This is a genomic window from Yokenella regensburgei ATCC 49455 (genome assembly GCF_000735455.1).
GTDB classification, from domain to species: domain Bacteria; phylum Pseudomonadota; class Gammaproteobacteria; order Enterobacterales; family Enterobacteriaceae; genus Yokenella; species Yokenella regensburgei.
Map to the genome: position 1 here is coordinate 168872 of NZ_JMPS01000020.1, position 57671 is coordinate 226542.

A 57671-nucleotide genomic window follows, 5' to 3' on the forward strand; every position below is an offset into this window, starting at 1 on the left:
CATTTGGCCGTTCTTGTGGATTTGGGCAACGCTCTACCAGCCTGAACGTGGCTGGGGCATGCAGTCACATGTCACTCCTACCGGAAAGGATCCAGACCCCGAGATTGCTGCACTGGCAGCGCGTATCAGCCAGTTGGAAAAAAGACTGGATCGGGAGAATAAAACCGATAACTCCACCTTTCCGGAGAATTAATCATGGATTTGTTGATTATCCTGACCTATGTGGCATTCGCCTGGGCCATCTTTAAAATATTCCGTATCCCGGTAAACCAATGGACGCTTGCTACCGCAACATTAGGGGGCGTGTTTATTGTTGCGGGACTTATCTTATTAATGAACTACAACCACCCGTACACCTTTTCTGCGCAGAAAGCGGTTATCTCGATCCCTATTACTCCGCAGGTGACAGGAATAGTGAGTGAGGTGACAGATAAACAAAACTCACTGATTAAGAAAGGTGAAGTGTTATTTAAATTAGATCCGACCCGCTATCAGGCGCGGGTCGATCGTCTGCAGGCCGACCTGGTGACGGCTATCCATAATACGGATGTATTGAGGGGACAACTGACCGAGGCTATCGCCAATACCCAACGGGTGGGTGCTGAACGTGACAGGCTGTACAAAGAGTACCAGCGTTATCTGCAGGGTAGCCGTGCCAAGGTTAACCCGTTCTCGGAAAGCGATATTGATAACGCCCGACAAAACTATCTGGCGCAGGATGCGATGGTGAAATCGTCGGTCGCGGAGCAGTCGCAGATTAAAAGCCAGCTCGACAGCATGGTCAACGGTGAGCAATCCCAAATTGTCAGCCTGCGTGCGCAGTTGACGGAAGCGCGTTACAACCTCGATCAGACGGTGATCCGCGCGCCGAGCAACGGCTATGCGACTCAGGTGCTGATCCGCCCGGGGACCTATGCCGCAGCACTGCCGCTGCGCCCGGTGATGGTGTTTATTCCGGAGCAAAAAAGACAGATTGTTGCGCAGTTCCGGCAAAACTCGCTGCTGCGTCTCAAGCCTGGTGATGAAGCTGAAGTGGTATTCAACGCCCTGCCAGGACAGGTTTTTGAAGGCAAGCTGACCACCATTCTTCCGGTAGTGCCTGGCGGCTCCTACCAGGCGCAGGGCTCGCTGCAGTCATTAACCGTGGTGCCCGGCACTGACGGCGTGCTGGCGCTGATTGAGCTTACACCAAACGAGGAGGTGGACGCGCTGCCGGACGGTATTTACGCCCAGGTGGCGGTCTATTCAGACCACTTTAGTCATGTTGCGGTGATGCGTAAAGTACTGCTGCGGATGACCAGCTGGATGCATTACCTGTATCTCGATCATTAATCTTTAATCAGGTTTTTACATTGCCTGCACCATACAAGGTTGTGCCCTACAATTGCACGCGTCCCGAAGGGCTGAGGTCATTTTTAAGCATGGCTGTGTTGCTCACGACTCATTTGGGTCCCCAAACTTCGCCGTTCGCGCCTTACCCTGCTTAAAAATGACTATCAGCGCCAAACGCGTGCAATTGTAGGGCGCAACCTATACCTTTGTGTATCTTCGTCGGTGACAAGGAGCAGGCAATGAAACTGATCGGCAGTTATACCAGTCCGTTTGTGCGCAAAATTTCGGTTCTCTTGCTGGAGAAAGGTATCCCCTTCGACTTCATCAACGAAATGCCCTACAACGCCGAAAACGGCGTGGCGCAATACAATCCCCTCGGCAAAGTGCCTGCTCTGTTAACCGACGACGGCGAGTGCTGGTATGACTCGCCGATTATCGCCCAGTATATTGAACTGTTAAACGTCGCCCCGACGATGGTCCCCGTTGAGCCAAAAGCAGCGCTGAAGATGCGCCAACTCGAGTCGCTTGCCGACGGCATTATGGATGCTGGGCTCGTCGCGGTTCGCGAACTGGCGCGCCCGGTGGCGCAGCAATCGCAGGATGAACAACTGCGCCAGCGGGAAAAGATTAGTCGCAGCCTCGACATGCTTGAGCATTACATCGCTGACGGCACGCTGAAGGCGGATGAGGTGAATCTTGCGACCATCGCGGTGGCCTGTGCGATTGGCTATCTCAACTTTCGCCGCATTGCCCCGGGCTGGTGCGCCACGCGCCCACACCTGGTCAAACTGGTCGAGACGCTGTTCCAGCGCGAAAGCTTTGCGCGCACAGAACCACCAAAGGCTTGATACCGGTTATGTCCGAGCGCGGCAACACGCAGTACAATTCCCCGCATGTCGTCACCCCTCTCCCGTCGGGAGGGGGCAACCCATAGCCAGGCCATTCCATGACAACCGAAAACCGTTCACTCTACAGCCAGCTTCCTGCCACCGATCGCCTGCTGCGCGATCCGACCTTTTCCTCGTTACTCGCTCGTTTCGGCCATAGCCGAATTGTCGACACGCTTCGCCTGATGCAGGACGAAGCCCGCGCGGCTATCCGCGATACGGGGGCGTTACCGCAGTGGTGTGAGGCCTGGGCACAGGAAGTTGCTGCTCGCCTGGAGCAGGATGAGCAAAGCGCGCTGCGACCGGTGTTTAACCTGACCGGCACGGTGCTGCATACCAACCTGGGACGCGCGCTACAGTCAGAGGCGGCGGTTGACGCGGTTGCGCAGGCGATGCGTTCGCCGGTGACGCTCGAATACAGTCTGGAAGGTGCTGGACGCGGTCATCGTGACCGGGCGCTGGCAGATTTGCTCTGTCGGCTGACCGGCGCAGAGGACGCCTGCATTGTGAACAACAATGCCGCTGCGGTGCTGCTGATGCTGGCGGCAACCGCTGCCGGCAAAGAGGTGGTGGTATCACGCGGCGAGCTGGTGGAGATTGGCGGCGCATTCCGTATTCCCGACGTGATGCGCCAGGCCGGTTGTGTATTGCGTGAAGTGGGCACCACCAACCGCACCCACGCCTGGGATTACCGCGACGCGGTGAACGAAGATACGGGCATGTTGCTGAAGGTGCATACCAGCAACTACAGCATTGAGGGATTTACTAAATCGGTGGATGAAGCTGAACTGGCGGCGCTTGGCCGGGAGCTGAATGTGCCGGTGATGGCCGATCTCGGTAGCGGTACGCTGGTGGATTTCAGCCAGTACGGGCTACCGAAAGAACCTATGCCGCAGGAAATGATAGCCGCAGGCGTGAGTCTGGTGAGTTTCTCCGGTGATAAGCTGCTGGGAGGACCGCAGGCCGGGATTATCGTCGGCAAGCGCGAGTGGATTGAGCGTCTGCAGCAGCACCCGCTAAAGCGTGCTCTGCGGGCAGACAAAATGACCCTGGCGGCGCTTGAAGCCACGCTGCGGCTCTATCTGCATCCGGAAACCCTGTGCCAGACGCTGCCAACGCTGCGTCTTCTGACGCGTTCTGAAGCGGATATTCGTCAGCAGGCCGAACGCCTGCAGCCGCAGCTTGCCGCGCGCTACCCGGAGTTTGAGGTTACTATCGCGTCCTGTTTGTCGCAGATTGGCAGCGGGGCGTTACCTGTTGACCGGCTGCCTGGTGTGGCTCTGACCTTTACCCCCCGCGACGGTCGCGGCGGTAGCCTGGAGGCGCTGGCCGCACGCTGGCGTGCGCTGCCGGTTCCTGTTATCGGTCGTACAGGTGAGGGTCGCCTGTGGCTGGATTTACGCTGCCTTGAAGATGAATTGCGTTTTCTGGAGATGCTACTGAAATGATTATTGCTACTGCCGGGCATGTTGACCACGGTAAAACGACGCTGCTGCAGGCGATAACCGGCGTGAATGCCGACCGCCTGCCGGAAGAAAAAACGCGCGGGATGACCATCGATCTTGGCTACGCCTACTGGCCACAGCCTGATGGCCGTGTGCTGGGTTTTATTGATGTTCCGGGTCATGAGAAGTTTCTCTCCAACATGCTGGCAGGTGTGGGCGGTATCGACCACGCGTTACTGGTGGTGGCCTGTGATGATGGCGTAATGGCGCAAACGCGTGAACATCTGGCGATTTTACAACTGACCGGTAATCCAACCCTGACGGTTGCACTAACGAAAGTTGACCGTGTTGAAGCCGCGCGCATCGATGAAGTACGCCAGGAAATTAGTGCGGTGCTGCAGGAGTTTGGCTTTACCAGCGCCACACTGTTTGAAACGGCGGCTACCGAAGGCCGTGGTATTGATGCACTGCGAGAACATCTCCTCCGGTTACCAGAGCGAGCGCATCCGGAACATCAGCGTTTCCGGCTGGCCATCGACCGGGCGTTCACCGTGAAAGGGGCAGGCCTGGTAGTGACCGGGACGGCGTTTTCCGGTGATGTGAAAACCGGCGATACGCTGTGGCTGACCGGGGTAGATACGCCGGTGCGAGTGCGTGGTATCCATGCGCAGAATCAGCCGGTAGAGCACGCCCACGGCGGGCAACGCATTGCCCTGAATATTAGCGGTGATGTGGAGAAAGAGGCGCTGACCCGCGGTGACTGGCTGCTGTCGCAAACGCCGCCGGAGGCTGCAGAACGCGTCATTGTTGAGCTGCAAACCCACCATCCGCTGAGCCAGTGGCAACCGCTGCACATTCACCACGCGGCAAGCCACATCACCGGTCGTGTTTCGCTGCTGGAGGGCAACCTGGCGGAGCTGGTGCTTGATAAGCCGCTGTGGCTTGCGGATAACGACCGTCTGGTGCTGCGCGACGTCTCTGCCCGTACAACCCTTGCCGGGGCCAGAGTGGTGACACTGCATTCGCCAAAACGTGGCAAACGTAAACCTGAATATCTGCAATGGTTGCACGCGCTGGCCGCTGTGAAGGACGATGCCGAAGCGCTGGACGTTCATCTGCAGCGTGATGCGGTGAAGCTGGCGACGTTCGGCTGGGCACGCCAGCTTAACGATACGGGTCTGCAGGCGCTTCTGGGGAAACCGGGTTTCATTCAGGCCAGCGGTAGCCTGCTTGATGCACCGCTGGCTGCGGGCTGGCAGCGTAAACTCCTCGATGCGCTGTCGCGCTATCACGAACAGCATCGTGACGAGCCGGGGCCGGGGCGTGAACGTCTGCGGCGCATTGCGTTACCGATGGAAGATGAAGCACTGGTGCTGACGCTGATTGAACAGATGCGTGACGGCGGTACCATTCAAAGTCATCACGGCTGGTTGCACCTGCCGGATCATAAAGCCGGATTTACCGATGAGCAGCAGACTATCTGGCTGAAAGCAGAACCGCTGTTTGGCGACGAACCCTGGTGGGTGCGTGACCTGGCACGAGAAACGGGCACCGATGAGCAGGTGATGCGTGGCGTACTGCGGCAGGCGGCACAGCAGGGGATGATTACGGCGATCGTGAAAGATCGTTATTACCGTAACGATCGTATCGTAACTTTCGCGAAGATGATCCGTGAGCTGGATCTGGCTCGTGGCTCCACCTGTGCGGCAGACTTTCGCGATACCTTAAACGTCGGGCGCAAACTGGCGATTCAAATTCTCGAATATTTCGATCGTATTGGTTTTACGCGGCGTCGCGGAAACGATCATTTATTACGCGATGCATTATTATTTCCTGAAATAAGCGATCAAGAATAATAGACCAAATACTACCAAATGGTTATTTTTGTTAGTTAATATTTCTCCCCGCAGGATTTAAATTTTTAACCTGCGGGGAAGGTCGCAAAAAAATAGTTTATCCCTGTTGTTGGTAATGTCTTTTTCGTAAGCTCGATGGTCGTTGATCGCAATTAAGGAACGACCATGACAACATCCGTATTTTATATCCCTTCAGTGAATATTATTGGCGCAGATTCATTAACCAGCGCAATTGATACCGTACGTGAACACGGCTGGCGCCGGGCGCTGATTGTCACTGATACCATGCTGAACAAGCTAGGAATGGCTGGCCAGATCCAAAAATCGCTGGCTGAGCGCGATATATTCAGCGTTATTTATGATGGTACACATCCTAATCCGACAACCGCAAACGTGGCGGCAGGGCTGGAATTATTAAAAGAAAATCAGTGCGATTGCGTTATTTCTCTCGGCGGCGGTTCACCGCATGACTGTGCGAAAGGCATTGCGTTGGTTGCAGCAAACGGTGGCGAAATTCGTGATTATGAAGGCGTAGATCGCTCGGAAAAACCGCAGTTACCGATGATTGCGATTAATACCACCGCCGGTACCGCATCTGAAATGACGCGTTTTTGCATTATCACCGACGAATCACGACATATTAAAATGGCGATCGTGGATAAACACGTCACGCCAGTGTTATCCGTTAACGATCCTACATTAATGATGGGCATGCCGAAATCGCTCACCGCAGCGACCGGTATGGATGCGCTCACCCACGCTATTGAAGCCTATGTGTCTACCGCCGCTACGCCAATCACTGATGCCTGCGCGCTGAAAGCAATGACCATGATAGCGGAACACCTTCCCCACGCGGTGGAAGATGGCAGCAACATGGCGGCACGTGAAGCCATGGCTTATGCCCAGTTCCTGGCCGGTATGGCCTTCAATAACGCTTCTTTAGGTTATGTTCATGCGATGGCGCATCAGCTGGGTGGTTTCTACGATCTGCCGCACGGCGTGTGCAACGCGGTGCTGTTGCCTCATGTCCAGCAGTTCAACAGCAAGGTTGCCGCTGCTCGTCTGCGTGACTGCGCACAGGCGATGGGCGTCGATGTCAGCCGCATGAACGCACAGCAGGGGGCAGAGGCCTGCATCGCAGAGATTCGTAGCCTGGCACAGGAGGTCAATATCCCGGCAGGACTACGCGCGCTGAATGTGAAAGAAGAAGACTTCCCGGTGCTTGCTACTAACGCGCTGAACGATGCCTGTGGCCTGACTAACCCTGTCACCGCCACTCATGAAGAGATTATGGCTATCTATCGCGCCGCCATGTAATCCGTGACAGCGGTCGTAAAGTCGTGACCGGCTGGCGAAGAACTCGCCAGCCACGACTAACCTTACTGGACATTCACGGTAAGGAGGCAGCCATGACGAACAACCCGCACACAGCAAATATCCAGCCAGGTGAATACGGTTACCCGCTTAAATTAAAACCCCGCTATAACAACTTTATTGGTGGTGAATGGGTCGCTCCGGTCAACGGGGAGTACTTCAAAAACCTGACGCCAGTGACGGGCCAGGTACTGTGTGAAGTGGCCTCCTCTGGTAAACAGGATATTGAGCTGGCGCTGGATGCAGCGCATAAAGCAAAAGATAAATGGGCACATACCTCAGTGCAGGATCGTGCGGCGGTGTTGCTGAAAATTGCCGACCGCATGGAGCAGAACCTGGAGCTGTTGGCCACGGCTGAAACCTGGGACAACGGCAAACCGATTCGTGAAACCATGGGTGCCGACGTACCGCTCGCTATCGATCATTTCCGCTATTTTGCTTCCTGTATCCGCGCTCAGGAAGGCGGTATCAGCGAGGTGGACAGCGACACTGTTGCCTATCATTTCCATGAGCCGCTGGGCGTGGTGGGGCAAATCATCCCGTGGAACTTCCCCCTGCTGATGGCAAGCTGGAAAATGGCCCCGGCGCTGGCCGCGGGGAACTGCATTGTGCTGAAACCAGCGCGCCTGACACCGCTCTCAATCCTGCTGTTGATGGAGATTGTCGGCGATCTGCTGCCGCCTGGCGTGCTCAACGTGGTAAACGGTGCCGGCGGTGAGATTGGCGAACATCTGGCAACCTCTAAGCGCATTGCCAAGGTGGCGTTTACCGGTTCGACGGAGGTCGGCCAGCAGATCATGCAGTACGCCACCCAGAATATTATTCCGGTAACGCTCGAACTGGGCGGTAAATCACCGAACATCTTTTTTGCCGATGTGATGGATGAAGAAGATGCCTATTTCGATAAGGCGCTGGAAGGTTTTGCGCTGTTCGCCTTCAACCAGGGCGAGGTGTGTACCTGCCCAAGCCGCGCGCTGGTGCAGGAGTCTATCTACGAGCGCTTTATGGAGCGTGCTATTCGTCGGGTAGAGAGCATTCGTAGCGGTAACCCGCTGGATAAAATCACGCAGATGGGGGCGCAGGTCTCACATGGCCAGCTCGACACCATCCTCAACTATATCGATATCGGCAAGAAAGAAGGGGCGGATATCCTCACCGGCGGACGCCGCCGCCGCCTGGAGGGTGACCTGAAAGAGGGGTATTACCTCGAACCAACTATTCTCTTTGGCAACAACAATATGCGGGTTTTCCAGGAGGAAATCTTTGGCCCGGTGCTGGCGGTGACCACCTTCAAAACTATGGAGGAAGCGCTGGAGCTTGCCAACGATACCCAGTACGGACTCGGTGCTGGCGTCTGGAGCCGCAATGGCAATCTGGCTTATAAAATGGGCCGGGGGATTCAGGCGGGGCGCGTATGGACTAACTGTTATCACGCGTACCCGGCGCATGCCGCATTTGGCGGCTACAAGCAGTCAGGTATTGGCCGTGAGACCCACAAGATGATGCTGGAGCACTACCAGCAAACCAAATGTCTGCTGGTCAGTTACTCCGATAAGCCGCTGGGCTTATTCTGACGAGGAACAGCAAGCGCCCTCGTGGATAAGGGCGCTTGCGTATATCTTGCAGGCTCGATCGTAGTTATTCATGAGAGTTGCAGATTGGCATATTTTTCCCTGCGTACCGCATTCCTTTTCCTGACTTTTGAGGCTGAAAACCTCCATTGCTCACGCTAATGTGATGAGTATCTTCACTGTGCAATGTGTATGGTGTGTATAATCATGGAAGGCGGGGAATGTGACCAGTGCGGATGTCATCACCATTCTGAAAAAACAGGGCTGGATTCAGAAAAGAGTGAAAGGAAGCCACCATCAGTTTTGTCATCCCAATCTTCCTGGGCTCGTTACTGTCCCGCATCCCCGCAAAGACATAAAACCAGGCACTCTGGCGCAAATCTGGCGGCAAGCCGGAATTAAACCATCACGTGAGGAGTAATCATGTTTTATCCGGCTTACATTCATGCAGACCCAGACGGTAGTGCAAGTGGTTTTTTCCCCGATGTCCCGGGGTGTTATTTTGCCGGGGATACGCTGGATGAGGCATTTCAGGACGCAAAGAGCGCACTGGTAGCGCATTTTGAGCTGCTGTATGAAATGGAGGACGCGTTACCTGGACCGGGAGTGGTCGAAAAGCATCTGGAGACGCATCCGGAAGATTTCAGCGGTGGGCAATGGCTGCTGGTGGATATTAATATGAGCCAGTTCGACGGTCGTGCTGAGCGTATCAACATCACAATACCGCGACGTCTGCTCGTAAAAATTGATAGCTTCGTCAGCGAGCATTCTGACTTCGCTAATCGAAGTGCTTTTCTTGCTGAGGCAGCACGACGGGTGCTGCCTGGCTAGTTCATTACCCCTCATTCACCCAGACACGCATCTCACCTTCGCCGCGGTTTGCCCAACTGAACCACGGGATAAAGGTTAGCGTGTGGGGCTGAGATTCTGCGGGGGCGTGGTCGTACTGCCACAGCGGCTGAGTTTCAGCGGAGCGAGCCGTACGTTTCACACCGTCGGCCTGAATCAGCACCTGATGCGCCAGAACGCCTCTGCCTTCGAGCAGGCGGAAGGTGGCATCTTTGGGTAGCCACAGGTTATGGAGTTCTTCCCCGTTGTCAGCCTGCTCCAGGCAGTAGACCAGCGGTCCACGCTGTATGGCGATTTTTCCTGCGGCGTGGCGCATTAGTGGATTGGCGTAAACGCGGCGCACCGGCATGGGCAGCGTCAACAGGAGCTTGTCGCCCTCCTGCCAGTCGCGGGTGATGTGCAGATAACCTTTTCGCGGCAGCAGCGGGATTTCTTCACCATTCAGCATGACCTGTACGTTGACACACCAGTCGGGGATACGCAGAGCCAGAGTGTGGTTAACCGTATCGGGTGACTCCACGGTAATGCTGACCTGCTCCTGCCACGGATAATCACCGCTGATATGTAAACGAAGCGCATGGCCAGCGACCGGGATCTCCACGCTGTTGCCAATGTAGAGGTTGATGTACAGCGCCTCGTCGCGTGAGGTGTAGAGGTAATGACCAAGTGAAGTGAGCACGCGGGCGATGTTGGGCGGGCAGCAGGCGCAGCCAAACCAGCGCTGGCGCACGGGCTTGATGTGGTCATAGATGTGGTTAAATTTCAGCGAGTTGGGATGCACTTCCAGGGGATTTACGTAGAAGAAGTGCTTGCCGTCGAGCGCCATGCCGCCGAGCACGGTGTTGTACAACGCGCGCTCCATGACGTCGGCATAGCGGCTGTCGGCCTCCATCTCCAGCATCCGGCGGGCAAACATCATCAGGCCAATCGAGGCACAGCTTTCTGCATACACCGTATCGTTTGGTAGATCGTAATCACTACTAAAGGCCTCGCCGCTGCTCTGTGAGCCGATGCCTCCGGTGATGTACAGCTGCCGAGATGCCATGTTGTCCCACAGGCGCAGGCAATTCTGGCGCTTCTGCTCATCCTGGCTCAGGCGGGCAAGGTGCGCCACGCCGGTCATCAGATAGACGAAGCGCACCGCGTGGCCGATGGCCGTTTGCTGTTCGGCAAGCGGTAAGTGCGCCTGGCTGTAAGCCTTATCTTTGACCATCCACGCCGGGCCATAGTTATGCCACCAGGAGGTTTTGCCGCGTTTTTCATATTCAATATCGTAAAAATGTGGCTGAGTTCCCCGCTGTTCGACGAAGTACTTCACAAGGTGCATATAGCGCGACTCGCGGGTTACTTCGTATAAGCGCATCAGCGCCAGCTCAATTTCCGGATGCCCCGGATAGCCGTGAAGCTGATGTTCAGCGGGGCCGAAAGTGCGGTCGATGTGGTCCGCCAGGCGACAGACCACGTCCAACAGCCGGCGCTTTCCGGTGGCCTGGAAGAAGGCTACGCCTGCTTCAATCATGTGTCCGGCGCAGTACAACTCGTGACATTCAGCCAGGTTAGTCCAGCGTTTTTCCGGCGCTTTCACCGTAAACCAGGTGTTCAGGTAACCATCATCGCACTGGGCGGCCGCGACCAGCGCAATGACCTCATCGGCGGTTTTCTCAAGCTCTGGATCCGGCTTTTGGCACAGGGACCAGGCCACTGCCTCCAGCCACTTCGCGACGTCGCTGTCCTGAAAAATCATGCCGAAAAATTCGCCTTCCTGCAGCCCGGCAGCAATACGGAAATTGGCTATCGCATGGCTCGGGTCAGCCTCCGGAATGCGGTCATTGAGGGCGTCCCACTGATAGGGAATAACAATGTCCCGAACCAGCTGCTGGTACTTACCCAGGAAAGGATCGCTGACGCTGAGTTTATGCAGATTCACTTCCACCACGGACATAAGGTTCTCCTTAAGACTGAACATGACGCTGGCGCAAATCGTTCGCCATACGCGCCATCATTGGGTTATTGAGCTTGCAGGCGCGTATTGTGAAGGCCAGCAGCAGGTGGAACAGGGCGGGTAGCAGGGTTTCCATCATGGTGATCCCCTGCAACGATGACGGGGTCTGGTTCCCGGCTCCGGGCTGATAAGCCACGAAGATAAACACCAGACTGATGATGCCAGCGCTGGAGGCCCATGCGAGCTTGATGCAAAACAGGTTGAAGGCGAAGTTCATTCCCGAGGAACGCACGCCGGTTTTCCATTCGCCGTAGTCATCGGCAAAGGCCATCAGGGAGAAATGCAGCGGCAGCGTGAACCCAAGGATAATGCCATTGCCGAGGATCACCACAAGCCACAGGGTTTGCCAGGCGGGACCGGTGGGCAGGCACCACATCCCGACGGCGAGCAGTGCCAGTACCAGGTTGGTGTAGTAATAGAGCCTGACGGTGTCGAAACGGCGCGATAGTGGATTGACGAGGACCGAACCCAGAATAGCGGCTAAAGTGACCATCGTGAAAAAAAGCGAGGTGTAGGCGGTACTGCCCTCCAGCACATAGGTGATGAAGTACATGTAGCCCCCGCCGCGAATGTTAAATACGTTGATGAGCAAAAAAGACATGACCAGCATCAGCAGCAACTGGTCATTCTTGCGCAGCCCGGAGAGGTGTTCGCGCAGAGTGAATTTCCCCATCATCGCCAGCGGGACACGTTCACGGACCCAGAAAAAGCAGCACAGGAACATCACCACCGCCACGGCGCACAGAACCCCTACGCCAAGCTGGTAGCCCCGTGCCGCATCACCCTGGCCCAGCTCAGCAACCAGCCATGGCAGGCCGACAGAGACCAAAAACCCCGCCACGCCGCAGAGAACAAATCGCCACGACTGGCAGGAAATCACTTCGCTATGGCGGGTGGTCATGGTGTTGATAAGCGCGCAGTAGGGGACGTTAATGGCGGTGTAGCCCACTGATAACAATAGATAAGTCGCGAAAGCCCAGGCAATTTTTACGCTCATGCTGGCTTCCGGTATGGTAAAGGTCAGCACGCCAATGACGCCGATGGGGAGTGCAGCCCATAGCTGCCAGGGGCGAAAGCGACCCCAGCAGCTTTGCGTGCGGTCCGCAATCACCCCCATGACGGGGTCAGAGATCGCGTCAAATACGCGAAGAGCGATAAACAAGGTGCCGACTAATGCAGGTGTCAGTCCAAAAATGTCGGTATAGAAAAAGGTCAGAAAATTCATGATAAGACAGGTGATGACGGTTCCCCCGGCATCGCCCAGCCCATAGCCAATTTTTTCCCGCACGGAAAGCCTGTCGGCGGAGGTCAGTGGCACCGGGCCCGTTGTGGCAATCGGTGTTGAAGTCATAGGGTACTCCTCACTTTGTAGGGTGGGATTTTCTTATTTGTGTTGTGTACCCGAATAATTCTGCCTGGAATAACGAAGGCAACAAGGGAAGGGAAAAGTATAAAAAGATAACGATTCCGACCTGATGATAAATCTGTGAAGCCGATCGAGGGTTTTTAATAAATTTGATTAATAATCAAAGAGAAAGAACTGTTTTTCATCAATTATTAACGGGAATATACATATCCATGCTTGAATTATCCATAGCGCTTCCGCTTAGCGTACAAAACGGCGGATTGTTTATTTCCCGGGGAGTGGGAAGTCATCCGGCAAGGAAATTATCCTCCTGGGAATTAATTTATGTTGAGAAAGGGACGCTGACGCTACGCGAAGAAGAACAGACTTTTACGGTCAACGCCGGAGAAAGTTTGCTGCTCTGGCCCCACCGGCGGCATGTTGGGGTAGGGGAATTTCCGGATGATCTTAAGTTTTACTGGCTGCATTTTGAACTGACTGATAATTGCAGCGCGATGACGAATAAGCAGATGCCGATGCGGCTTCCACAGCATTTACGGGTCAACGATCCACAGTACGTCGTGTCGTTGTTTCGGCAATTTTTGCATGAGCAGGAGAATATTCATCGCAGTATCGCTCTGGATTTCATTTTATTACTTATACTGCAACAGATATCGGTATCGGCATTCAGCGATCCCCTCCGGGATGGGCGCGGTATGGCGCTGGCGTATCGGGCACAACAGATAATTCGTACACAGTATCATTTACCGTTGAGCACCTCCGGAATGGCGGCAGAATTACATTGCAATGCTGATTATCTTGGGCGTGTTTATCGCCGTGTATTTCGCCTGACGCTGACGGAAGCTATCCACCGTCAGCGGATCATCGCGGCAGAAAAGCAGCTCATTAGCAATTCTGCCTCACTAAAAGAGGTTGCTCTGTGCTGCGGGTTTAATGATGTTGGTTATTTTCGCCAGATATTCAAAAAACACACCGGAATGACGCCAGCCGGCTGGAAACGACGTTACTGCAAAGAACATATTAACTCCGGATAATGGGTGAGCATTCACGAGCTCGTAGAGTTATTGACTGTAATTTGCGATTAATAAGGCGTCTTGTCTTGAGTTGTTGGCGTAATCTAAATCAGCAGGATTTTATTACCAGTTTTATTGCAACTCAGATAGTTATCGTTAGTGGTTTGATTTTAGTCCAGATGATAGGCTGTTTTTATCTATCGGAAGCGCGAGTGATAGCGTTGTCACTCATCTATTGAAAATGAGTTTCAGCAAATTATAATAACGGATAAAAATTGTATGGATTACGAGCCGTAAATATTTCTCAATGCTCCTGGTCGGTTCAATTTTAAATGAGTATTTGACTATGGAATATTATCTGCACGGATTCATGATTGGCAAAGAGGTTCATGTCGATATTGCTAATAAACGGGCTTATCGGATTCCGGTTAGTAACTCTGACAAAACGGTAATGTTTGCCTCGGTTTTTTTAATAAAACGATGCTACGTCTATTTCTATATATGCTGATGCATGCCGATGAGCGCCATGTATCCAGGGATGAGCTGTTTTCGCACGTCTGGGAAGAGCATAATTTGAGTCCTTCCACCCAGCGCTTGTGGCAGGTTGTCAGCAATCTTAATAAAAAGCTGTCAGTACTTGGCCTGCCCGCCGATTTTATTCTTAGCACCAAAGGCTGTGGTTATTTTGTCAATCATCAGGGTGTCATTCCACTCTATTACCAGGCCACGGAACCGCCTCTCTCCATCGCCATGAGTTGAGATCTGGGGTGTGATGTCGCCACCGGATTTTTTTCCCCAGCACGTTTGTGGCTGGGGTTTTTTTATGTTTGAGCTTTAGCGCAGGTTATTAAAGTTCCACGTAAAGGTCAGGCTGTAACGCCAGTCCCTGTTATTGCTGTCGGATGGTACGTCGCCCACGGGGCGCGCCGCTTCAACTGTCACGGTGTAATGTTTGTTATCTCCCACCGTCACCCCCGTGGCGATAGAGCCTAAACGCTGATGCCGATAACCCGGCTGGTTGAACCATGTCTGTGCGGTGTCGGCCAGTACATAAGGCTGAACGGTTGCCAGCCACTGGCTCTCTTTACGCATGTGCAGATACCGTAGCTCTACCTGCCCGCCGTAGCCGTAATCGCCGGTCGCCTCGCCGTCCTGATAGCCGCGCCCATAGCGCTGAGCACCGAAGGAGACGCGCTCTGGCTCGGGTAAATCGTTATCGCTCCAGTCGCCTTCCCATGATGTCGACAGGCGTAATTTGTCGGTCATCATCCAGGCGGCATCCAGATTGCCTTTCCATAGCGTAAAACCGAGGTCGGTGCCCTGCGATGGGTTGGCGCTGGCACCCGCGCCATCAATCCCCTGACGCAGGGTTAATTTGCCGCTGACGCTCGCTTTATCAAAAGCCTGCAATCCGTTCATGCCCAGCTCCAGCGCCGGATAGCGCACACGTTGGTGCTGTGTATCGAGCTGGAATTTCTGATCCAGAATCTGGGCCTGCAGGGCATAGTCGTTGCGCTTGTCGGTGTAATCGATACCGCCGTTGACGCTGAACTGGCGCTTTTGCGTCAATAACACCGGGTAGTCAAAGCTCACCCCGCCGTTGTACTGGGTGGATTTCTGTTTGGCATCAACGGTGATGTTATTGGGCAGATACAACAGCGGCGTATAGTCACGCGGGTTTTCCTGGTAATAGCTGCCCTTGAGGTGCATGGCCAGTCCATCGTCATTGAGGAACTGCTGGTAGTTGAGGCCAACGTAGGTTTTGCGCGTGTCTTTATCGAGCGGAATCAGGGTCGCGAGCCCCAGCTGGTCGCCGTAGCTGGTCAGGTTGCTCAGCGTGCCGTTGACCAGTGCCAGGTTTTGTCCTTTGCGGGTATCCACCGTGGAGGAGAAATCCCAGATGTGCGGCTGCTCGCCCTGAACCTGCATCACGCCGGCGCCATAAATATTTTTTGGCAGTTGTGCGTTGGCGGTGACGGGCACGTCCGGCGTGCGGGTCATCAGCAGGCTGTTGCGATCGAATGTCGCCTGGGTCAGCGGTTTTTCCTGCATGATTTTTTCTGCCAGTCGCTGCAGGCGTGCGGCGATATTCGGGTTGTTGGTTTTGATGTCGGTATGAGCGATATACCCTTCAACCAGCACGATTTTTATCGTGCCATTATGGAAATTGTCGTCCGGAAGCCAGGCGTAGGAGAGCGGGTATCCATCTGCCCGGTAGCGGGCGGTAATATCGTTGACCAGCCCAATTATCGTTTTCAGTGGGACTGTTTTTTTAGCATATGGCCGGAAAGGTGCGAGCAACGACGGCAGGGAATAAACCGTACCGCCAACAAACTGGACGTGGTTAACCTGCACCGGCGTCTGCGGCGTCAATTTTGTTTCAGGTTTGCTGACGCTAACCTGAGTTCGTGGGGTGGGTGATACGCCCGGAGGCGCAATGCCGTTGGCCGCTTTTGCCGGATTATTATGATCGATAAGGGCAGGTAAGGTATCGGCGCGCGCCAGTGACAGTAACACGCAACTCGCCAGAGCAGAGTAAAGAGGGAATTTCATTATGCGATCCTTCGTATACTGGCCCGCCGGGGCGAGCTGCCATTGCTGTTAAGCGAAAAAAAGGTACCCCCCGAGGGGGGCACCGGAATTATTTTTTAGGATTTAACAACCCGCCAACCAGACTATTGACGCTGGAAAGAGGGTTAGTGGTGGTGGAGGATGAGCTGGTGGTGCCCGCACTTGCCGTTGCGCCAGCCGTCAGGGTGTTGACAGTGGTATTGACGTTAGCCACCAGGCCGTTGGCTGTGGTGTCTACAGCCGCTGATGCGGAAACGTTGCTACCGCTGGTGCCTGTACCACCGGTGGTGCTGGTGGGTTTATAAACCAGGGTGCCCGAGTCTGTGACGGTATGGCCGACATCCTGTACGGTCTGACCAACGCCGCTGAGGCCAGAATTACTACTGCTGATGTTTGAACCCACGCCGCTCACCGAGTTACCGACCTGCGTCAGCAAGCCATCAACCGGTTTACCAAGCCCGGTTGTCGCCCCTACGCTTTGGGTCAGTGTTTGGGTGCCGCCAAGAGTATTATTGAGCACACCAGTAGTTCCTGTTGTGAGCTTCGCAACATCAGGGCTTTGAACGACAGATGTGAGTCCGGTGCCTGTTCCACTGACAACCTCGCCCGCGCTATTCACTACGTTACCGACAACGCCGGTAACGCCGCCAACCGGAGTGTTAGCCGTACCGCTTGAGAGCCCGGTACCGACGCTTGAAACGGTATTACCGAGCGAAGTCACCGTCGTGGTGACGCCCTGGGCTGTGGTTCCCACGCCATTAGGGTTTGATGGATTACCAACGCCGGTCGTTACACCATTACCTGTGGTTTGCAGCGCATTACCGACACCGCTCACCGTCGTTGAAACGGTTGAAGTGACCGGGTTATTCGTTGGAACCTGGCTGCCTAAGCCATCCAGCGTACTACCAACGCTGCTGACGGTTTGTCCGGTATCGCTGAGCACATTATTCGCGGCCGAAGATGACCCGCTTCCGCTACCTGAACCGCTTCCTGATCCACTACCGGAACCGCCGCTTCCACTCCCGCTACCAGAGCCACCACTACCGGAGCCTGAGCCGCCGCTACCGGTTCCTGAACCTGAGCCAGAACCGCTACCATTGCTCCCGCTACTACCGCTCCCGCTGCCGCCGGAGCCGTTATCTGCTGTTGTGCCTCCACTACTGCCATCACTTCCCGATCCGGAACTTCCATTTGCTCCTGCTGTGGGATTATTTTTGGCTGTTGAATGAGAACCTCCGCCGCTTCCACTACAGGCGGAAAGGGAGAACGCAAGAAGTACCGCCACTGCGATAACGCTCAAGTGGCTTACGTTATTAGTAGCCATAACAATACTCCACGCAATAAAACGCCGGACGGCGTATTTATAATTGTAAGTGGAATTCGGAACTCTGCATCTGGTGCAGAAATGGGCAAAATGGAGATAAAAAATAAATTGCGCCGCTGGCTGGCAAGAAAAAATAACGAATAAATGAAAGGGTATAAAAACAGAGGCTTATGCCTGATTAATTCTTTAGTACTACTGAAGTTAATGGTGTTTTATTTTACAGTTGCTTAAATCTTGGCTTAAAAATAGGATTATTCCTGGTGTGAGGCGAAGCGGGAAATATATTCATGATATATCCAAAATAACCGCTAAGATCACAGAAAAATTAAGCCTTCCGATTGGAAGGCTTTTTAATTTATGCCCCTTCGCGCCAGGCATTTTCTATTTCTTCGGCGAGAATTTTCACCCCGGCTTCAATTTTCTCCGGATCCGGAACGTAATTCATGCGCATACACTGGTGAGTATGCGGCCAGGGTTTATCGAGACCCGGGAAGAAGTAGTCGCCTGGCACCATCAGCACTCCGCGTTTTTTCAGACGCTGGTACAGCAGTTCGGTGGAAACCGGCAGATCCTTAAACCATAACCAGAGGAAAATCGCCCCTTCGGGTTTGTGGATGAGGCAGCGGTCTTCAGGTAAATAGCGGCGAATAATGGCGATAGTTTCCTGAACGCGCTGATAGTAGAACGGTTTTATCACCGTTTCCGACAGGCGCAGCAGGTCGTTGCGTTTGATCATCTCGCACATCATGGCAGGGCCAATACCGCCGGGCGCCAGGCTGATAATGCCGTTCATATTGCTGACTGCAGAGATGATTTTCTCATTGGCAATGATGATACCGCAGCGGCTGCCCGGTAAGCCGAGCTTCGACAGGCTCATACACAGCACGATGTTCGGGTTCCACAGCGGGCGCGCTTCACTAAAAATAATCCCCGGGAACGGCACGCCATAGGCGTTATCAATCACCAGCGGGATGCCATGCTGGTGCGCCAGTGCATCGAGCTTCAGCAGTTCTTCATCGGTGATGACGTTACCGGTCGGGTTGGTGGGACGCGAAACGCAGATCATCCCGGTTTCTTCGGTAATGCTGAGGTGCTCGAAATCAACGTGATATTTGAATTGCCCCTCGGGCAGCAGTTCAATATTGGGTCTTGTTGAGACAAAGAGATCCTCTTCGAGGCCCGAATCGGCGTAGCCGATATACTCCGGTGCCAGCGGGAACAGCACTTTTTTAGAGCTGCCGTCGGCGTGGCGACCAGCGAAGAGATTGAACAAGTAGAAAAACGCGCTCTGACTGCCGTTTGTCAGTGCAATATTCTGCGGTTCGATATCCCAACCTAATTCATCCCGTAGCATTCCGGCGAGTCTGTCGAGGAGTTCGGTTTTCCCCTGAGGACCATCGTAGTTACACAACGCATCGGCAGCGCTGCCGTTTTCCAGCATCTCGCGTAGCAGGTTCTGGAAATAATCGTTCATTTCCGGAATCTGGGCCGGATTACCGCCGCCAAGCATGATGGCACCGGGCGTACGCAGGCCGTCGTTAAGGTCCTCCATCAGGCGGGTAATGCCTGAATGGCGGGTGAATTTGTCGCCGAAAAGTGAAAATGTCATAGCAGGTGTTCTATTGGCCTTACTGGGAAGTTACCCACCATAACGCCAGCTATGGCATGGTGCAAATCGGAGGAGTATGCAGTTTTTGGTGAATTATTCTGCTTATTTTCTGGAAAGTAGAATTAGCTTCCCCTCGTGCCGGAGAGGAAGCGGTCCGATTATTTTTTCAGGCCTGCCCAGATGACCATCACCTTATCATCGCCGTGCTGGCGAACGAATCCATAACCTTGAGTGAGGGGCAGGGTCGTTTGTCTGCCTTCACCGATCGCCGGATGGCGGGCTCGGAACTGCCCCAGACGTTGCCAGTGCTTCACTAGTGCTGCTGCTTTGCCGTCGACATCCTGCCAGTTCATATCAGAACGGGTGCCCTGCAACGGATCTGAGCCGGTAGGGCCAAACGGCCGTTCGGACTCATCACCATAAAAAATCTGTACCGCACCGGGGGCGAGCAATAGTAACTCGGCGGCACGGTGACCCGGCTCGCGGAACAGTTGGGTATCATGAGAAGAGAGATAGCTGAGTACGTTGAAATTCTGCAGTTTGTCGGCCATTTGCTGCCAGGTAGCGTCCATCTCCGCCAGGCAGCCGCTGGCGCTGGTGGCCTGCTGCTGGTAATCAAAGTTAATCATCGCATCGAAGCCGTAACGATAATACTCGCTTTGCATCACGCCGTGGCCCCAGGCCTCGCCGGTCATCCAGAAAGGGGCGTTATCCAGCGCTTTTTGCGGGTTGGCGTGTTTCCACGCCGCGAGAGCCTCCGTTGACTGGTTCTTCAACTGCTGCCATGCAGGCAGTTCAACATGTTTCGCCGTATCAACGCGAAAACCATCAATCCCGTAATCGCGCACCCACTGGCTCAGCCAGTGGGTCAGGTAATCCCGAGGCGTAAATCCGGCGATGGCTTTGGCGTGCGTGTCCGTTTTATGTTGATAGAAGACTGGCAGCCCGGAAGGGACCGTTGACTCGGTTTTGAGATCCGGCAGGAAGGCCAGCGACATCGTCAGGTCGTCAAAGCCGGGGTTATCGTAGTCGCCGATATCAGTGCGGATCCATTTCTTACCCCACCAATTTTCCCATGCTGCTTTATCGCTGAAGTTGATGTAATCGTTGAAGCTGTGCCAGTTCTGACCCGGCCCTGGCTGCCAGTTTGTCCAGTGCTCGCCCAGGGTTTTCTTTAGTTCGTCACCCTTCAGATACAGTGCACCGAACTGATACTCCTGCATATCGGCAAGCGTGGCATAGCCGGTATGGTTCATCACGATATCGAACAGTACGCGAATGCCGCGCTGGTGGGCACCGTCCACCAGGCGTTTGAGGTCATCTTCATTACCCATGTTGGCATCAAGCCGCGTCCAGTCCTGGGTGTAGTAGCCGTGGTAGGCGTAATGCGGGAAATCGCCTTTTGTGCCACCGCCGACCCAGCCGTGGATCTGCTCTAACGGCGAACTTATCCACAGCGCATTGACGCCGAGCTGCTGCAAATAATCCAGCTTGCTGGTGAGGCCCTTCAGGTCGCCACCGTGAAAGGTCCCAATTTCCTGCTGCCCGTCTTTATGACGACCATAGCTATTATCATTGCCCGGATCGCCGTTCACAAAGCGATCGGTCAGGACAAAATAGACCGTGGCGTTGTGCCAGTTGAAAGGGGCGGGAGCATCGATTTCCGCGCGCTCAAGCAACAGCAGGCCGTTACTGTCGGGGGCAGGCTGAAGGGTGATTTTCCCCTCGCTGACGGTCGTGGTTTGCTGACTGTAGAAATCACGTACAACGGTACCCTCCGGGAAGGTCTGGCTGACGTCAAGCGTCAACGGGCCACCGTTCCATGTGGGGCACTGGCGGGTCACGGCTGATGCTGCGCTGGTCTCCTCTGCTCTGAGCGACACGGTAAGTGTGGGGGTGCCGGAGCGGGTATCTATCGTCAGGGTATAGAGACCATCGCGGAAAACGCGCCAGCCGGGTGCGTTATCGTTACAGGGTTCAAGCGACAGCGTCTGATTGAGTTTGATCGGGGCGGCAGGCTGCCAGCATTTCTGGTCAAGACCTAACGTTAAAGCGCGTGTACCCTTCGCCAACGTTTTTTGAGTGACGAACTGACCAACACCCTGTGGGGTGAAATTGGGGAAGTCGTTGGCGGTCCACACTGCCGACCAGGCGAGGCCTGGCAGCAAAAGCGGCATAAGAGCAGCACGTTTCATTCAGTCACCTGTCGCGGTTTTTTGCTCAGTGTGACAGCAAGAAACACCACTGTACTCCTCCCCAGCGGGGGATGAGACGCAAGGGTGAGCGATCTTGCGCATAAAATGCCCGTAAAATGCGATAACAGCATCATTTTCGGCGTTTTTATGGCGAACTTCGCACATCGTGCGTGACATAGTTTCGGAATTGGACTATTTCTTTAGGTGCTCTTGAAGCCTATTTTTGATATGATTTGTGGTTCAGCTCTCAAATTTTTGAAAAATACAAGGTGTTGGAATGTTTATATCCGACCAGGAGACCTAATGATATCGACTCCCATTCGACGATATGGGGCCGCGATACTCATGTTACTTACCTGTATATTCTCAGGTAGCGTACTGGCAAAGACACATACCACTACGCACACAGCAACAAAGAGTCACAAAGCCCCGGTAGCAAAGACAAGTAGTATTAAGGTTAGCAGTAAACAAGAGTATTCTCGCAATAGTGAAATAAGCGGTTCACTTCCTGACTTGCGAAAATACCCTTCCGGAACACCAAGGAAAAAAGCGTTTCTCCGGACAGTGATGCCTTACATTACCAGTCAAAATGCTGCGATCACCGCCGATCGTAACTGGTTGATCTCCAAGCAGTACGATGGCCGCTGGTCACCGACTGAGCGCAATCGTCTGAAAGACATTGCGAAGCGCTACAAGGTGGGTTGGTCCGGGAATACCCGTAAGATCCCATGGAACTCGCTGCTTGAGCGCGTCGACATTATCCCTGTCAGCATGGTGGCAACCATGGCGGCAGCGGAAAGCGGCTGGGGTACCTCAAAACTGGCCCGTGCCAACAACAATCTGTTTGGCATGAAGTGCGGTAGCGGTAGCTGCAACAACGGTCCGGGTAAAGTGAAAGGTTACTCGCGCTTTGAGTCAGTAAAAGAATCGGTGCAGGCGTATGTGATTAATTTGAATACGCATAATGCCTATGCCTCCTTCCGTAAATCTCGTGCACAGCTGCGCAAGAACGATCAGGAAGTGACGGCAACCGCGATGATCCACAAGCTGAAAGGCTACTCGACGAAAGGGTCCAGTTATAACAACTACCTGTTCGCGATGTACCAGGATAACCAGCGACTGATTGCCGCCCATATGTAATCACTGCATATCACAGAAAACGCCTTCCATCCGGAAGGCGTTTTTTTTGGCTACAGCAGCACTTCGCTGTGCAGATCGCGGTACTCTTTTGGTGTGGTGTCGTACTCTTTCTTAAACACCGAGTAGAAATACTGCAGCGACGGGTAGCCGCACATCTGCGAGATTTCGTTTATTGATAAAGACGTCGAGACCAGCAGACTGCGCGCCTTCTCCAGCTTCTCGCTATGGATCACTGCGTGAATAGTGGTTCCTACTTCTTCCTTAAAGCGCTTCTCAAGATTGGAGCGTGAAATCCCCACTGCATCCAGAACCTGTTCTACCTTGATGCCTTTGCAGGCGTTATTGCGGATATAGTGCATAGCCTGAATCACCGCCGGATCGCGCAGCGAACGATAATCCGTGGAACGGCGCTCCACCACCCGCATCGGTGGCACCAGCAGGCGCTGTAGCGGCAGGCTCTCGTTATCCAGCAAACGGTGCAGCAGCTTTGCCGCCTGATAACCCATCTGGCGTGTTCCCTGTGCGACGGAGGAGAGTGCGACCCGTGAGAGGTAGCGCGTCAGCTCTTCGTTGTCGATGCCAATCACGCACAGTTTTTCCGGCACCGGAATATGCAGATGCTCGCAGGCCTGCAGCACATGGCGCGCACGGGCATCGGTGACGGCAATAATACCGGTTTGCTGCGGGAGTGTTTGCAGCCAGTCGGCAAGGCGGTTCTGGGCGTGCTGCCAGTTTTCCGGCGCCGTTTCCAGCCCCTGATAAATCACCCCGCGATACTTCTCTTTGGCTACCAGTTGCTGGAAGGCGTGCTCGCGTTCGGCGGCCCAGCGTTTACCGCTGGCGGTGGGCAGGCCGTAAAAAGCAAAACGCTGCACCCCTTTTTCTTTCAGATGCAAAAAGGCGCTTTCTACCAGCGCGTAATTGTCGGTTGCGATGTAGTGAACCTGCGGATAATGCTCCGGAAGATGGTAGGAGCCACCGACGCCGATGATAGGCACCTTCACATCTGCGAGCAGCTGTTCGATTTCCCGGTCATCGTAGTCGGCAATCACGCCGTCGCCGAGCCACTCTTTGATATTTTCCGTGCGGGCGCGGAAGTCTTCTTCGATGAAAATATCCCACTCAGACTGTGAAGCCTGTAGGTACTCGCCAACGCCTTCCACTACCTGGCGGTCGTAGGCTTTGTTGGCATTGAACAGCAGCGTAATTCGGTGACGCTTTTCAAACATGGTTCAGGTTTCCCGCTGAATCATCGCAAAATACCAGCCACGGCAGGTTCGCGGTGGCTGGCTAAGATTCAGGCGCGCCGTTTGGTCGCGGAGTCCATCCAGACCGCCAGCAACAGAATGGCACCCTTAACGATATACTGCCAGAACGTCGGAACATCCATCATGCTCATGCCGTTATCCAGCGCCGACATAATGAAGGCTCCCATCACTGCGCCCGCCACGCTGCCGACACCGCCGGCAAGACTGGTTCCCCCAATAACACAGGCGGCAATGGCATCCAGTTCGGCAATGTTTCCGGCGGAAGGTGAACCGGCGCCGAGGCGCGAGCTGAGGATCAGCCCCGCAATAGCCACCATCAGGCCGTTAATCGCGAACACGGCAAGCTTGGTGCGTTCAACGTTAATGCCCGATAAGCGCGCGGCCTCAATATTGCCACCAATGGCGTAAATTCGCCGTCCGAATGCGGTGCGAGTTGCCATAAACATCCCGGCAAGCAGCAGGGCGGCAAGAATAAGCACCGGCGTTGGCACACCGCGATAATCGTTTAACAGCCAGATAGCCCCGAGGACAATCACCGCCGTCAGCGCCTGACGCCCCACGGCACCGGTTGAAGGCGGCGTGCTCAGCCCTAATGCCTGGCGACGCAGACGCCCGCGCCACTGCCAGGCAATAAACACCATCATACCGATAACGCCGATGATAAAACCGGCGCTGTCCGGCAGATAACTCTGTCCGATTTGCGACATCGCGGCGCTGGTAGGGGAAACGGTGGTGCCGTTGGTGATACCGATGAGAATTCCACGAAACGCCAGCATCCCGGCCAGGGTGACAATAAAGGAGGGCACTTTGCGGTAGGCGACCCACCACCCGTTCCAGACGCCAAACACCAGCCCGAGGGCCAGCGTCACCAGTATGGTTAACGGTAATGGCCAGCCCAGCCAGACGTCAAAAATTGCCGCTACGCCGCCGAGCAGGCCCATCATGGAGCCGACGGAGAGGTCAATTTCGGCGGAAATAATCACGAACACCATGCCAACGGCAAGAATACCGGTGATAGCCGTCTGGCGCAGCAGGTTGGAGATATTACGTGCGCTGAGATACGAGCCGTCGGTGGTCCAGGTAAAAAACAGCATGATCACGACGATCGCCGCGATCATCACGAACACCTGCAGATTCAGCGATTTTAATCCCGGTAGCGCTGGCGCTGCCGATGGCGTGAGTTTCATTTCAGAGGGATTGGGTTTCGACATGGCGTTCGCTCCTCAGGGCGGCTTCCATCACCTGTTCTTGCGTCAGGCCATGGTTGATTAAGTTGGCTTTTAATTTCCCTTCGTGCATCACCAGCACGCGATCGCTCAGGCCGAGCACTTCCGGCAGCTCTGAAGAGATAACGATCACCGCGATGCCCTGCTGTACCAGCTGGTTTATCAGTTTGTAGATTTCGTACTTCGCACCGATATCAATACCGCGAGTTGGTTCATCAAGAATCAAAATTCGCGGGTTCAGCAGCAAGCAGCGAGCAAGAATAGCTTTTTGCTGATTACCGCCGCTGAGGCGGCCAATCGCCAGCTCTGGCGATGAGGTTTTAACCTTCAGACGGGAAATCGACTGCAAAATGCAGTGTTGTTCGGCGGCATCATCGAGGCTACTCAGCGTGCCAGAGAAGGTATCCAGCGCGGCAAGCGTGATATTTTTACCGACCGCCATCACCGGCACGATACCGTCTTTTTTGCGGTCTTCCGGTACCATGGCGATACCATGGGCTATCGCCTGCTGGCAGTTGGCTATTTTTACCGCTTTGCCATCGACATAAATGTCGCCTTCCCAACGACCGCGCCAGACGCCGAACAGGCACTGCACGGCCTCGGTGCGTCCGGCTCCTACCAGCCCGGCAATCCCGAGGATTTCACCGCGTTTCAGGCTGAACGACACGTCGTTCACACGTTTTATATGACGATTTACCGGATGCCAGGCGGTGAGGTGCTCTACCCGCAGGATCTCCTCGCCACAGGTGTGGGGCTCGTTGGGGTAGAGCGCCGTTAGCTCTCGTCCCACCATCATGGTGATGATATCGTCCTCGCTCATGCCGTGGGCATCGCGGGTACCGATGTGCTGACCGTCGCGAATGACGCAAATCGTGTCGGAAATGGCCTTCACTTCATTCAGCTTATGGGAGATATAAACACAGGCAATCCCGTGGTTTTGCAGGTCCCGAATAATGTTCAGCAGTACCGCGGTTTCCTGCTCCGTCAGCGATGCGGTGGGTTCGTCGAGGATAAGCAAACGTACCTGCTTGTTCAGCGCTTTGGCGATTTCAACCAACTGCTGCTGGCCGAGACCTAAATCACCCACCCGGGTGTCGGGAGATACCGCCAGGCTAACCTGCGCCAGCAGTTTTTCACAGCGCAGGGTCATGGTGTCGTAATCCAGAACACCATGGCGGCTGATTTCGGTGCCGAGGAAAATATTTTCCAGCACCGTTAAATGCTTAATAAGCGCCAGCTCCTGGTGAATAATAGCGATCCCTCGACGCTCGGTGTCGCGGATGTGGCTGGCCTGCAGGGGTTCTCCCGCAAAAAAAATATCGCCTTCGTAGCTACCGTGCGGATATATACCGCACAGTACCTTCATTAAGGTGGATTTACCGGAGCCGTTCTCACCGCACAGTGAAACCACTTCACCCGCGTTGAGCCTCAGGCTGACGTTATCAACCGCCTTTACCGCCCCGAAGGATTTGGTGATGTTTTTCATTTCGAGTAAATAAGGCATGTGCATTTACCCCTGGGAATACAAGGAGTGCCCCATTAATCGCAATGGGGCATCAGCTATTACAGATCGCTCTTTTTGTGGAAACCGTCTTTCACCACGGTGTCGTCAATATTGTTTTTATTCACTTCAATCGGAGTCAGCAGGCGGGAAGGAACGTCTTTCAGACCGTTATTCAACGTGGCGTCTGATTTAGGTTGCTGACCGTTGCCAAGCTCAACGGCAATTTCTGCAGCGGTGGTGGCAAGCGTGGTGATGGGCTTATACACCGTCATGGTTTGTGTGCCGGCGATAATGCGTTTCACGCCCGCGAGGTCGGCATCCTGGCCAGAAATGGCCACTTTCCCGGCAAGCCCTTGTGCGCTCAGCGCCTGAATAGCCCCACCGGCGGTGGCATCGTTAGACGCTACCACGGCATCAATTTTGTTATTGTTGGCCGTCAGGGCGTTTTCCATAATTTTCAGCGCATTTTCTGGCAGCCAGCCGTCGGCCCACTGATCGCCGACAATTTTAATTTTTCCGTCATCAATATAAGGTTTGAGGACTTTCATCTGTCCGGCACGGAACAACTTGGCATTGTTATCTACCGGTGAGCCACCCATCAGGAAATAATTTCCCTGGGGGACTTTGTTAACCAGGCTTTGGGCCTGCATTTCGCCCACTTTTTCATTATCAAATGAGATATAAAAATCAATGTCGGCGTTATTGATCATTCGGTCATAGGCCAGAACTTTAATCCCTTCCTGTTTGGCCTCTTTAATGACGTTGCTAAGTACCTGCCCGTTATAAGGAATAATGACTAAAACATCGACGCCGCGATTTATCATATTTTCAATTTGCGACATCTGGGTTTCTTCGTTGCCGTTTGCAGACTGCACAAATACGTCAGCACCCAATTCTTTTGCTTTATTCACAAAAATATCACGGTCTTTCTGCCAGCGTTCAAGGCGAAGGTCGTCAATCGCCATCCCAATTTTAACTTCTTTGGCAATGCCGGACAGGCTGGTCAGCAGGAGGGAAGCACATAGTGTGAGGCAAAAATGTTTTAATTTCATGATCGTGATGCCTTTTTTCTGTAGTTGCAGGGAGAGTAATCGATACGAAAAAGAAACATGCACTTCTGATACGCTGCAAATTTTTAACACTGAAAAGATTTCTGGCAATTACCGCTTTTTCTTTTCGCGTTATGATATTTGGTTTATTTGCTAATTTATGACCCTGATCGAATTTTAAAACGTTTCAGCTTATTGTTGCATTGCAACGTGGAAGCAAGATTCCAGTAAACAGCCGCGGTGTGCACTCTTTTTTTGCGAGCCAGCGCACGTTTGTGCATTCTCTTAATAGCGGTGTGAAATAACGTAATTGAGCAAGCCGGAATGTGAATCCAGTATTAGCACATGATTTATTTCTCGCCGCGTGTCTGAATATGGAGTTCATTATGCAAAGTTATTTCGATCAACTCGAACGTGTTCGTTATGAAGGGCCAAAATCGGAAAACCCGCTGGCGTTTCGCCACTACAATCCGGATGAGCTGGTGTTGGGCAAGCGCATGGAAGAGCACCTGCGTTTTGCCGCCTGCTACTGGCACACTTTCTGCTGGAACGGGGCAGACATGTTTGGCGTGGGTGCTTTTGAACGCCCATGGCAGCAGGCCGGTGACGCGCTGGCGCTGGCAAAACGCAAAGCCGACGTGGCGTTCGAGTTTTTCCATAAGCTGAATGTTCCTTACTACTGCTTCCATGACGTCGACGTCTCGCCGGAAGGCGCTTCGCTCAAAGAGTACCGCAACAACTTTGCCCAGATGGTGGATGTACTGGCGCAAAAACAGCAGGAGAGTGGAGTAAAACTGCTGTGGGGTACCGCGAACTGCTTCACCAACCCGCGCTATGGCGCAGGCGCCGCGACCAACCCGGATCCGGAAGTGTTCAGCTGGGCTGCTACCCAGGTGGTTACCGCAATGGATGCTACCCATCGTCTGGGCGGTGAAAACTATGTGCTGTGGGGCGGCCGCGAAGGTTACGAAACCCTGCTGAATACCGACCTGCGTCAGGAACGTGAACAGATTGGTCGCTTCATGCAGATGGTTGTTGAGCACAAGCACAAAACCGGCTTCCAGGGCACCCTGCTGATTGAGCCAAAACCACAGGAGCCGACGAAGCACCAGTATGACTATGACGCGGCGACGGTGTACGGTTTCCTCAAGCAGTTTGGCCTCGAAAAAGAGATTAAACTCAACATCGAAGCGAACCATGCGACCCTTGCTGGCCACTCTTTCCACCACGAAATTGCTACCGCCATCGCGCTGGGGCTGTTTGGCTCCGTCGATGCTAACCGCGGTGATGCACAGCTTGGCTGGGATACCGATCAGTTCCCGAACAGCGTGGAAGAGAATGCGCTGGTGATGTACGAGATCCTCAAAGCGGGCGGTTTCACCACCGGTGGCCTTAACTTTGATGCCAAAGTTCGTCGTCAGAGTACGGATAAATATGACCTGTTCTACGGCCACATTGGCGCGATGGACACCATGGCGCTGGCGCTGAAAGTGGCGGCACGTATGGTGGAAGATGGCCAGCTGGATAAGCGTGTTGCTAAGCGTTATGCCGGCTGGAACGGTGAGCTGGGCCAGCAGATCCTCAAAGGGCAGATGTCGCTGACCGAGCTTGCAACCTACGCCGAGCAACATAATCTGGCGCCGCAGCACCACAGCGGTCACCAGGAGCTGTTAGAGAACCTGGTTAACCATTACCTTTTCGACAAATAAGTCGCTAACGTCAGGTGAATATCAGCCCGGTCAGCGTCAGCTACCGGGCGTTTTTGTTAAGGAATTCGCACTATGTACATTGGGATAGATCTCGGTACCTCAGGCGTGAAGGCCATTCTGCTCAACGAGCAGGGTGAAGTACTGGCAACGCAGAGCGAAAAACTGTCGGTTTCCCGTCCGCACCCGCTATGGTCGGAACAGGATCCACTGGCGTGGTGGCAGGCGACGGATGCCGCCATGAAAGCCCTCGGGAAGCAACATTCCCTGCGCGGGGTAAAAGCGCTGGGGATCGCCGGACAGATGCACGGTGCCACGCTCCTTGATAAAGACCAGCGGGTACTGCGCCCGGCTATCCTGTGGAACGACGGTCGCTGCGCCGAAGAGTGTGTCCTTATTGAGGCGCAGGTGCCTCGCTCGCGAGATATCACCGGCAACCTGATGATGCCTGGTTTCACTGCCCCGAAGCTGCTGTGGGTGAAGCGCCATGAGCCGGAAGTTTTCGCGCAAATCGATAAGGTCCTGTTGCCGAAAGATTATCTGCGGTTGCGAATGACCGGCGAGTTTGCAAGCGACATGTCGGATGCGGCAGGCACGATGTGGCTTGACGTCGGCGCGCGCGACTGGAGCGATGAGATGCTGAGCGCCTGCTCTCTCAATCGCGGCCATATGCCTGCGCTGTTCGAAGGCAGTGCGGTGACCGGCACGCTTTTGCCTGCGGTGGCAGAGGCATGGAATATGCCCGAAGTTGCGGTAGTCGCCGGTGGTGGTGATAACGCGGCGGGGGCGGTGGGCGTTGGCATGGCGAATGCCGGGCAGGCGATGCTCTCTCTGGGTACCTCCGGCGTCTACTTCGCCGTCAGCAACGGTTTTCTCAGCAAGCCGGAGAGCGCGGTGCACAGCTTCTGTCACGCATTGCCTGGCCGTTGGCACCTGATGTCGGTGATGCTCAGCGCGGCGTCCTGTCTGGACTGGGCGGCAAAACTCACCGGGCTTGAAAGTGTTCCCGCGCTTATCGATGTGGCGCAGAAGGCAGATACAACGGCAACGCCGGTGTGGTTTTTGCCCTACCTCTCGGGGGAGCGCACGCCGCATAACAACCCGCAGGCGAAAGGCGTATTCTTTGGCCTGACGCACAAACATGGCCCAGCCGAACTTGCCAAAGCGGTGCTGGAGGGGGTGGGCTACGCGCTGGCCGACGGAATGGATGCGGTACACGCCTGTGGCGTAACGCCAGAGAGCATTACCCTCATCGGCGGTGGCGCCCGCAGTCCGTACTGGCGGCAGATGCTGGCGGACATTAGCGGCCAGCGGCTGGAATACCGTACCGGCGGTGATGTCGGCCCGGCGTTAGGGGCGGCGCGGCTGGCGCAGATAGCGATGAACCCGGACAAACCGCTTGCTGAGCTGCTCCCGTCGTTAGCGCTCGATCAGGCGCATAGCCCTGACCCGCGGCGGGTGGCGGAGTATGCGCCGCGCCGTGAAATGTTCCGCAAGATCTATCAGCAGCTGCTGCCGCTGATGTCCTGAGGTCATATCAACTGACGAACCGGCGGGTATCCACTTTCTGCAACAGCACGGAAAGCAGCAGGCTACCCGCCAGAGTGACGGCAAAAATCCACACCATATCCAGCACCGGCCAGGTTTTAAACTCAAGGCCGTTGGCCCGTAAGGCGTGGATAATCAGGGCGTGGAATCCGTAAATCCCCAGCGAATAGCGCGAGATAAGCGCCAGGCCCGGTATCGGGCGCTGGTTAAGGGTGTTTTTGACCACCGTCAGGGCCGCCGCCGCCGCGATGAACACTGCCGGGCCGCAGTACAGATACCAGGTATCGGCAAAATTACCGCGCCAGCGCAGCTCATGCAGCGTTCCCCGTGAGATGACAAACACGGCCACCACAAACAGCGCGCTACACCACAGCGTCAGTGATTTTTTTTCGGTGTCCATCATGCCAATGGCGCGTCCCAGCAGGCCGTACAGCACATAGTAAAACGTATCGCCGTTAATATAGAGATTGATGGGGAGCCACTCAAAGCCAGCAATTTTCTGCGAAACGGTATTGGGGTTCGCGAGAATCCCAATCACCAGCATCAGGCCGAGCAACATTTTGCCGCTGATGGTTTTCACCTGAATCAGCGGCGAAAGCAGATAAATGACGATGATGGCGAAGAAAAACCACAGGTGGTAGAACACCGGTTTTTGCAGCAGATACTTCAGCGACAGCTCAGGGTTGATGCGGGTAAACAGCGTGATGTAGAGCAGCGAAACGGCGCTGTAAAACAGCAGACAGGCGGCGATCCGCAAAAAATGTTTCGGGCGCGCGCTGCGTTCGCCAAAGAACAGATAGCCTGAAATCATAAAGAACAGCGGCACGCTGACCCGCGATGCTGAGTTCAGCAAATTAGCGACTTCCCAGCTCAGATGACTGACGCTCTGGGAGTTGGTAATCGACCATACGGTGGTATGAATCATCACCACCATCAGACAGGCTATCCCTCGCAGATTATCTATCCAGTTAATTTTTGACTGCATTCGTGCCCCAGTATCCTCATTTGTCCCGTTAACAGCTTCTGACCGGCGATCGCGTGGGTTGCTCGCTGGAATATTCTGAGTTTTTCACGCACCTCTTGTTCTGCGAGTGCGGTATTTGCAGAATGCTCTAGCATATTTGATGACCTGCTAAATATAACAGCCGTATAACAAGACAATAGCCTGATGATGATAAAGATATTCGCTCCACTGCTGGCTATTGTGCTGCTGGCTGGATGCAGTGCGGCAAACCAGCCGCCACAGAAAGCGCAAAAAGCGAAGGCCAGCCCGCTGCACTCGCTTGAGATGGAGTCGTTGTGCAAAAACCAGGCGGCGCATCGCTACAATACCGCTGCACAGAAAATCGACGTTACCGGCTTTGAGCAGTTCCAGGGGAGCTATGAGCTGCAGGGGTTTACTGCCCGCAATGAGGGTTTTGTCTGCTCATTTGATCCAGACGGGCAATTTTTGCATCTTTCTATGCGCTAACCCGCCGCTTCGCGCGGCGTTGGTCTCCTTTCGTGGCAATTTTGCCCAATTTTCACTAAACAGAACCGTTTCGTACTGTATATCTCGCAGCCAGCGGTTATACTGGTTCCTTCCTTTAAATCCACACGTATCCAGCACGAAATAATATGCAAAAGTTTGATACCAGGACCTTCCAGGGCCTGATCCTGACCTTACAGGATTACTGGGCTCGTCAGGGCTGCACCATTGTTCAACCACTGGACATGGAAGTCGGCGCCGGCACTTCACACCCAATGACCTGCTTACGCGCGTTGGGACCAGAGCCGATGGCAACCGCTTATGTTCAGCCATCCCGCCGCCCGACCGACGGCCGCTACGGCGAAAACCCGAACCGTTTACAGCACTATTATCAGTTCCAGGTGGTGATTAAACCTTCCCCGGACAACATTCAGGAGCTGTACCTCGGATCCCTGAAAGAGCTGGGTATGGACCCGACCATTCACGACATTCGCTTCGTTGAAGACAACTGGGAAAACCCGACGCTGGGTGCCTGGGGTCTGGGCTGGGAAGTGTGGCTGAACGGTATGGAAGTCACCCAGTTTACCTACTTCCAGCAGGTGGGCGGTCTGGAATGCAAACCAGTAACCGGAGAAATCACCTACGGTCTGGAGCGTCTGGCAATGTACATTCAGGGCGTAGACAGCGTTTACGACCTGGTCTGGAGCGACGGCCCGTTGGGTAAAACCACCTACGGCGACGTGTTCCATCAGAACGAAGTGGAGCAGTCCACTTACAACTTCGAATACGCGGATGTCGACTTCCTGTTCTCCTGCTTTGAGCAGTACGAGAAAGAAGCCCAGCAGTTGCTGGCGCTGGAAAACCCGCTGCCGCTGCCTGCCTACGAGCGTATTCTGAAGGCCGCCCATAGCTTCAACCTGCTGGATGCGCGTAAGGCCATCTCCGTCACCGAACGTCAGCGCTACATTTTGCGTATCCGTACCCTGACCAAAGCAGTGGCAGAAGCTTACTACGCTTCCCGTGAAGCCCTTGGCTTCCCGATGTGCAACAAAGACAAATAAGAGGCGGCCATGTCTGAGAAAACTTTCCTGGTGGAGATCGGCACCGAAGAGCTGCCACCAAAAGCACTGCGCAACCTGGCTGAATCCTTTGCGGCTAACTTTACGGCAGAGCTGGATAACGCGGGCATTGCGCACGGCAATGTTGAATGGTTTGCGGCTCCGCGTCGCCTGGCGCTGAAAGTGGCTAACCTTGCCGCTTCCCAGCCGGATCGCGAAGTTGAAAAACGCGGCCCGGCGATCTCCCAGGCGTTTGACGCTGAGGGTAAACCAAGCAAAGCGGCCGAAGGCTGGGCGCGTGGCTGCGGTATCACCGTTGACCAGGCCGAACGTCTGACCACCGATAAAGGTGAGTGGCTGCTGTATCGTGCCCATGTGAAAGGCGAAAGCGCTGAAGCGCTGGTGCCGAACATGGTCGCAACGTCACTGGCAAAATTGCCGATCCCGAAACTGATGCGCTGGGGTGCCTCCGACGTGCACTTCGTGCGTCCGGTTCACACCGTGACCCTGCTGCTGGGTGATAAAGTGATCCCGGCAACGATTCTGGGCATTCAGTCCGATCGCGTGATCCGCGGTCATCGCTTTATGGGCGAGCCAGAGTTCACCATCGACAACGCCGATCAGTACCCTGAAATTCTGCACAAACGTGGCATGGTCGTTGCTGACTATGAAGCGCGTAAAGCCAAAATCAAAGCCGATGCTGAAGAAGCGGCGCGTAAGATTGGCGGTAACGCTGACCTGAGCGAAAGCCTGCTGGAAGAAGTCACCTCGCTGGTGGAATGGCCGGTGGTGCTGACCGCGAAGTTCGAAGAGAAATTCCTCGCCGTTCCGGCTGAAGCGCTGGTGTACACCATGAAAGGTGACCAGAAGTACTTCCCGGTCTACGACAACGCGGGCAACCTGTTGCCGAACTTCATCTTTGTGGCAAACATCGAGTCCAAAGATCCGCAGCAGATTATTTCCGGTAACGAAAAAGTGGTGCGCCCGCGTCTGGCGGATGCCGAGTTCTTCTTCAAAACCGACCGTAAAAAACGTCTGGAAGATAACCTGCCGCGCCTGCAGACCGTGCTGTTCCAGCAGCAGTTGGGCACCCTGCGCGACAAGACCGACCGCATTCAGGCCCTGGCGGGCTGGATTGCTGGCCAGACTGGCGCCGATGTTAACCACGCTACCCGCGCGGGCCTGTTGTCCAAGTGTGACCTGATGACCAACATGGTCTTCGAGTTCACCGACACCCAGGGTGTGATGGGTATGCACTACGCACGTCACGATGGCGAAGCGGAAGATGTGGCCGTGGCGCTGAACGAGCAGTATCAGCCGCGCTTTGCCGGTGATGACCTGCCGTCTAACCCGGTTGCCTGTGCGCTGGCGATCGCTGACAAGATGGATACCCTGGCGGGTATCTTCGGTATCGGTCAGCATCCGAAAGGCGACAAAGACCCGTTTGCGCTGCGTCGTGCGGCGCTTGGCGTGCTGCGTATCATCGTTGAGAAGAACCTGCCGCTGGATCTGCAGACCCTCACCGAAGAAGCGGTACGTCTGTACGGCGACAAGCTGACCAACGCGAAAGTGGTTGATGACGTTATCGATTTCATGCTCGGTCGTTTCCGCGCCTGGTATCAGGATGAAGGCTACACCGTGGATACCATTCAGGCGGTGCTGGCGCGTCGCCCAACTCGTCCGGCTGACTTTGATGCACGTATGAAGGCGGTGTCACACTTCCGTACCCTGGATGCGGCATCTGCGCTGGCTGCGGCCAACAAACGTGTTTCCAACATTCTGGCGAAATCTGACGAAACGCTGAACGAGCGTGTTAACGCCGCGACGCTGAAAGAGCCGGAAGAGATCGAGCTGGCGATGCAGGTTGTGGTGCTGCGCGACAAGCTGGAGCCGTTCTTCGCGGAAGGTCGCTACCAGGAGGCACTGGTAGAGCTGGCTGAACTGCGTGAGCCGGTGGATGCGTTCTTCGAGAAAGTGATGGTGAACGTTGAGGATAAAGAGCTGCGCATTAACCGTCTCTCTATGCTCGAAAAACTGCGTGAACTGTTCCTGCAGGTAGCCGATATCTCGCTGCTGCAGTAATCCGTTCTCTGCTAAAAACCCGCCACCCGGCGGGTTTTTTTATGCCTGTAACCCAGTCGCTCAAAAAAACAAAGTTGAAATACTGGTGCTATTACGGCTATCCTTTGCCGCGACGAATCCCTCGTCTCACTGAGGCACACTGAAAATGGACAAACACACCTGCTGAATTCGAATCCTTGCTAAGCGGCAGACCGCAGGCAGGGGAGTTATTGATTTCATTCAGGAGTGCTTATGGCCCATTGTGCGCAATCCCCCCTTTTTATTTTGCATCAGGTCACCTGTCAGTTTGCGACGGGCGATGTTCTTTTTGGTCCGCTGAATCTACCACTTGAAGCTTCGCTTTGTGGCCTGGTCGGGCGCAACGGCGTGGGTAAAACCCGGCTATTGCGCTTGCTGGCAGGCGAGGATGTACCGTCTGGTGGGCATATCGAACGTTTTGGCGTCCACGTCTGGGTGGCGCAGCAGCATGCGGTAGAGCCGCAGATGACGCTTGCCGGGCTGCTGGGCTACGAGGCAGTTTTCGCCGCTTTGCACCGGGTTGTGGCCGGCGAGAGTCTGCCCGATGACGTTGAACGTCTGGAAGGTCACTGGGATCTGCAGGAACGCCTGAACAGCGCGTTTCTGGAGGCCGGTCTTGGTGGTTTCGAGCCGCAGAGGCTCGCTACCTCTCTGAGCGGTGGCGAACGAGTGAAGGCGTTGCTATGCGCAGCGTTTTTGTCGGGAGCGGACTACCTGCTGCTCGACGAACCGACTAACCATCTCGACAAGCAGGGCCGCGAGTGGCTCTACCACAAACTGGCGTGCTGGCGTGGCGGGGCGCTGATTGCCAGTCACGATCGGGAACTCTTGTCCCGGATGCCGCGTATTCTCGAGCTCACTCCCGGCCAGCTTCGCAGCTTTGGTGGCAACTACGATGATTATCAGCAGCAGCGTGATGCCGAACAGCAGGCGGCGCGTGCGGCGCTCGAACATGCGGCCACCGAGCGGCGGCGAACCCGGGCGCGTATGCAGAAGGAACATGATGCCAGTCAGCGTCGCTCAGCCCAGACCTTACGCACGGTTGATACTCTGAATATCGCGTCCTTCGAGCGGGTGAAGTACAAAGGGGCGGCGAAAGAGCGCCCTGGCAGCGTGCTGCGCCAGCATCGGGAGCAGAATCGTGAACTCAACGCCGCCGTCGCAGAAGCCCGTGAGCGGGTCGAAGAGGAGACTCCGGTGATGTTCACGCTACCGGGGAGCCAGATTGCTACGGGGAAACAGGTGCTGGAACTGGAGGCGCTTCAGCTGGCGTACAGCAGTACCTCGCCGCTGACCTGGCGGCTCGACGGGCCGATGCGTATTGCGCTGCGTGGCCCAAACGGCTGCGGCAAGACGACGCTCTTAAGAACGTTGATGGAGCTGGAAGCACCGTTATCCGGGGAGTGCCGCCTGTCGGTACCGGCGGCGTGGCTCGATCAGCACCTGAGCCAGCTCGATTTAACGCTGTCGGTGATGGCGCACCTCAACCTCGCAGACACGCCGCTGGAAGAGGGCATGCTGCGTACTCGTCTCGCCCAACTGCAGCTTGGTGCCGATAAAGTCCACCTGCCGCTTGGTGCGCTGAGCGGCGGAGAGCGGCTGAGGGCGGCGCTGGCCTGCGTGCTCTGGCGGCGTGATGCCACCCAGCTTCTGCTGCTGGACGAGCCTACCAACCATCTTGACCTGACCTCTACCCGCGCCATCGAAGCCGCGCTGGCGGAGTTTCCTGGCGCGATGCTGGTGGTTTCTCATGACGAGCATTTCCTGCAAGGTCTGAAGCTGACGCACTGTCTGGAATGGCGGGAGACGGGCTGGTATTTCGGACCGCTGTAGGGAATAACAGGCAAAAAAAATCCTCGTCAATGACGAGGATCTTTACGTGCTATAGAGCCTGATTCAGGCTCTCAGGCAGGCTTATGCGTTGGTTACGTTACCAGCAGCCGGGCCTTTAGCGCCGTTTTCGATGGTGAAGGAAACTTTCTGACCTTCATCCAGAGATTTGTAACCATCAGTCATGATAGCAGAGAAGTGAACGAACAGGTCTTTAGAACCGTCGTCCGGAGTGATGAAGCCGAAGCCTTTATCAGCGTTGAACCATTTTACGATACCAGTCATTTTGTTAGACATAGTGATTTCCTTTAATTTAAGTGTTATGCCAAATGGCAATGATGGTAGTGATTACAGATTTGAAGCAAAAAAGGGAAAGGTCACTACGAGGGTATCATTGGACAACCTATGAGAGGACTGCTCTGCTCGACTGCTTTATGGTCTGTAAATCAAACCGGCGACATTAACTCATGTTCGGCAGACGATAGCAACTTTTTTTATTCTTATACGTAAACAGAGCCCTGGATGTGGGCTCTGTTTTTCGGGTAAATACATTAAAAATCAAACGGCTAATTGTTTTATCATTTGCTGGTTCGCCAGCATCAGGCGCATCAGGTTGAGCTCGGTGGTGGAAGGTTTTACGCGTCGTGACTCCCACTCTTGCACCATGGCTACGGTAACGCCCATCGCTCTGGCAAATTCGTCTGTTTTAAGGCCTGTGCCTTTACGCAGCTGCTCAAACTCGGTAAAGGCAGAGGAAGCTTGCGCCAGAATAGCTGGCTGTATTTCGTCTTTAAAAACAATCTGTTCCAGACTGCTCAGCAGTTCAAACTCAGTCTCTTTGTATTCCATTGATAACTCCTCTGAATCACACTGCGGGATCGTGAATAAAGTAGAGCTCAGTAAGCATAGCCAGTTATTTTCCCTGGGATCGCCAGGGCCAGGGGCGAATCGTGCGATATATCTTTCCTGATGCGATTCAGCGAAAAAGGCGGCTGCCTAATGCCCTGAAAAGCAACGCCCACGCTCGGGTGGTATTTTTTTGTAAATACTCAGTACAAAACTGGCAAAGCCGTTAACCCGCCGTTTTTACATCGCATAACCTCAGGAAAAGGTATCTTGCAACGCTGACCTGGACTATCCTTGTCTGCGTCAGGCACGAGTGTGCCGGTTTGCGCGTTTATTGGCTGAAAGGAGTATAAAAATGGCGACAGGAAAGTCCTGCTCTCGCTGGTTTGCGCCTGTTGCGGCGTTATTGATGGTGGTTAGCCTGAGTGGGTGTTTCGATAAAGAAGGCGATCAGCGCAAAGCGTTCATCGACTTTTTACAGAATACTGCGATGCGTAGTGGAGAGCGTTTACCGACGCTGACTGCGGATCAGAAAAAACAGTTCGGCCCCTTTGTGTCTGATTATGCCGTGATTTATGGCTATTCTCAGCAGGTTAATCAGGCGATGGATGCAGGTTTGCGTCCGGTCGTTGATAGCGTCAATGCCATCCGCGTTCCGCAGGATTACATGACTCAGCGTGAGCCGCTGCGTCAGGCCAATGGTTCGCTTGGTGTGCTCAGCCAGCAGCTGGAAAACGCGAAAATGCAGGCCGATGCTGCGCATTCTGCTCTGAAACAGGCAGACGATCTGAAGCCGGTATTTGACCAGATTTACACCAAGGTTGTGACATCCCCGGCGAATGCGCTGCAACCGCTGATCCCGGCGGCGCAGATCTTCACTCAGCAACTGGTCCAGGTTGGCGATTTTGTCGCACAGCAGGGTACGCAGGTGAGCTTTGTGGCGAACGGCATTCAGTTCCCGACTTCACAGCAGGCAAGCCAGTACAACACCCTGATTGGCCCACTGGCCTCTCAGCACCAGGCGTTTAGCCAGGCCTGGGGTGCGGCGGTCGAAGCGACCCGTTAATCCGCTTCATTTACCCTCTCTCGTTCGGGAGAGGGTGCTTATCTTCACGCCACATGCGGATTCACGCAGTTCTTCTCCGTCTTTCCATGCAGTGCATCAATCAGATTATCCACCGCGGTGGATGCCATGCTAAAGCGGGTTTCGTGCGTTGCGGAACCGATATGTGGCAGCGCCACTACGTTTGGCATCGACAGCAGCGGCGAGTCTGTTGCCAGCGGTTCCTGTTCAAACACGTCGAGCCCGGCGGCATGAATTTCACCCTGTTTGAGTGCCGCAATGAGGGCTGTTTCATCGACTACCGGGCCGCGTCCGGCGTTGATAAAAATGGCCGATGATTTCATCTTTTTAAACTGCTCAGCGCCGAAGAGATGGCGAGTTTCATCGGTCAACGGCAGGATCAGGCAAACAAAATCGGCCTCCTGCAATAACGAGTCGAGGTCGCAGTAGCGCGCCTGGAAGCGGTTCTCGGCTTCCGGGTGACGGCGTCGGGCGTTATACAGAACCGGCATGCCAAAACCGAAGTGCGCGCGCTGTGCCAGCGCCATGCCGATCCGCCCCATACCGACAATGCCCATCGTCTTATGGTGCACATCCGTGCCAAACCAGTCAGGCCCAATGCTGTCGGTCCATTCTCCTGCTTTCACCCGTTCAGCCACTTCCGGCACCCGGCGGGCAGTGCTGAGCACCAGTGCCATCAGGGTATCGGCCACGGTTTCCGTGAGTGCGGTCGGGGTGTGCATAAGCAAAATACGGCGCGCGTTCAGTGCTTCGACGTCGAAGTTGTCATATCCCACGGAAATCGTAGAAGCGACGCGGAGCTCTGGCATGTTATCGAGCAACGCGGCATCGACTTTTTCGCTGGATCCCAGCATCCCTTCGGCGTTGGCGAAGGCGTCAGCGTGCTGCGTGACGGTCTGCGGGCTGAGGTCCTGCACCTGGGTGACGTTGGCGTGTTGTTCAAGGCGCTGTAGCAGCGTGTCCGGGAGGGATTTATACAAAATAACCGACGGCTTCATGCAATTCTCCGTAAACAAGATAGGCGAGTGACGGATGACCCGGCGACGAGCGCCGCCGGGTAAAGAGCATACTACAGCGGGCTTAGCGTGATTTCTACACGACGGTTTTGTGCTTTACCTTCGGTGGTGCTGTTGCTGGCGACCGGGTTCGCCGGGCCCATCCCGCTGGTACGCAGGCGGCCGGCGGCAACGCCCTGGGTGATAAGGGCGCTGGCGACGGAGTCTGCACGCTGCTGTGACAGGCGCATATTCAGGTCTTTACTACCGGTGCTGTCGGTATAGCCGACAACGTTAACGGCGGTCTTTTGATACTCTTTCAGCACCATTGCCACGCCGGTCAGGGTGTTGGCGCCCGCCGGTTTCAGGTTTGCGCTGCTGCTGTCGAAGGTGACGTTGTTCGGCATGTTCAGCACGATGGTATCGCCGTTTCGCGTTACGCTGACGCCGGTGCCCTGCATTTTCTCGCGCAGTTTCGCTTCCTGTACGTCCATGTAGTAACCGACGCCGCCGCCGACGGCAGCCCCTGCGGCCGCGCCAATCAGAGCGCCTTTACCGCGGTCTTTTTTCGAGGAGGAGAGCGCGCCGATACCGGCACCAACCAGTGAGCCAATACCGGCACCAATGCCGGATTTACCCGCTTCACGCTCGCCGGTGTACGGGTTGGTGGTGCAGCCTGAGAGAGCCAGTGCGCCGCTAACCATAGCGGCAATCATGATCACACGTTTTTTCATCTTAGTTCCTTTAATCCTTTTTATTCTTTGCCACAGCGAGGGTGGCGATGGATTATGACTGGCGAACAGAGAGAAAATTTCCGGGATAACTCTGAATTTTGTAAACATAATTGAACGGTGGTTAAAACATCGCCGTCACAACATCACCTGCGTCGTATTCAGGAGCGGCTTTTGGCACATTCATCGACCACCAAAACGGTACTGACCGCAGCCCACTGGGGGCCTATGCTGGTTGAAACCGATGGCAACACCGTTTTTTCCTCCCGCGGGGCTCTCCCCGGCACCTTCAACAATTCGCTGCAAAGCGCAGTGCGTGACCAGGTACACAGCAAGACCCGTATTCGTTATCCGATGGTGCGAAAAGGATTTCTGGCGTCACCAGACAGTCCGCAGGGTGTGCGTGGACAGGATGAGTTTGTGCGGGTGAGCTGGGATAAAGCACTGGATCTCATCCATGCCCAGCATGTGCGTATCCGCCAGAATTTCGGCCCGGCGTCGATTTTCGCCGGCTCCTATGGCTGGCGCTCCAACGGTGTGCTGCATAAAGCCGCGACGTTACTCCAGCGCTATATGAGCCTGGCGGGCGGCTATACCGGCCATCTGGGGGATTACTCCACGGGAGCGGCGCAAGCCATCATGCCGCACGTGGTGGGCGGCAATGAGGTGTATCAACAGCAGACCAGCTGGCCTCTGATACTGGAGCACAGCGACGTGGTGGTGCTGTGGAGCGCCAACCCGCTCAATACGCTAAAAATTGCGTGGAATGCCTCCGATGAACAGGGGATCCCGTGGTTCGATAAGCTGCGTCAGAGCGGCAAACGAATTATTTGTATCGACCCCATGCGCTCGGAAACGGCTGAGTTCTTCGCCGAGGCGGGGGAGTGGATTGCGCCGCACATGGGCACCGACGTGGCGTTGATGCTCGGCATCGCCCACACGCTGCAGGAGCAGGGCTGGCACGACAGCGAGTTTCTCGCCCGCTGTACCACCGGCTATGAGGTTTTTGCCGAGTATCTGACCGGCCGCCAGGACGGTACAGCGAAAACCGCCGAGTGGGCGGCGGAAATTTGTGGCGTCAGTGCAGATAAAATTCGCGAACTGGCACAACTTTTCTATGAAAATACCACCATGCTGATGGCGGGCTGGGGGATGCAGCGCCAGCAGTTTGGCGAGCAAAAACACTGGATGCTGGTCACCCTCGCCGCCATGCTCGGGCAAATTGGCACCCCGGGCGGCGGGTTTGGCCTCTCCTATCATTTTGCCAACGGCGGCAACCCGACGCGTCGTGCGGCGGTGCTCGCCTCCATGCAGGGCGTGGTACCGGGTGGTAGCGATGCGGTGGATAAATTCCCGGTTGCCCGCATTGTTGAGGCACTGGAAAACCCGGGAGGCGCGTATCAGCACAATGGTATGGACCGTCACTTCCCGGATATCCGCTTCCTGTGGTGGGCAGGCGGCGCCAACTTCACTCATCATCAGGATACAAACCGTCTGATCCGCGCCTGGCAGAAACCGGAGCTGGTCGTTATCTCAGAGTGTTTCTGGACGGCGGCGGCCCGTCATGCGGATATCGTGCTGCCCGCGACGACCTCGTTTGAACGTAACGATCTGACCATGACCGGCGACTACAGCAACCAGCATCTGGTGCCGATGCGACAGGTGGTCGCACCGCAGGATGAAGCGCGGGATGATTTTACGGTCTTCGCTGATCTTTGCGAACGCTGGGAGCGCGGCGGGCGAGAACGCTTCACCGAGGGGAAAAGTGAGCTGCAGTGGCTGGAGACGTTTTACAGCATTGCCGCCCAACGGGGAGCCAGCCAGCAGGTGGCGCTGCCGCCTTTCGCTGATTTCTGGCAGGCAAATCAGCTTATCGAGATGCCAGAAAGTGAACAGAACGCCCGTTTTGTCCGCTTTGAAGCCTTCCGGGATGATCCTCAGGCGAACCCGCTGAAGACGCCGAGCGGTAAAATCGAAATTCACTCGGCGCGGATTGCCGGGTTCGGTTATGCCGACTGCCCGGGGCACCCGACGTGGCTGGAACCGGATGAATGGCACGGTAATGCCGGGCAAGGGCAGCTACAGCTGCTTTCCGCTCACCCGGCGCACCGTCTGCACAGCCAGCTCAACAGTACGTCGCTTCGTCGCCGCTATGCCGTAGCCGATCGCGAGCCGCTCACTCTGCATCCGCTGGATGCGCAGGCGCGGGGCATCAATGATGGCGATCTGGTACGGGTGTGGAACACACGAGGGCAGGTGCTGGCGGGGGCGGTGGTGTCGGAGAATATTCGCCCGGGAGTGATTTGCCTGCACGAAGGGGCATGGCCGGATCTGGAGCCTGCGGCCGGGGGGATCTGTAAAAATGGTGCGGTGAACGTGCTGACCAAAGATCTTCCCAGCTCACGCCTGGGCAATGGCTGCGCGGGAAATACCGCGCTGGCGTGGCTGGAGAAGTACACGGGACCGGTGCTGGCGCTGACGGCGTTTAATCCTCCTGCCAACGCATGATCCATGTCGGGTGGCGGGTCTCTTCCTGCCACGCGCTGTCTTCAATGCGAAACCCCAGCGCGTGGTAAAAATTCACCGCCCGGGTGTTCTTCTGGTATACCTCAAGGCTCAGGGAAGAAAAACGCTGCTTAACATGGTTGAGCAGCGCGCCGCCAATGCCGCAGCGCTCGAAGGCGGGGGCAACGAACAGCGCGCCGACGTAGCGGCCGTCCATTACGCTGACAAACCCTTTCACCGCGCCTTCTTCCTCCCAGACCCAGGTTCTGGCGCCGGGCAGATAGACATCACGTACCAGCGGTTCGCTCTCCTGCCAGTAACTGACATCAATAAACGGGTGAGCGTAGATGGTGCTCTCCATCCACAGCGTCAGCAGCGGGGCGGTATCTTCGTTATGGCGCCATTCGCGGATCATTGCTGCCTCCTGGGTGACAGATGCAGCCGGTGACGTGGTCGTTTACCAGACCGCAGGCTTGCATAAAGGAGTAGCAGATGGTCGTGCCCACAAATTTAAAGCCGCGTTTTTTCAGTGCCTTAGAAAGCGCATCGGAAGCCGGGGTTGAGGTGGGGATTTCCGCAAGCGTGGCGGCAGCGGTGACGATGGGTTTGTCATCAACAAACGACCAGACGAATTCGACAAAAGGCTCACCGTTTTGCTCCATGGCGAGAAACGCGCGAGCATTGCCAATGATCGCCTGAATCTTGCCGCGATGGCGGATAATACCGGCATCCAGCACCAGCCGTTCAACGTCTTCGTCGGTCATGGCGGCGACTTTCCGTGGATCAAAATGATGGAACGCCTGGCGATAGTTTTCCCGCTTTTTGAGCACGGTAATCCAGGAGAGCCCCGCCTGCTGCCCTTCGAGGCAAATCATCTCGAACAGGTGTTGCGCATTACGCTGTGCGACCCCCCATTCCGTGTCGTGATAGGCAATGTAAAGAGGATCCTGACTTACCCAACCGCATCGTTGCATAGCTTCTTCCCTTTTCGTTGCGCCAGCGCAAAAAATTTCATTCAGCCTGGCTTGACGTGTATGCCAAAGAGTCAATAGTTAATACAGGGACTCTTGCCGTCCCGTTAAATAACAATACTGCCGGTTTCGGCTCTTTCCTGGAGTCGTTTTCATGATGATAATAAAAAGCTGTGGCCGCTGGGGCATTATTGCTCCGGTGAGCACATCAGTCTTGATGTGTCTGACTACCTCTGTGCATGCCTGGCAACAGGAATATATCTTTATCGACCCGCAAAGTAATACGTCTGAACGTTATACATGGGATAGCGATCACCAACCACGTTATGAAGATATTCTGGCCGAACGGATAAATTCGACCCAGGTCACGTCGGGCTACACCACGAATGCGCAGGATAGTGGCCCTTTAGATCCGGCTCATACGATGAGCGTTGGCTGGAATTTTCCGCTTGCCAGCGGGACGACAACCGGACCGGTCGCCAGCTGGCACTATGACGGTTCTCGTTCTGAGATCTGGAATGCGTACGAGAGTGGTGAGAGTCCCAACGATCCGCTCTGGCACGCCAGCGTCAGCAAGGTTGGATGGCGCGTGGATACCGATGCGCTGTGGGGCGTGCGCTCCTGGGCGCAGGTGAGTTACAACCAACAGTATGGGGATAATCAGTGGAAGTCGCAGCCGGGGTTCTATCGAGGTGCGCCTGCGCCCGCTGGCGAGCAGAACGGCAACTGGATGGACGTGACCGTGGGAGCCGACATGCTGGTAAACCCGCATCTGGCGGCGTATGCCTCACTGTCGCAGGCGGATAACGCGGCGACCGGTACCAACAATTACCTCTACATCCTTGGGGTGAGCGCCGCATTTTGACAATGTCATTCATTCCGTGAGGAGTGCAGTTCATTCCGTCGTGGGTGCATTTCATGCCCTTTTCCCCCTGGCATGAAATGCACTTCGTTATGGTAGCGCCAATGAATATATAAAGGCGCATCCGCTATGAACCCTTCAAATAAAAATGCTGTCCGCTGGCTTACCCTCGTCGGCACCATCATTACCCAGTTCGCCCTCGGTTCCGTCTACACCTGGAGCCTGTTCAATGGCCCTCTTTCTGAAAAACTTAACGAACCGGTAAGCCAGGTCGCTTTTTCCTTTGGCCTGCTGAGCCTTGGTCTGGCAATCTCCTCCTCCATTGCCGGCAAACTGCAGGAGCGTTTCGGCGTGAAGCGCGTCACGATGGCCTCCGGCATTCTGCTTGGTGTAGGCTTTTTCCTGACCGCCCATTCTAACAACCTGATGATGCTGTGGCTGAGCGCCGGTGTGCTGGTCGGTCTTGCTGATGGCGCGGGTTATTTGCTGACGCTTTCCAACTGCGTGAAGTGGTTCCCGGAGCGTAAAGGGCTTATCTCCGCTTTCTCCATCGGTTCTTACGGTCTGGGCAGCCTGGGCTTCAAGTTTATCGACAGCCATCTGCTGACCAGCGTCGGCCTGGAAAAAACCTTCATGATCTGGGGCGCTATCGTGCTGGTGATGATTGTTTTCGGGGCGACTCTGATGACCGATGCGCCGAATCAGCCGGTGAAAACCAGCAGCGGTGTAACTGAAACCGACTTTACTCTTGCTGAGTCCATGCGTAAGCCGCAGTACTGGATGCTGGCGGTGATGTTCCTGACCGCATGCATGAGCGGCCTGTACGTTATCGGTGTAGCGAAAGACATCGCGCAGGGCATGGTGCACCTTGACGTGCTGACGGCAGCCAACGCCGTTACCGTTATCTCTATCGCGAACCTGGGTGGCCGCCTGGTGCTGGGCATCCTGTCGGATAAAATCTCCCGCATCCGCGTCATCACCATTGGGCAGGTTATCTCCCTCGTCGGTATGGCGGCCCTGCTGTTCGCCCCGCTGAATGCGCTGACCTTCTTCGCCGCCATTGCCTGTGTAGCGTTCAACTTCGGCGGTACTATCACCGTCTTCCCGTCTCTGGTGAGTGAGTTCTTCGGTCTGAATAACCTGGCGAAAAACTACGGCGTGATTTACTTAGGCTTCGGTATCGGCAGCATCTGCGGCTCGCTTATCGCATCGCTGTTCGGTGGCTTCTTCGTGACCTTCTGCGTCATCTTCGCCCTGCTGATAGTCTCTCTGGCGCTGTCGACCACTATCCGTCAGCCAAAAAGCGAAGTGTTCCATCCGGCGCATGCCTGAGTATTCATCCCTCGAATTAAAGCCGGCTTTGCCGGCTTTTTTTGTTTGATAACGGCCCGCTGAAATTTAGTTTTATCCTTTTTAAGACTTGTCTTTTTGTAAAAACACTCACCAATCACACTTCTTGCTGCCACTTTTTCTAACCCCTGTGGTCTACTTACCGCGATGTTGGACGTTTCGGGTAACGAACTACGACGCATCACTTTCGACATGTATGTCGGTTTTTTTATTTCCCTTTTCCAGGGTTGCTTGCATGAATTACATAAAGTCCCTTACTCAGCAGCGTCTGTGCCTGCTGTTGTCCGTCTATATAGGCCTGTTTCTGAACGGCGCGGTGCTGTTCCGTCGACTGGAAGGCTATTTCGAACAATTCACGGCAAGAAATGGAATTTTTGCGGTCATCGAAGTGTTTGGCTCGGTCCTTGTGACCTTCTTTCTGTTGCGCCTGCTGTCGCTGCTTGGTCGTCGCCCGTGGCAGGTTCTGACGTCGCTGGTGGTGGTGATTTCGGCCGCAGCAAGCTACTACATGACCTTCATGAACGTGGTGATTGGCTACGGCATCGTGGCTTCGGTGATGACCACGGATATCGATCTGTCTAAAGAGGTGGTGAGCCGGGGGCTTATCATCTGGACGGTGGCGACAAGCCTGCCGCCGCTGTTTTTCATCTGGAGTAACCGCTGCCGCTATACCTTGCTGCGCCAGCTGCGCACCCGCGGGCAGCGTCTGCGTAATGTCACCATCGTGGTGATGGCCGGTTTACTGGTCTGGGCACCGATTCGTCTGATGGAACAGCGGATGAAGCAGGTCGAGAAGATGTCGGGTGTGGATATGCCAAGCTACGGCGGGGTCGTGGCGAACTCCTATCTGCCGTCTAACTGGCTCTCGGCGTTAGGCCTGTACGCCTGGGCGCAGGCGGATGAATCGACAGATAATCGCTCGCTGATTAACCCGGCGACAAAATTCACTTACAACGCCCCTGCAGGTGGTCTTGATGATACCTACGTCGTGTTCATCATTGGTGAAACCACCCGCTGGGACCACATGGGCATTCTTGGTTATAACCGCAACACCACACCAAAACTTGCCCAGGAGAAGAACCTGGTGGCCTGGCGCGGTGAGTCGTGCGACACCGCGACCAAACTTTCTTTGCGCTGCATGTTCGTACGTGAGGGTGGGGCAGATGAAAACCCACAGCGTACCCTTAAAGAGCAGAACGTATTTGCGGTACTGAAACAGCTGGGCTTTAGTACTGACCTCTTCGCGATGCAGAGTGAGGTCTGGTTCTACAGCAACACCATGGCCGACAACATCGCCTACCGCGAGCAGATTGGCGCCGAGCCGCGCAACCGTGGAAAAAGCGTGGATGACATGCTGTTGCTGAATGAAATGTCGCTGTCGTTGAAGGATCACCCTCAGGGTAAGCACATGATCATTTTGCATACCAAAGGGTCGCATTATAACTATTATCAGCGCTATACACGCGACTATGCCAGGTGGCAGCCGGAATGTGCCGGTATCAACGAGAAGTGCAGCAAGAAGGAGCTGATCAACGCTTATGATAATTCGGTATTGTACGTTGATACCTTTATCAGCCGCGTGTTCGACCAGCTGCGCGATAAGAAAGCCATCGTCTTCTACGCCGCCGACCACGGTGAGTCTATTAATGAGAAGGAGCACCTGCATGGTACGCCGCGCAAGCTTGCACCACCGGAGCAGTTCCGTGTGCCGATGCTGGTGTGGATGTCAGACAAATATCTGGAAAGCCCGGACCATGCCCGCGCCTTCGCGCAGCTAAAAAAACAGGCGGACATGAAGATACCGCGTCGCCACGTTGAGCTGTATGACACCATGATGGGATGCCTTGGCTACACCTCGCCAGACGGTGGAATTAACCAGAATAACAACTGGTGCCACATACCTGATGCAGCGAAAAGTGACGTAAAGGCACGTTGATGGTGACTTTCTCAGCGATCGAATGCCTTTTTAGCATTAAGGGATTGACGGGGTAACAACGCAGCAGTAAGATGCGCCCCGCATTCGGTGATTGGCGCAGCCTGGTAGCGCACTTCGTTCGGGACGAAGGGGTCGGAGGTTCGAATCCTCTATCACCGACCAAATTCGAAAAGCCTGCTCAATGAGCAGGCTTTTTTGCATGCGTCGAAAACGGTATCTTACAAGTCAAACGTGTTTAGGTAATGTTCCTATAAGTATATGGAAACCCGTGCTATCCCGGTGTCGGAAGCTTGACAGGTGATAGGTTTGCTGTGAATATAGCCAGTGCTCTAAATTATGAGACGGTATTGCATAGCTTTATCGCCCGGAATAAATTCCAAATGGGATGTTCTCTTAAGAACTGTTAATTTATGTCAAAAATCAGCATTCTTATCAATTCATTCGCGACATTAATAGTTCGTGGAACAACGTTGGGTGTTCGGGTTCTGGCTTTTATTCTACTAGCCAAAATTGCGGATCAAAGTATATTCGGGATGCTGGCTTTTTTAATGGCATGTACCGAAATATTTCGTGTTATTGCTGATATGGGTCTTGATAATTATACCATTAAATGTATAAGTCAAACCCAGGATGAGAAAGAAATAGACAAAATCTTGTCTAAATCAATGACACAAAAGTTGCTATCTGCAGTTCTAATATTCCTTCTCTATTTTTCTATATTCAAATACAGTAACCCAGAGTGGCCAGCCATTTATATCTCACTGTTTGGTTTGATGGCAGTGAGTCCTATGTTCCTGAATTTCTCAGTTAACTTCTATCTGGCGCAGCAAAAGCTGGATAAAATCATTGTCACTATCATCGGTGTGACGGTGGTTATTCTTGCTGCATTCATGGTTTTCTGGAGTCAAAAGGCCGTACTTCCGGCTCTCAGCTGTGTAGTAATAGGTGAGTTCTTTACCGCAGCGATATTGGGATATAAAGTATTCAAAAAACACAATGTGCTGTGGGTAAGTTTAAAGAGAGTTGTCAATAACTTACACAGACACTATGCGATCGGCATCGCAATGCTGGTTGCTATTCTGTACTCTCGCCTTGATATCGTATTTATCAAGTATTTTTTCCAGGATATCAGCCTGGCACAATATGGTTTTGCACAGAGAATTACGGAACCAGCGCTGTTCATTGTGGGGGCTTTTTCAGCAAACTCATATAGCTTGCTGTCTCGCTACTATATGGAAGGAATGCAATTCTTTGCCATCAGAATTAAAAAGGTGATTGCACTGTTTTTCTGCCTGGGAGTGCTGATTGTCGCTCTGACAATAGCGGTCTCATGGTTTGTGGTTAATCATTTTTACCAGGACTATCTCCCCGTATTACCTGTGATTTATTTATTGTGTATAGCTATTATTTTTAAATCAGTGAATTTATCACTTACATCTGCAGTGTTGGCAATGGGCGATTTCAAAGTCATGACGTGGGTCAGCTTTGTTAACCTAACACTGTCAGTTATATTCATTTATCTGTTCTTACATTTGTTTGGCATCTACGGCGCTGCACTAGGTGTAATAGCGGTAGAATCAATTAATAGTTGCATGCAGGCTGCATGGGTGTTTAAACGTACAAGGTTAGAGAAGAATGTCGCTTAAGACGTTGCTAATAAAGTCCTTTATGTATGCGTCAACGTCTCTGGCGTTGGTCATGAAACCGATATATCAGGTGGCGACAAAAAGAAGACTGTCCTCACAGCAAAAAAATATCTGTGTTATTCGCCTTGATAAGACAGTTGGTGACACAGTGATGAACAGCGCTTTTCTTCAGTCATTACGCATGCAAAACCCGGATGCCAGGATTACGCTGGTTGTCCACAGAAATAGCTACGCGCTGGTCGAAAAGTCAACGATTGTTGATGAGATTAAAATCTATAATCCGGGCAATTCACTCAAATACAGTTTGATCAACCGACTGTATAAAACCCTATCATTCGTCATCAAAGAATTTAGTTACATTCCCGACATTACAATAGTACCGCGGTATGATGAAGACCATAACGCCGCATTTATCTCCTTGTTTACGCTCGCACCCCAGCGTGTAGCCTGGACTGAGAAAACCACAGAGCGAAAATCTTTGCTCAATTACAGCTTTGACCGCCTGTCTACTACTCTGGTCAGAAGTAACGTGCTGCGTCATGAGGTGGAGCGTGGCGTTGAGTTACTCAACGCAGCGTTCAACACTCAGTTAACCGAACGCCATGATCTTGATATCTGGTTAACAGACGAAGAAGTGTTGGCAGCGACTCTAAAGTATCAGTTGAGTAGAGAAGGGAATTATATTTGCCTGGGGCTTTCTTCCGGGCACTCCGTTCTCAAGCAATGGCCGTTAGAATATTTTGCAGAATTAGCGAAGAAACTTTATGCCGAGGACAACAGACGGATCTTCGTACTGTTAGGGGCAAAGGGAGATGTGGTTCAGGGAAACCAGTTCATTGAAATGTGTGGCCCCGAGCTGCCTGTTGTCAATCTAATTGCCAAAACGACGCTTCGTGAGACCGGAGCCATTCTAAAATTATGCTCGCTGTATGTGGGTAACGACTCCGGCAACATTCATCTTGCCTCTGCAGCGAAAATACCGGTGATTGGACTCTATGGCTCGAGCTGCGCACATCGTTTTTCTCCCTGGGGAAAGTTAAGCCACTGTATTGCTAACGAGAAAGAGTGCGGCCCATGCGCTCAAGGACACATTATCGACAGATGTAGTACCTGCATTTACGATAAACCGCTGTGCATGTATGAGATTACTGCTGATCAGGTTTGCGAAGAGATCAAAAACCTGTCGAAGTGATGCGTATTTTTTCGTTGTTATCATCCTTCCTCCCTTTTCCATGGGAGAGAGAAGACTGGGGTAAGGACACAGGTTCTTGCCCCAAATCACGTAAAACCCCGCTCAACACGATTTATAACCTCCAGTTAACCATTTTGTGACATTATCCATTGCAATTTTATATATTTGCATTGCTCTTTTTTCGCGTTGCTTATGGATATGTTCAGCATTTTCCGCTGTGCGTTTTAACGTTCATGGCATGAACCGCTCAGATAATCACCATTTCGCAAGAATTTTTTTTCATTTTGCATAATTGTTAATCACTGAATGTTGCAAAGTATGAAGTGCGTTATGCTGCCGATGACGGCGTAGCATAAATTTCCCTGCTGAAAATAGCCCCCTGAACTTTTTTTAATCTTTGTTTGCCGATTCTCACCCTCGATGCAAATCCCGGTTGCCTGTATTGACGTTTTCACATTCTGTTGACAGATTGTAGGGCATGAGGGGCACTTTATGGACAATCTGCACTGCAACTCAGTCGCCCTTGTGAAAGGAATCCCCATCTCTCATTACGCCTTCGGGCACTACCGACCAGACCGGGTAAAAAACAAATAAAGGCTGGCGGAATATATACACAACAAACAACATCACATTGTGGAGCACAATAATGAGTATTTCCTTGAAAAAGTCAGGGATGCTGAAGCTCGGACTGAGCCTGGTGGCTCTGACCGTAGCGGCAAGCGTGCAGGCAAAAACCCTGGTGTATTGTTCAGAAGGCTCGCCGGAAGGCTTTAACCCGCAGTTATTTACCTCTGGTACTACGTACGATGCCAGCTCCGTGCCTATTTATAACCGCCTGGTAGAATTTAAAACGGGCACCACGGAAGTTATTCCTGGCCTCGCTGAAAAGTGGGAAGTCAGCGAAGATGGTAAAACCTATACTTTCCATCTGCGTCAGGGTGTGAAGTGGCAGGATAATAAAGATTTTAAACCGACTCGTGATTTAACGGCTGACGATGTGGTGTTCTCTTTCGATCGTCAGAAGAACGATAAAAACCCGTACCACAAAGTGTCTGGCGGCAGCTATGAATACTTCGAAGGTATGGGTCTGCCGGACCTGATTAGCGAAGTGAAGAAAGTGGACGATAACACCGTCCAGTTCGTCCTGACGCGTCCGGAAGCACCGTTCCTTGCCGACCTGGCAATGGACTTTGCCTCTATTCTGTCAAAAGAATATGCAGACAACATGCTGAAAGCCGGCACCCCGGAGAAAGTCGACCTGAACCCTATCGGCACCGGTCCGTTCCAGCTGATGCAGTACCAGAAAGACTCCCGCATTCTGTATAAAGCCTTCCCGGGCTTCTGGGGCACCAAGCCGCAGATCGACCGTCTGGTCTTCTCTATTACGCCTGACGCCTCTGTGCGTTACGCCAAACTGCAGAAGAACGAGTGCCAGGTGATGCCGTACCCGAACCCGGCAGATATCGCACGCATGAAGCAGGACAAATCCATCAACCTGATGGAGCAGCCGGGCCTCAACGTGGGTTACCTCTCTTTCAACACCGAGAAGAAGCCGCTGGATAACGTGAAGGTTCGCCAGGCGCTGACCTATGCGGTCAATAAAGAAGCGATCATCAAAGCGGTTTACCAGGGCGCAGGCCAGGCCGCGAAGAACCTGATCCCGCCAACCATGTGGGGTTACAACGATGACGTTAAGGACTACACCTACGATCCTGAAAAAGCCAAACAACTGCTGAAAGAAGCGGGGATGGAAAAAGGCTTCTCTATCGATCTGTGGGCGATGCCGGTACAGCGCCCGTACAACCCGAACGCTCGCCGTATGGCTGAGATGATTCAGGCTGACTGGGCGAAAGTGGGCGTACAGGCCAAGATCGTTACCTACGAGTGGGGCGAGTACCTGAAGCGTGCGAAAGCCGGTGAACACCAGACCGTGATGATGGGCTGGACCGGTGATAACGGGGATCCGGATAACTTCTTCGCTACCCTGTTCAGCTGTGCTGCGGCGAAAGATGGTTCCAACTACTCTCGCTGGTGCTACAAGCCGTTTGAAGACCTGATTCAGCCGGCGCGTGCGACTGACGATCACAACAAGCGTATTGAACTGTACAAACAGGCTCAGGTCGTGATGCATGATCAGGCTCCGGCGCTGATCGTGGCTCACTCCACCGTTTACGAGCCAGTACGTAAAGAAGTCAAAGGCTATGTGGTTGATCCGTTGGGCAAACACCACTTCGAAAACGTGTCTGTCGAATAAATAAAAAAGCGTGATGCTTTATCCCCTCTCCCCCATCAGGGGGAGGGGAAAAGATTTGTGAGCAATACAGACGTGAGTCACCAGGCGACACGTCATGAGAGAGAGTCCGGGTTATGTTGCAGTTTATCCTCCGACGTCTGGGATTAGTCATCCCCACGTTTATCGGTATTACCCTTCTCACCTTCGCTTTCGTCCATATGATCCCGGGCGACCCGGTCATGATTATGGCGGGTGAGCGTGGTATATCCCCTGAGCGTCATGCGGCGCTTCTGGCCCAACTCGGCCTCGATAAGCCCATGTGGCAGCAATATCTCAACTATATCTGGGGCGTTCTCCACGGCGATCTCGGCGTTTCGCTGAAAAGCCGCCTCCCGGTATGGGACGAATTCGTACCTCGCTTCAAAGCCACGCTGGAACTTGGCGTGTGCGCCATGATTTTTGCGGTCGCCGTCGGGATCCCGGTGGGCGTACTGGCAGCGGTGAAGCGCGGCTCTATTTTCGATCACACGGCGGTAGGCCTGGCGCTGACCGGCTACTCCATGCCTATCTTCTGGTGGGGCATGATGCTGATTATGCTGGTCTCCGTACAGCTGAACCTGACGCCGGTATCCGGGCGTATCAGCGATTCGGTGTTCCTTGATGATACCTTGCCGTTGACCGGTTTTATGCTGATAGACACCGCCATCTGGGGTGAGTCAGGTGATTTCATCGATGCGCTGGCACACATGATCCTGCCTGCCATTGTACTGGGAACCATTCCGCTCGCGGTTATCGTACGTATGACCCGTTCTTCCATGCTGGAAGTGTTGGGTGAAGATTACATCCGTACCGCACGCGCCAAGGGCCTGACCCGGATGCGCGTCATCATCGTCCACGCGCTGCGTAACGCCATGCTGCCGGTCGTGACCGTCATCGGTCTGCAGGTGGGTACGCTGCTGGCGGGGGCGATTCTGACGGAAACTATTTTCTCCTGGCCGGGACTGGGGCGCTGGCTGATTGATGCCTTGCAGCGCCGTGATTATCCGGTAGTGCAGGGCGGCGTACTGCTGGTGGCGACGATGATTATCGTTGTTAACCTGCTGGTCGACCTGCTGTACGGCGTGGTGAACCCGCGTATTCGGCATAAGAAGTAAGGGGCCATCATGTCACAAGTTACTGAAAACAAAGTTGTCGCCGCGCCGGTGCCAATGACCCCGCTGCAGGAGTTCTGGCACTATTTCAAACGCAACAAAGGTGCCGTGGTGGGGCTGGTCTACGTCGCCATCATGATTTTGATCGCCGTGTTCGCGAACTTTATTGCGCCTTACAACCCAGCGGATCAGTTCCGCGATACCTTACTGGCACCACCGTTCTGGATGGATGGTGGCAGCTTGCTGCACCCGTTGGGTACTGATGACGTTGGTCGCGATATCATGACCCGCCTGATGTACGGTGCGCGTCTGTCGCTGTTGGTTGGCTGCCTGGTGGTGGTGCTGTCGCTGATTATGGGCGTGGTGCTCGGTCTGGTGGCGGGCTACTTCGGCGGTATCGTCGATACCGTTATCATGCGCGTGGTCGATATCATGCTGGCGCTGCCAAGCCTGCTGCTGGCGCTGGTGCTGGTAGCAATATTCGGCCCGTCGATAGTCAATGCGTCACTGGCGCTGACCTTCGTGGCCTTGCCGCACTATGTGCGCCTGACCCGTGCGGCAGTGCTGGTGGAAGTGAACCGCGACTACGTTACCGCCTCCCGCGTGGCGGGTGCTGGCGCGATGCGTCAGATGTTTATCAATATTCTGCCGAACTGCCTTGCACCGCTTATCGTGCAGGCCTCGCTCGGCTTCTCTAACGCCATTCTCGATATGGCGGCTCTTGGCTTCCTTGGCATGGGTGCGCAACCGCCAACACCGGAGTGGGGCACAATGCTCTCCGACGTGTTGCAGTTCGCGCAAAGCGCCTGGTGGGTCGTCACCTTCCCGGGGGTCGCTATCCTCCTGACGGTGCTGGCATTTAACCTGATGGGTGACGGTCTTCGTGACGCGCTCGATCCCAAACTGAAGCAGTAAGAGGCACGAGATGGCGTTATTGAATGTAGACAAATTATCGGTGCACTTCGGCGACGTGGGCTCCGAGTTCCGTGCCGTAGACCGAGTGAGCTATAGCGTAAATCAGGGCGAAGTGGTCGGTATCGTGGGTGAATCCGGCTCCGGTAAATCGGTCAGCTCGCTCGCGATCATGGGGCTGATTGACTACCCTGGCCGCGTGATGGCCGAAAGCCTGGCGTTTAACGGTCGCGACCTGAAGCGCATCTCCGAGAAAGAGCGCCGCCAGCTGGTGGGTGCTGAAGTGGCGATGATCTTCCAGGATCCGATGACCAGTCTGAACCCCTGCTACACCGTTGGCTACCAGATTATGGAGGCCATTAAGGTACACCAGGGCGGGAATAAAAAAACTCGCCAGCAGCGGGCCATCGACCTGCTGACTCAGGTGGGGATCCCGGACCCGGCGTCACGTCTCGACGTGTACCCGCATCAGCTTTCCGGCGGGATGAGCCAGCGCGTGATGATTGCGATGGCGATTGCCTGTCGTCCGAAGCTGCTTATCGCGGATGAACCGACGACCGCGCTCGACGTGACCATCCAGGCGCAGATCATCGAGCTGCTGCTCGATCTGCAGAAAAAAGAGAACATGGCGCTTATCCTTATCACGCACGATTTAGCGCTGGTGGCTGAAGCGGCACACAAGATAATCGTGATGTATGCGGGCCAGGTGGTGGAAACCGGTGAAGCGAAGGATATTTTCCGCGCGCCGCGCCATCCGTACACCCAGGCATTGCTGCGCGCGCTGCCGGAGTTCGCTCAGGACAAAGCGCGCCTGGCGTCGCTGCCCGGCGTGGTCCCGGGTAAATACGATCGCCCGATGGGCTGTCTGCTGAACCCGCGCTGCCCGTACGCAACCGACAAGTGCCGCACCGAAGAGCCAGAGCTGAACAGCCTTGACGGCCTGCGTCAGTCCAAATGTCACTATCCCCTCGATGATGCCGGGAGGCCCACACTATGAGTACGCCAGAGGCCACCCAGCCGTTGCTGCAGGCTATTGATCTGAAAAAACATTACCCGGTCAGGAAGGGGATTTTTGCTCCTGAGCGCCTGGTGAAGGCGCTGGACGGGGTGTCGTTCACCCTGGAGCGCGGTAAAACGCTGGCGGTGGTGGGGGAATCCGGTTGTGGTAAATCCACGCTGGGTCGCCTGCTGACGATGATTGAAACCCCGACCGGCGGTGAGCTGTTCTACCGGGGCCAGGACCTGCTGAAGCACGACCCGCAGGCGCAGAAACTGCGTCGGCAGAAAATTCAGATAGTGTTCCAGAACCCGTACGGTTCTCTGAATCCACGTAAAAAAGTGAGCCAGATCCTCGAAGAGCCGCTGCAAATCAATACTACGTTAAGCAAAGCGGAACGCCGGGATAAAGTGCTGGCAATGATGGCGAAAGTGGGGCTTAAAACCGAGCACTACGATCGCTATCCGCACATGTTCTCCGGTGGTCAGCGGCAGCGTATCGCTATCGCCCGTGGCCTGATGCTGGATCCGGACGTGGTTATCGCCGATGAGCCGGTTTCAGCGCTGGACGTTTCGGTGCGCGCGCAGGTGCTAAATCTGATGATGGATCTGCAGCAGGACCTGGGGCTTTCCTATGTGTTCATTTCACACGATCTCTCAGTGGTAGAGCACATTGCCGATGAAGTCATGGTGATGTACCTCGGGCGCTGCGTGGAGAAGGGGACTAAAGACCAGATCTTCAACAACCCGCGTCATCCGTACACCCAGGCGCTGCTTTCCGCCACGCCGCGTCTGAACCCGGACGATCGTCGTGAACGTATTAAGCTCACCGGCGAGCTGCCGAGCCCGCTGAATCCGCCGCCGGGGTGTGCCTTCAACGCCCGCTGCCGTCGTCGTTTCGGTCCGTGCACCCAGCTTCAGCCGCAGCTAAAAGACTACGGCGGCCAGCTGGTGGCATGCTTTGCGGTCG

49 protein-coding genes and 1 tRNA gene (2 of these 50 running past the window's edge) are annotated in these 57671 nt (G+C 54.5%); 32 read left to right on the plus strand and 18 right to left on the minus strand.

Annotation, left to right across the window (positions count from 1 at the left end):
- The 9 genes from GYRE_RS05500 to GYRE_RS05535 form a co-directional block, all read left to right on the plus strand.
- Positions 1–193, plus strand: the 3' portion of a protein-coding gene (locus GYRE_RS05500) for a DUF3302 domain-containing protein (protein ID WP_006817738.1). It extends 170 nt beyond the left edge of the window; the window shows 193 of its 363 coding nt (coding positions 171–363); its start codon lies off the left edge, out of view; its stop codon occupies positions 191–193.
- Positions 194–195: 2 nt separating this feature from the next.
- Positions 196–1332 carry an HlyD family secretion protein gene (locus GYRE_RS05505; RefSeq protein WP_038253664.1) on the plus strand — a complete coding sequence of 379 codons (1137 nt, stop codon included), beginning with the start codon at positions 196–198 and terminating at the stop codon, positions 1330–1332.
- A 239-nt stretch (positions 1333–1571) separates the two neighbouring features.
- On the plus strand, positions 1572–2180 hold the full coding sequence (locus GYRE_RS05510; protein ID WP_038253666.1) for a glutathione S-transferase: 609 nt from the start codon (positions 1572–1574) through the stop codon (positions 2178–2180).
- Between the two features lie 98 nt (positions 2181–2278).
- Complete coding sequence (selA, locus tag GYRE_RS05515; RefSeq protein WP_038253669.1) at positions 2279–3667, plus strand: L-seryl-tRNA(Sec) selenium transferase; 1389 nt, start codon at positions 2279–2281, stop codon at positions 3665–3667.
- Entirely contained in the window at positions 3664–5520 is a 1857-nt protein-coding gene (selB, locus tag GYRE_RS05520) for a selenocysteine-specific translation elongation factor (protein WP_038253672.1), read from the plus strand. Before selA ends, selB begins: the two co-directional genes overlap by 4 nt.
- 165 nt (positions 5521–5685) lie before the next feature.
- A complete protein-coding gene (yiaY, locus tag GYRE_RS05525) occupies positions 5686–6837 on the plus strand; it encodes an L-threonine dehydrogenase (RefSeq protein ID WP_038253673.1) in 1152 nt (383 codons plus the stop codon).
- 92 nt (positions 6838–6929) lie between these two features.
- Positions 6930–8468, plus strand: coding sequence for an acetaldehyde dehydrogenase ExaC (gene exaC / locus GYRE_RS05530; RefSeq protein WP_006817732.1), 1539 nt, complete (start codon positions 6930–6932; stop codon positions 8466–8468).
- A 220-nt stretch (positions 8469–8688) separates the two neighbouring features.
- A complete protein-coding gene (locus GYRE_RS23575; RefSeq protein WP_072009046.1) occupies positions 8689–8886 on the plus strand; it encodes a type II toxin-antitoxin system HicA family toxin in 198 nt (65 codons plus the stop codon).
- A 2-nt stretch (positions 8887–8888) separates the two neighbouring features.
- Complete coding sequence (locus GYRE_RS05535; protein WP_038253675.1) at positions 8889–9296, plus strand: type II toxin-antitoxin system HicB family antitoxin; 408 nt, start codon at positions 8889–8891, stop codon at positions 9294–9296.
- A gap of 4 nt (positions 9297–9300) precedes the next feature.
- Here GYRE_RS05535 and GYRE_RS05540 read toward each other — a convergent pair whose 3' ends face one another.
- Together GYRE_RS05540 and GYRE_RS05545 are read right to left on the minus strand one after the other, a co-directional pair.
- Complete coding sequence (locus tag GYRE_RS05540; protein ID WP_038253677.1) at positions 9301–11256, minus strand: glycoside hydrolase family 127 protein; 1956 nt, start codon at positions 11254–11256, stop codon at positions 9301–9303.
- 10 nt (positions 11257–11266) lie between these two features.
- The gene (locus GYRE_RS05545; protein WP_038253679.1) at positions 11267–12667 is read right to left on the minus strand and encodes an MFS transporter; all 1401 of its coding nucleotides are present in this window, start codon (positions 12665–12667) and stop codon (positions 11267–11269) included.
- Positions 12668–12894: 227 nt separating this feature from the next.
- Between GYRE_RS05545 and GYRE_RS05550 the strand changes: the two genes are divergently transcribed.
- Together GYRE_RS05550 and GYRE_RS05555 are read left to right on the plus strand one after the other, a co-directional pair.
- On the plus strand, positions 12895–13716 hold the full coding sequence (locus tag GYRE_RS05550; protein ID WP_038253681.1) for an AraC family transcriptional regulator: 822 nt from the start codon (positions 12895–12897) through the stop codon (positions 13714–13716).
- A gap of 459 nt (positions 13717–14175) precedes the next feature.
- On the plus strand, positions 14176–14454 hold the full coding sequence (locus GYRE_RS05555) for a winged helix-turn-helix domain-containing protein (RefSeq protein WP_248782257.1): 279 nt from the start codon (positions 14176–14178) through the stop codon (positions 14452–14454).
- 75 nt (positions 14455–14529) lie between these two features.
- On the opposite strand, the gene GYRE_RS05560 is transcribed toward GYRE_RS05555, so the two are convergent.
- The 3 genes from GYRE_RS05560 to GYRE_RS24230 form a co-directional block, all read right to left on the minus strand.
- Entirely contained in the window at positions 14530–16248 is a 1719-nt protein-coding gene (locus tag GYRE_RS05560) for a ShlB/FhaC/HecB family hemolysin secretion/activation protein (protein ID WP_006817724.1), read from the minus strand.
- 88 nt (positions 16249–16336) lie between these two features.
- Positions 16337–17209: a collagen-like triple helix repeat-containing protein gene (locus GYRE_RS05565; RefSeq protein ID WP_038253826.1), complete on the minus strand. Its 873-nt coding sequence runs from the start codon at positions 17207–17209 to the stop codon at positions 16337–16339.
- The gene (locus GYRE_RS24230) at positions 17152–17457 is read right to left on the minus strand and encodes a hypothetical protein (RefSeq protein WP_146748701.1); all 306 of its coding nucleotides are present in this window, start codon (positions 17455–17457) and stop codon (positions 17152–17154) included. Before GYRE_RS24230 ends, GYRE_RS05565 begins: the two co-directional genes overlap by 58 nt.
- Positions 17458–17491: 34 nt before the next feature.
- On the opposite strand from GYRE_RS24230, the gene GYRE_RS24450 reads away from it, so the two are divergent.
- On the plus strand, positions 17492–17734 hold the full coding sequence (locus GYRE_RS24450; RefSeq protein ID WP_146748702.1) for a hypothetical protein: 243 nt from the start codon (positions 17492–17494) through the stop codon (positions 17732–17734).
- 211 nt (positions 17735–17945) lie between these two features.
- On the opposite strand, the gene avtA is transcribed toward GYRE_RS24450, so the two are convergent.
- Together avtA and GYRE_RS05580 are read right to left on the minus strand one after the other, a co-directional pair.
- On the minus strand, positions 17946–19199 hold the full coding sequence (gene avtA, locus GYRE_RS05575; RefSeq protein WP_038253682.1) for a valine--pyruvate transaminase: 1254 nt from the start codon (positions 19197–19199) through the stop codon (positions 17946–17948).
- A 158-nt stretch (positions 19200–19357) separates the two neighbouring features.
- A complete protein-coding gene (locus GYRE_RS05580; protein WP_038253683.1) occupies positions 19358–21394 on the minus strand; it encodes an alpha-amylase in 2037 nt (678 codons plus the stop codon).
- A 303-nt stretch (positions 21395–21697) separates the two neighbouring features.
- On the opposite strand from GYRE_RS05580, the gene GYRE_RS05585 reads away from it, so the two are divergent.
- Entirely contained in the window at positions 21698–22534 is an 837-nt protein-coding gene (locus tag GYRE_RS05585; protein ID WP_038253686.1) for a protein bax, read from the plus strand.
- 50 nt (positions 22535–22584) lie between these two features.
- Here the strand turns inward: GYRE_RS05585 and xylR are convergent, their stop codons facing one another.
- From xylR to xylF, 4 genes are all read right to left on the minus strand, one after another.
- Positions 22585–23763 (minus strand): D-xylose utilization transcriptional activator XylR, encoded by a 1179-nt coding sequence (gene xylR / locus GYRE_RS05590; protein WP_038253688.1) that lies wholly within the window; start codon positions 23761–23763, stop codon positions 22585–22587.
- 68 nt (positions 23764–23831) lie between these two features.
- Positions 23832–25013, minus strand: a complete 1182-nt coding sequence (xylH, locus tag GYRE_RS05595) for a xylose ABC transporter permease XylH (protein ID WP_038253690.1) — start codon at positions 25011–25013, stop codon at positions 23832–23834.
- The gene (locus GYRE_RS05600; protein ID WP_038253692.1) at positions 24991–26532 is read right to left on the minus strand and encodes a xylose ABC transporter ATP-binding protein; all 1542 of its coding nucleotides are present in this window, start codon (positions 26530–26532) and stop codon (positions 24991–24993) included. The genes xylH and GYRE_RS05600 overlap by 23 nt, the downstream gene beginning before the upstream one ends.
- A gap of 59 nt (positions 26533–26591) precedes the next feature.
- Complete coding sequence (gene xylF / locus GYRE_RS05605; RefSeq protein ID WP_006817713.1) at positions 26592–27584, minus strand: D-xylose ABC transporter substrate-binding protein; 993 nt, start codon at positions 27582–27584, stop codon at positions 26592–26594.
- A gap of 383 nt (positions 27585–27967) precedes the next feature.
- Here xylF and xylA point away from each other — a divergent pair, with 383 nt between their 5' ends.
- Positions 27968–29290, plus strand: a complete 1323-nt coding sequence (xylA, locus tag GYRE_RS05610) for a xylose isomerase (RefSeq protein WP_038253693.1) — start codon at positions 27968–27970, stop codon at positions 29288–29290.
- 72 nt (positions 29291–29362) lie between these two features.
- The gene (xylB, locus tag GYRE_RS05615; RefSeq protein WP_038253695.1) at positions 29363–30817 is read left to right on the plus strand and encodes a xylulokinase; all 1455 of its coding nucleotides are present in this window, start codon (positions 29363–29365) and stop codon (positions 30815–30817) included.
- 7 nt (positions 30818–30824) lie between these two features.
- Here xylB and GYRE_RS05620 read toward each other — a convergent pair whose 3' ends face one another.
- Entirely contained in the window at positions 30825–31820 is a 996-nt protein-coding gene (locus GYRE_RS05620) for an acyltransferase (protein WP_038253697.1), read from the minus strand.
- 183 nt (positions 31821–32003) lie between these two features.
- On the opposite strand from GYRE_RS05620, the gene GYRE_RS05625 reads away from it, so the two are divergent.
- From GYRE_RS05625 to GYRE_RS05640, 4 genes are all read left to right on the plus strand, one after another.
- The gene (locus GYRE_RS05625) at positions 32004–32306 is read left to right on the plus strand and encodes a YsaB family lipoprotein (RefSeq protein WP_006817709.1); all 303 of its coding nucleotides are present in this window, start codon (positions 32004–32006) and stop codon (positions 32304–32306) included.
- A gap of 146 nt (positions 32307–32452) precedes the next feature.
- Complete coding sequence (glyQ, locus tag GYRE_RS05630) at positions 32453–33364, plus strand: glycine--tRNA ligase subunit alpha (protein WP_006817708.1); 912 nt, start codon at positions 32453–32455, stop codon at positions 33362–33364.
- Between the two features lie 9 nt (positions 33365–33373).
- Positions 33374–35443 (plus strand): glycine--tRNA ligase subunit beta, encoded by a 2070-nt coding sequence (gene glyS, locus GYRE_RS05635; protein WP_006817707.1) that lies wholly within the window; start codon positions 33374–33376, stop codon positions 35441–35443.
- Between the two features lie 231 nt (positions 35444–35674).
- Positions 35675–37294 (plus strand): ABC-F family ATP-binding cassette domain-containing protein, encoded by a 1620-nt coding sequence (locus GYRE_RS05640; protein ID WP_038253699.1) that lies wholly within the window; start codon positions 35675–35677, stop codon positions 37292–37294.
- Positions 37295–37375: 81 nt separating this feature from the next.
- On the opposite strand, the gene cspE is transcribed toward GYRE_RS05640, so the two are convergent.
- A complete protein-coding gene (cspE, locus tag GYRE_RS05645) occupies positions 37376–37588 on the minus strand; it encodes a transcription antiterminator/RNA stability regulator CspE (protein WP_006817705.1) in 213 nt (70 codons plus the stop codon).
- 261 nt (positions 37589–37849) lie between these two features.
- A complete protein-coding gene (locus GYRE_RS05650) occupies positions 37850–38140 on the minus strand; it encodes an HTH-type transcriptional regulator (protein WP_006817704.1) in 291 nt (96 codons plus the stop codon).
- A gap of 352 nt (positions 38141–38492) precedes the next feature.
- Between GYRE_RS05650 and GYRE_RS05655 the strand changes: the two genes are divergently transcribed.
- Entirely contained in the window at positions 38493–39203 is a 711-nt protein-coding gene (locus GYRE_RS05655; protein WP_038253703.1) for a DUF3053 domain-containing protein, read from the plus strand.
- A gap of 44 nt (positions 39204–39247) precedes the next feature.
- Here GYRE_RS05655 and ghrB read toward each other — a convergent pair whose 3' ends face one another.
- Both ghrB and GYRE_RS05665 read right to left on the minus strand, forming a co-directional pair.
- On the minus strand, positions 39248–40219 hold the full coding sequence (ghrB, locus tag GYRE_RS05660; RefSeq protein ID WP_006817701.1) for a glyoxylate/hydroxypyruvate reductase GhrB: 972 nt from the start codon (positions 40217–40219) through the stop codon (positions 39248–39250).
- A gap of 71 nt (positions 40220–40290) precedes the next feature.
- Positions 40291–40950: an OmpA family lipoprotein gene (locus GYRE_RS05665; protein WP_038253706.1), complete on the minus strand. Its 660-nt coding sequence runs from the start codon at positions 40948–40950 to the stop codon at positions 40291–40293.
- A gap of 171 nt (positions 40951–41121) precedes the next feature.
- Between GYRE_RS05665 and GYRE_RS05670 the strand changes: the two genes are divergently transcribed.
- Positions 41122–43455 (plus strand): molybdopterin guanine dinucleotide-containing S/N-oxide reductase, encoded by a 2334-nt coding sequence (locus GYRE_RS05670; RefSeq protein WP_038253708.1) that lies wholly within the window; start codon positions 41122–41124, stop codon positions 43453–43455.
- On the opposite strand, the gene GYRE_RS05675 is transcribed toward GYRE_RS05670, so the two are convergent.
- Entirely contained in the window at positions 43433–43867 is a 435-nt protein-coding gene (locus GYRE_RS05675) for an N-acetyltransferase (protein ID WP_006817698.1), read from the minus strand. The genes GYRE_RS05670 and GYRE_RS05675 overlap by 23 nt on opposite strands.
- The gene (gene tag, locus GYRE_RS05680) at positions 43845–44426 is read right to left on the minus strand and encodes a DNA-3-methyladenine glycosylase I (RefSeq protein ID WP_006817697.1); all 582 of its coding nucleotides are present in this window, start codon (positions 44424–44426) and stop codon (positions 43845–43847) included. The genes GYRE_RS05675 and tag overlap by 23 nt, the downstream gene beginning before the upstream one ends.
- Positions 44427–44580: 154 nt before the next feature.
- On the opposite strand from tag, the gene GYRE_RS05685 reads away from it, so the two are divergent.
- From GYRE_RS05685 to dppF, 11 genes are all read left to right on the plus strand, one after another.
- Complete coding sequence (locus GYRE_RS05685; RefSeq protein ID WP_038253831.1) at positions 44581–45288, plus strand: hypothetical protein; 708 nt, start codon at positions 44581–44583, stop codon at positions 45286–45288.
- Between the two features lie 126 nt (positions 45289–45414).
- On the plus strand, positions 45415–46617 hold the full coding sequence (locus GYRE_RS05690; RefSeq protein WP_038253710.1) for an L-lactate MFS transporter: 1203 nt from the start codon (positions 45415–45417) through the stop codon (positions 46615–46617).
- A 253-nt stretch (positions 46618–46870) separates the two neighbouring features.
- Positions 46871–48571 carry a kdo(2)-lipid A phosphoethanolamine 7''-transferase gene (gene eptB / locus GYRE_RS05695; RefSeq protein ID WP_038253713.1) on the plus strand — a complete coding sequence of 567 codons (1701 nt, stop codon included), beginning with the start codon at positions 46871–46873 and terminating at the stop codon, positions 48569–48571.
- Positions 48572–48656: 85 nt separating this feature from the next.
- Positions 48657–48733, plus strand: a tRNA-Pro gene (locus GYRE_RS05700).
- 248 nt (positions 48734–48981) lie between these two features.
- Positions 48982–50217, plus strand: coding sequence for an oligosaccharide flippase family protein (locus GYRE_RS05705; RefSeq protein ID WP_006817691.1), 1236 nt, complete (start codon positions 48982–48984; stop codon positions 50215–50217).
- 52 nt (positions 50218–50269) lie between these two features.
- Positions 50270–51409: a glycosyltransferase family 9 protein gene (locus GYRE_RS05710; protein WP_157248430.1), complete on the plus strand. Its 1140-nt coding sequence runs from the start codon at positions 50270–50272 to the stop codon at positions 51407–51409.
- Positions 51410–52055: 646 nt separating this feature from the next.
- Positions 52056–53663, plus strand: a complete 1608-nt coding sequence (gene dppA, locus GYRE_RS05715) for a dipeptide ABC transporter periplasmic-binding protein DppA (RefSeq protein WP_006817687.1) — start codon at positions 52056–52058, stop codon at positions 53661–53663.
- 113 nt (positions 53664–53776) lie between these two features.
- Entirely contained in the window at positions 53777–54796 is a 1020-nt protein-coding gene (gene dppB / locus GYRE_RS05720) for a dipeptide ABC transporter permease DppB (RefSeq protein ID WP_006817686.1), read from the plus strand.
- A gap of 9 nt (positions 54797–54805) precedes the next feature.
- Entirely contained in the window at positions 54806–55708 is a 903-nt protein-coding gene (gene dppC, locus GYRE_RS05725) for a dipeptide ABC transporter permease DppC (RefSeq protein ID WP_006817685.1), read from the plus strand.
- Positions 55709–55718: 10 nt separating this feature from the next.
- Complete coding sequence (gene dppD, locus GYRE_RS05730) at positions 55719–56702, plus strand: dipeptide ABC transporter ATP-binding protein (protein WP_038253717.1); 984 nt, start codon at positions 55719–55721, stop codon at positions 56700–56702.
- Positions 56699–57671: the 5' portion of a dipeptide ABC transporter ATP-binding subunit DppF gene (gene dppF, locus GYRE_RS05735; protein ID WP_006817683.1), read on the plus strand. 26 nt of this gene lie beyond the right edge of the window; 973 of the gene's 999 nt are visible here — the first part of the coding sequence; its start codon is at positions 56699–56701; its stop codon lies beyond the right edge, outside the window. The genes dppD and dppF overlap by 4 nt, the downstream gene beginning before the upstream one ends.

What these genes read in the sequence shown, in the direction of transcription:
- GYRE_RS05505 (WP_038253664.1), top strand. Translation starts at nt 196, where the DNA reads ATGGATTTGTTGATTATCCTGACCTATGTGGCATTCGCCTGGGCCATC.
- GYRE_RS05510 (WP_038253666.1), top strand. Translation starts at nt 1,572, where the DNA reads ATGAAACTGATCGGCAGTTATACCAGTCCGTTTGTGCGCAAAATTTCG.
- selA (WP_038253669.1), top strand. Translation starts at nt 2,279, where the DNA reads ATGACAACCGAAAACCGTTCACTCTACAGCCAGCTTCCTGCCACCGAT.
- selB (WP_038253672.1), top strand. Translation starts at nt 3,664, where the DNA reads ATGATTATTGCTACTGCCGGGCATGTTGACCACGGTAAAACGACGCTG.
- yiaY (WP_038253673.1), top strand. Translation starts at nt 5,686, where the DNA reads ATGACAACATCCGTATTTTATATCCCTTCAGTGAATATTATTGGCGCA.
- exaC (WP_006817732.1), top strand. Translation starts at nt 6,930, where the DNA reads ATGACGAACAACCCGCACACAGCAAATATCCAGCCAGGTGAATACGGT.
- GYRE_RS05535 (WP_038253675.1), top strand. Translation starts at nt 8,889, where the DNA reads ATGTTTTATCCGGCTTACATTCATGCAGACCCAGACGGTAGTGCAAGT.
- GYRE_RS05540 (WP_038253677.1), bottom strand. Translation starts at nt 11,256, where the DNA reads ATGTCCGTGGTGGAAGTGAATCTGCATAAACTCAGCGTCAGCGATCCT.
- GYRE_RS05545 (WP_038253679.1), bottom strand. Translation starts at nt 12,667, where the DNA reads ATGACTTCAACACCGATTGCCACAACGGGCCCGGTGCCACTGACCTCC.
- GYRE_RS05550 (WP_038253681.1), top strand. Translation starts at nt 12,895, where the DNA reads ATGCTTGAATTATCCATAGCGCTTCCGCTTAGCGTACAAAACGGCGGA.
- GYRE_RS05555 (WP_248782257.1), top strand. Translation starts at nt 14,176, where the DNA reads ATGCTACGTCTATTTCTATATATGCTGATGCATGCCGATGAGCGCCAT.
- GYRE_RS05560 (WP_006817724.1), bottom strand. Translation starts at nt 16,248, where the DNA reads ATGAAATTCCCTCTTTACTCTGCTCTGGCGAGTTGCGTGTTACTGTCA.
- GYRE_RS24230 (WP_146748701.1), bottom strand. Translation starts at nt 17,457, where the DNA reads ATGGAAGTTCCGGATCGGGAAGTGATGGCAGTAGTGGAGGCACAACAG.
- GYRE_RS24450 (WP_146748702.1), top strand. Translation starts at nt 17,492, where the DNA reads ATGAGAACCTCCGCCGCTTCCACTACAGGCGGAAAGGGAGAACGCAAG.
- avtA (WP_038253682.1), bottom strand. Translation starts at nt 19,199, where the DNA reads ATGACATTTTCACTTTTCGGCGACAAATTCACCCGCCATTCAGGCATT.
- GYRE_RS05580 (WP_038253683.1), bottom strand. Translation starts at nt 21,394, where the DNA reads ATGAAACGTGCTGCTCTTATGCCGCTTTTGCTGCCAGGCCTCGCCTGG.
- GYRE_RS05585 (WP_038253686.1), top strand. Translation starts at nt 21,698, where the DNA reads ATGATATCGACTCCCATTCGACGATATGGGGCCGCGATACTCATGTTA.
- xylR (WP_038253688.1), bottom strand. Translation starts at nt 23,763, where the DNA reads ATGTTTGAAAAGCGTCACCGAATTACGCTGCTGTTCAATGCCAACAAA.
- xylH (WP_038253690.1), bottom strand. Translation starts at nt 25,013, where the DNA reads ATGTCGAAACCCAATCCCTCTGAAATGAAACTCACGCCATCGGCAGCG.
- GYRE_RS05600 (WP_038253692.1), bottom strand. Translation starts at nt 26,532, where the DNA reads ATGCCTTATTTACTCGAAATGAAAAACATCACCAAATCCTTCGGGGCG.
- xylF (WP_006817713.1), bottom strand. Translation starts at nt 27,584, where the DNA reads ATGAAATTAAAACATTTTTGCCTCACACTATGTGCTTCCCTCCTGCTG.
- xylA (WP_038253693.1), top strand. Translation starts at nt 27,968, where the DNA reads ATGCAAAGTTATTTCGATCAACTCGAACGTGTTCGTTATGAAGGGCCA.
- xylB (WP_038253695.1), top strand. Translation starts at nt 29,363, where the DNA reads ATGTACATTGGGATAGATCTCGGTACCTCAGGCGTGAAGGCCATTCTG.
- GYRE_RS05620 (WP_038253697.1), bottom strand. Translation starts at nt 31,820, where the DNA reads ATGCAGTCAAAAATTAACTGGATAGATAATCTGCGAGGGATAGCCTGT.
- GYRE_RS05625 (WP_006817709.1), top strand. Translation starts at nt 32,004, where the DNA reads ATGATGATAAAGATATTCGCTCCACTGCTGGCTATTGTGCTGCTGGCT.
- glyQ (WP_006817708.1), top strand. Translation starts at nt 32,453, where the DNA reads ATGCAAAAGTTTGATACCAGGACCTTCCAGGGCCTGATCCTGACCTTA.
- glyS (WP_006817707.1), top strand. Translation starts at nt 33,374, where the DNA reads ATGTCTGAGAAAACTTTCCTGGTGGAGATCGGCACCGAAGAGCTGCCA.
- GYRE_RS05640 (WP_038253699.1), top strand. Translation starts at nt 35,675, where the DNA reads ATGGCCCATTGTGCGCAATCCCCCCTTTTTATTTTGCATCAGGTCACC.
- cspE (WP_006817705.1), bottom strand. Translation starts at nt 37,588, where the DNA reads ATGTCTAACAAAATGACTGGTATCGTAAAATGGTTCAACGCTGATAAA.
- GYRE_RS05650 (WP_006817704.1), bottom strand. Translation starts at nt 38,140, where the DNA reads ATGGAATACAAAGAGACTGAGTTTGAACTGCTGAGCAGTCTGGAACAG.
- GYRE_RS05655 (WP_038253703.1), top strand. Translation starts at nt 38,493, where the DNA reads ATGGCGACAGGAAAGTCCTGCTCTCGCTGGTTTGCGCCTGTTGCGGCG.
- ghrB (WP_006817701.1), bottom strand. Translation starts at nt 40,219, where the DNA reads ATGAAGCCGTCGGTTATTTTGTATAAATCCCTCCCGGACACGCTGCTA.
- GYRE_RS05665 (WP_038253706.1), bottom strand. Translation starts at nt 40,950, where the DNA reads ATGAAAAAACGTGTGATCATGATTGCCGCTATGGTTAGCGGCGCACTG.
- GYRE_RS05675 (WP_006817698.1), bottom strand. Translation starts at nt 43,867, where the DNA reads ATGATCCGCGAATGGCGCCATAACGAAGATACCGCCCCGCTGCTGACG.
- tag (WP_006817697.1), bottom strand. Translation starts at nt 44,426, where the DNA reads ATGCAACGATGCGGTTGGGTAAGTCAGGATCCTCTTTACATTGCCTAT.
- GYRE_RS05685 (WP_038253831.1), top strand. Translation starts at nt 44,581, where the DNA reads ATGATAATAAAAAGCTGTGGCCGCTGGGGCATTATTGCTCCGGTGAGC.
- GYRE_RS05690 (WP_038253710.1), top strand. Translation starts at nt 45,415, where the DNA reads ATGAACCCTTCAAATAAAAATGCTGTCCGCTGGCTTACCCTCGTCGGC.
- eptB (WP_038253713.1), top strand. Translation starts at nt 46,871, where the DNA reads ATGAATTACATAAAGTCCCTTACTCAGCAGCGTCTGTGCCTGCTGTTG.
- GYRE_RS05705 (WP_006817691.1), top strand. Translation starts at nt 48,982, where the DNA reads ATGTCAAAAATCAGCATTCTTATCAATTCATTCGCGACATTAATAGTT.
- GYRE_RS05710 (WP_157248430.1), top strand. Translation starts at nt 50,270, where the DNA reads ATGAAACCGATATATCAGGTGGCGACAAAAAGAAGACTGTCCTCACAG.
- dppA (WP_006817687.1), top strand. Translation starts at nt 52,056, where the DNA reads ATGAGTATTTCCTTGAAAAAGTCAGGGATGCTGAAGCTCGGACTGAGC.
- dppB (WP_006817686.1), top strand. Translation starts at nt 53,777, where the DNA reads ATGTTGCAGTTTATCCTCCGACGTCTGGGATTAGTCATCCCCACGTTT.
- dppC (WP_006817685.1), top strand. Translation starts at nt 54,806, where the DNA reads ATGTCACAAGTTACTGAAAACAAAGTTGTCGCCGCGCCGGTGCCAATG.
- dppD (WP_038253717.1), top strand. Translation starts at nt 55,719, where the DNA reads ATGGCGTTATTGAATGTAGACAAATTATCGGTGCACTTCGGCGACGTG.